This window comes from Pasteurella testudinis DSM 23072, assembly GCF_900176075.1.
Lineage (GTDB): Bacteria > Pseudomonadota > Gammaproteobacteria > Enterobacterales > Pasteurellaceae > Chelonobacter > Chelonobacter testudinis.
The window spans coordinates 1-57,288 of the sequence record NZ_FWWV01000006.1; the positions used below are offsets into that span (position 1 = coordinate 1).

Consider the following 57,288-nt stretch of genomic DNA (forward strand, 5'->3'; position numbering starts at 1 on the left):
ATCGCACAGTATTCGCGGTCATTGGGAAGTGGAGAATAAGGCGCACTGGGTGCTGGATATGGTCTATCGGGAAGATGATTGTGTGATAAGCAAGGATGACGGCGCGGAGAATATGGCGATATTGCGCCGTTTTGCGTTGAATTTATCGCGGCTTCACCCGGCTAAAATGAGTATGCGGATGAAGCTGAAAGCAGCGGGTTGGTCAGATGAATTCAGGTCAGAGCTGATGTTTGGTGTTGTTGGTTGATTATTAGACAAAGTGCGCGGTTGCCCTGAGCCTGAGTGTGATTAACAAAATCGCTAACACTGATTCAATTAGCCAACTAGTAACCTGGAACTGGTACTGGAACGGGACAAAAAATCTCAAAACGATATGACCCGAACTAAACGGACTGCCTGAACTGAAAAGCCCTAAAACAAAGGCATTCGGACTGATTGAACATTACTCAAAGAAGAGTGGGAATAACAATACAAATAATTCAGCCTCGATTTTGTCGAGGCTTTTTTATGCTTTATGGCTATTTTTGGCTTCTAAAAAATGCCCACTCTTCGATCACTCGCCCGTCGGGTAAGTGGCAGAGAGCGTATTGGTTGCCGTTTTGATCTTGCCGCATTTCCAATTTTCCGCCCTGTTGGATACAGTATTCGGAGGCGGGGTTTGCCGCACCGATGATTGGGGCGTTCGGTTCGCTTGCGCAAGCGGCGAGTAATGCGCCGGCAGTTAGGGTTAATATTGGTTTTTTCACTTTTTTATCTCCGCAATGAGGGTAACTTTCGTATAGTACCAAAAAAGCGATTGTGGATAAATCCTGTGCGATAAGATTTCGATTATTCAACTATTGTTGAATTTATCAAAATTTGTTACATTGAGGACGGTTTTTTATTTGGAGAATATTATGAAAGTCGTTGTTTATAGCACCAAAAAATATGACAAAAATTATCTGGAGTTGGTCAATGTCAAATACGGCTTTGAGCTGGAATTTTATGATTTCCTGCTGAATGAACGAACCGTGAAAATGGCGGAAGGCGCCGATGCGGTCTGTATTTTCGTGAACGACGTTGCCAACCGGCAGGTTTTAAAAGCCTTGTCCGAGCAGGGTGTGAAGTTTATTGCGCTGCGTTGTGCCGGTTTTAACAACGTGGATTTGCAAGCGGCGAAAGAATTCGGTTTGAAAGTGGTGCGCGTGCCGGCCTATTCGCCGGAGGCGGTGGCGGAGCATACCGTCGGTTTAATGTTGACCTTGAACCGTCGCATTAACAAAGCCTATAACCGCACGCGCGATGCCAATTTTTCCCTTGAAGGCTTGATTGGTTTTAATATGCACGGGCGCACCGCCGGCGTGATCGGCAGTGGCAAAATCGGCGTGGCGGTCATGCGGATTTTAAAAGGTTTCGGTATGAACATTTTGACTTACGATCCGTTTATCAATCCAAGTGCGGTCGAATTGGGGGCGGAATATGTGGATTTGGATACGTTATATGCCCAATCGCATGTGATTACACTGCATTGCCCTGCAACCGCCGAAAATCATCACCTGCTGAACAAAACCGCTTTTGCCAAAATGCGTGACGGCGTGCTGATTGTGAATACCAGCAGAGGCTCGCTTATCAATACGGCAGATGCGCTGCAAGCGTTGAAAACCCGTAAAATTCGCGGATTAGGGATCGATGTCTATGAAAACGAGCGCGATCTGTTCTTTGAAGATAAATCGAACGATGTGATTCAAGATGACACGTTTTCTTTGTTGGCGGCATCGCATAATGTGTTGATGACCGGACATCAGGCATTTTTAACGGAGGAAGCGATCACCAGTATTGCCGAGGTTACTCTGCACAATATTGCGGATTTGGTGCGTAATATCGACAGTCCGAATGAAGTCACTGCCTGATCGCAGGCATTAAGTAACACATTTTTTATGGAATAAGATAAATATTTTTTAACTATCAGATTGATAGTTAAAAGAAAAGCGGGACTAATCTGCTGTTTTATATGCTTTTTATATAAGACGCGGCAAAAAGTTATAGCATTATTTATGATATTCCTTGAAAATCCGTACGGAAGTGCTTATCTTATACCGTACTGAAATAGTCAAGCAAATAGTTAACTGAACTAAGGAAAAGAAAATGAGTGAAGTAGTACACGCAACCGATGCCAGCTTTGAAAGCGACGTTGTCCAATCCAGCCTGCCGGTTGTTTTGGACTTTTGGGCGCCGTGGTGTGGGCCATGTAAAATGATTGCGCCGATTTTAGATGACGTGGCAGTCGAATTAGACGGTAAAGTGAAAGTAGTAAAAATCAACGTTGATGAAAATCAACAAGTTGCAGCAAAATTTGGTGTGCGCAGCATTCCGACATTAGTCATCTTTAAAGAAGGCAAAGTGGTTAACACCCAAGTCGGCGCATTACCTAAAAATCAATTAATCGCGTTAATCGAAAAAGCGATCGCTTAATCGAGAAGCGACAAACCCGTATTTGATTGCGTAATAAAAACCCTTGCAGATCACAGTGTTGCAAGGGTTTTGTTTTTATGGGTTTTTAGCCGTATTTTTAGTAGCGGATTCCGCAATCTAAGCAATAAATATATTGCCCGCGCGGATCGTTAAGGTGTTGCAGGCTGCCTAATTGCCCTTTCACCTGTTTTGCCTGTTGCGGTGTGATGCCGAGCAGGTTATAAACCGCACTTTGCAAGTTGTGGAGCACAGTTGCTTGAGTTCGCTTGAGGAAGCGGCTGAAAATATCTTGTTCTTCCTCGACAAACCACTGTAACGGCAGTGTGGTTAATTCGGCTTCGCCTGCCGCTTGGCGTTTTTCATTGACCAACTGCAACGCCGCATTCACCGCGCTGTCAAAATCGCCCAATTCATCGACTAAACGGTGTTTTAACGCCTCATCACCAAGCCAAACCTGCCCTTGCGCAATTTGATCTGCTTGTGTTTTGCTGAGGTTGCGTGCTTCGGCGACCAGATTCAGAAATTGATCATAGCTGTGTTCCACGCCCATTTGAATATATTGATTTAATTCGGGAGATAAACTTTGCGTTGCCGAAAATGCGGTTAGCGGTCCGGTGCTGACACCGTCTTGCTGAATGCCCCAATTTTTTAACGTATTTTCCAACGTGAAAAAGGCGGCAAATACGCCGATTGAGCCGGTGATAGTATTTGGGCTGGCGATAATGCGATCGGCTTCGACTGAAATCCAGTAACCGCCGGACGCCGCCAAACCACCCATGGAAACGACGATTGGAATATTATTCGCCCGAATTTCGTTTAACTGCTGGCGAATTAATTCAGACGCCATAACGCTACCGCCAGGTGAATTCACCCGTAAAATAACCGCTTTGACATTGCGGTCGTAAAGTGCGTTTTGCAACAGTGCGGCAATGCTGTCGCCGCCGGCGGAGCCGTCATCACTGACACCGTCGATGATTTCCCCTTCGACGTTTATAACTGCAATTTTGTCTTGATTCATATCGGCTTGCGTGCGCGACGGTAAGGTCGCAACATAATCGTTAAACAGCGTGTATTGATAGTCGGCTTGTGAGTCATCGCGACCAAACTGTTCAATCAAGCGTTCACGAATCTGCCAATCGCTCAAGGCGTTGTTTATCAAGCCGCGCTGTTCGGCATATTTTGTGCTGTTACCGTTCAATGCTTTCAGTTGCGCTAAAAAGGTTTTGGCATCCGGCAAAACCGCACTTTGTTCGATTTGGCGGTTCTCGGCGACAATTTGTTGATAATTCTGCCACATTTTATTTAACCAAAGGCGGGTATTGGCTCTGGCTTCGGCGGACATATCATCACGCATAAAAGGTTCGACCGCCGCTTTATAAGTGCCGACACGGAAAATATGCGGCGTGATATCCAGTTTTTCGATCAGCGATTTAAAGTACAGATTATTTTGCGCCAGCCCGACAATGCTGACTTCGCCCAAGTTGCCCAAATAGATATGATCGGCGTAACTTGCCAATAAATATTGCGACTGCGAATAGTTGTGCGCAATGGCGTAAACCGGCTTGTTTTGCGCCTTAAATTCGGTTAAGGCTTTGCCGACAAACTGCAGCGACGGCATATCACCGCCGCTAAAATAGTTTAAATCCAGCACAATGCCGCTGATGCGCGGATCTTGCGCGGCATATTGAATTGCATCGACCACATCAAACGTAGAAATCTGTTGCGGAATCTGGCGGTTGTCCAGTGCACGCAGGGCGCTGAGCAAACTGTTTTGCGGACGGTTATCGGCTAAATAGCCGTCTAAATTCAGTAACAGTGCACCTTCTTTAACGGTTGTAGTGCTGCCTGACGACTGTAAAAACAGTCCGGCAACGGTCAAACCTAACAACACAAACAAAATAAAAAAGAGGTTCATCACCAAATCGCGTACAAAACAAAGTCCACGCCATAACAGTTTGATCAGCCTTAACAAAGCGTTCATTCATATCCCCTTGAAAAAGAATAATTCTTAATTAGATGAAAATAGTATATATTGTAGCAATAATTTTCAGAGAATAATGTAAAAAGTTGAAGCAAGCTTGGAGGAAAAAATGGACGCATTAACATTGCTGCTAGGTCGGCGCTCAAATAAAAAATTGGTTGCGCCGGCACCGCAAGGCGAACAATTGGACAATATTTTGCAAGCGGCACTGCACGCGCCGGATCACGGGCGTTTGACACCTTACCGCTTTGTGATTATTGAGCAACAAGGGCAAGATGTTCTGGAGCAATTATTGAAAAGTGCGGTCGAGGAGCTGAATTTGGGCGAAGAGCGCAAGAAAAAAGCGGAAGATGTCAGCCACCGTGCGCCGATGATCATCGCCGTTATCGCCGAAATCAATACTGAAGTGGCAAAAGTACCGGGCTGGGAACAAATGCTGACCGCAGGTTGCGCAACCTATGCTATTCAGCTTGCTGCCAATGCTCAGGGGTTTGATAATGTTTGGGTGAGCGGCCCTTGGGTCGACGGCACCGATTTGCGCAATGCGCTTGGTTGTGCGGAACATGATAAAATCATCGCTTTCGTGATGCTGGGCACTGCCGAACAGAAGCTGGAAAAAGCCAAGACTTATGATTTAACGGAGTATGTGAGTTACCTGTAAATACTTTTCAAGAACAACCGCACTTTGCTTATCAAATCAACTTTATCAAATCAAAAAAGTACGGTTGTGAGACGGCAATTCGGCAGAATGAACGGCAACGCCTTTGTTTTGCCAAACTCAATAACTACGATGCATATAAGACTCGGAAAAAAACGAGTGATTGGAAATGCGTATTAACTTGTACTTCAGTCATACTTTTTAATGTGCCCTCGCTGACATCAAATGCGTAGGCATATTTCGACTGTGTACGCTTGGCTTCATCGGTAGAATTACCTAAGAATATCCAGCTAAAGTCCTTAAATAAATTGGATACTATTTGAAGCCTAAGGTGATATTTAACGCCCCTAACGATCTCGCCATAAATTTCTCCTATAAAAAACCTCGCCGGAGCGAGGTTCAGATTTAAATCGTAATATTAGTTAATAAAGCCAATCGACAAGATAGTCAATGCCGCCAAAGTACAAAAAAAGCAACAAGAACGGCAAGCATATCAAGAAAGCCAAATAGAATTTTTTTGATACCACACAGAAAAATGCAATGACACCACAAATCAGCCAATAAGTCCCTTTTGCAGAAAATACATCATCAAGAGTGAGGCTGTTTAATGTTCCTAAGGTAAAAAGTATCAGTAGTGGAAGACCAATGATAAGAAAAAGAATTTTTATCACATAGGAAACAAAAGCGGTTAAATCGTGGGTAGCTTGTCGCATGGGATACTTCCTTAAGTACAAGACATTAATCAATAATAATGTAACGAACTTTATTTTTTTCTTGTTCTACAAGGTTTTTTTGGTGTTGTTCTTTTTCAATTTGTTTGAAGATAATATATAGTTTGATTGCAATGCCACTAAATAACAGCAATATACCGCCAACAATATATTGCCATGGAACGGCAGAAACAAAAAAATAAGATGCAGACAAAATTCCAATGGAAGAGAATACTATCACAAAAAGTGCAGTACTGATCTTTACTCCGGCAATGAAGGTATCTGTGATAAATTTATAGGTATCACGCATAGATGGCCCTTCCCTTGATTTATATTGTTACTCTACTAAATTTCTGTTGGTTTTTCAATCAAAAAGCCCCTTAATCGCCGTTGTTGCCACGGTTTTTATCAAGTCAAACGAGAGATCGATATCTTTTGTTTTGATCGTACTTTTAACCGAGTTCCAAATGCGGTCATTCCGGATTTTGCCTAAGAATTCGTGCCCTTATCATTTGAGGGAAAGAGCGGTGTAATCTTCGCTGCCGTCATCGGATAAATTCTTAATCAGAATCAATCCGGCGTCGTTTAACAGTCGGTAGTGATATTCCACCACATTTTGCGTTATTGGCGTAATAATAGCAGTGATCGGTAGTATTTGTTTCATCGTTCACGCGATAAATAAAAAATAATTTAATCAAGATCAAAAAACCAGTTTGGTATCAACGGGGTAGAAAATTAAAGAATACTTTTTTTATAATTGGGGTCTTCTCTGTCTTTTATTTTTTGGTTTACTTCTTCTACTATATCCTTATGTAAGTATGTAATATCCATCCTATAATATGGTTCTTTGAGCATTATTTTTTTATACAAAGATATTTGGATTATTATTTTATCATTTCTATATTCATTTCCCCAAAATAAGCAATCTCCGCTCTTTTTACATACAACTCTATCTATTAGGAGTTCTTCTGCAGTAAATACTTTTTCAGATGAGCCGTATTTTTCTTTTAAGAAGATATTATATTCATCATGTTTTTTAGGGCTTCTATTTCATTTTTTTCTTTAGGATAATATGCGGTAATCTCGACTAGTGTTTTATCAAAAAACCTTAATTGATAATCCTCCGCATTTATATCATTCTTTGGTGCTTTTTACTTCAAAATCTTTAAATCCATCTTTTAAAAATCTTAAATCTTGTTCAATACCGCCATACTGTGCGATCACTTGTTGTTCCGTTACTTTCCAATCAAATCTAAAAGGAGCTTCAATTGTTTTTCATTACAACCACCTAAAAGCAGACTTATGATCCCAGCAAAGATTAATTTTTTTCATGTGTAATTCCTTCTATTAAAAATAACGTTTATTGCCGCCGGAGGTGTAACAGTATCTACCGCCCCTCGGTCCGTAGCAAGCACTACCTCTAATAGAGCAGGGGCATGGACCATAACTACTTTGGATTCTTTTTAATGTTGTTGTCTTAGTTGTTCTTTTAGCTGTATTAACCTTTTTTGTGCTACTAAAATTTTGCTTGGTGCTATTTAAGGTATTAGAAAGTGATGTATTTTTTGTCGCTGTTGTTGCCTTGCCAGAGACTTCGATAAGTTGCGGCATTCGCCAAGGGTTTAAACTAATTCTAAATAGATTCTCTTTATCTTTGCGGATTTGCTGCGTTTTTGTTAGTGGATTAAAAGAGCCGTAGCAGAGCCATTTTCCGTAAGGATCTGCGGTTACCGCAAATGGCCAATCTCCCTCGGGGATATAGAATACGGCTTTTTCTGAGGTATCAAAGCGCGCCAAAATAGTTTGTCGATACATAACGCCTAAGTAGCACCCGCCACCTTGAAAGCCTGAATCTCTGATGATGGTCACCTTGGCATATTCTGGATTATATTCTTGATATGCCAAAACCCTCTCAGGAGGAATATTTTTTGCCAACTGTTCCGGAACAGGAGCCGTTCCCGCACAACTTGCCAAAAATAGGCTTAATAATCCAAGCAATACTAATTTTTTCATACTTGCTCCTATTCGCACTTAAAATCGGAGTAACTCTATCATAATTTTCTGGCAATTAAAGTGAGCCGGATCAAACTTATAACCCCGCAGGGTGGCTCGTGAAAAAAGACTTCGCAAGTGCGGTATTAAGCGTGCGAAGTTTCAATATAATTATTAAGGCGATGACACCGCAACACGCTGAGCATAGGGCGACGATTATCGATAAGATTTTTATAATAGTCGATGTAAAGTAAATCCGCTGGATTATATAAGTGCGGTTGATTTTTGGTGATTAAGCTCGAAATTGATAAGTAAATTGCCGTTCCGAACCAGCTGACAATCGTCGCGATTAATATAACAATAAAAAAGGTTGTTATATTAGTGCTGACAAGGAGTAAAAATCGTCACCGGCGCCGGTTAACAAAAGATTAAATAGTTTTGTTGCGTTTTCTTTGTTGCCCACATTGGATTCCCGCAGTTGGCAAATTGATTTCACGACACTGGCAGGGGAGCGCATTTGATGCTCTAGAGCTTGCTGACAATCCGATTTACGGTGGCTTTTCGCCCCTGAAAACGCATCTGTTGAGTTAAAAAGCCTCGCAAGATGTCCAATCTTGTTGCGTTTTTTGCCTTGCATCTGCATTTTCAGGAACAAAAATCCCCTCATATTGCCAAATCCGGCCGCCCGCATGCGTTGCCGTTAGGACGTGAAGCAATTCATTTTCTATGCCAAAAAGAAACAAAGCGCATTTCCAATTATGTGTTTCATCGGGGCAAAGGCAAGTTAATCACCGATATAGACCGAGAAGATTTTAAGCGAGCGTTAGAAAGAGCGGATATAAAAGATTTTCGGTTTCATGATTTGCGCCATACTTGGGCCAGCTGGCATGTGCAAAATGGCACGCCTTTACTTGTACTGAAAGAATTAGGAGGCTGGGAAACAATCGAAATGGTGCAGAAGTATGCACACTTGAATGCAGGGCATTTATTGACCTACGCAAATCAAGTCAAACTCTCGTCAAACTCGTTGCCTGACTTCTCAAAAAGCATAGCGGGGAAGGATGAATTGGAAGAAACTTCAGGAAATAAAAAAGCCGTAAGTTATTGATTTAGCGACCATTACTTGCGACTTCATTCAGAAAAGTGGCGGAGGTAGATAGCTTCGATGACTTTCTTTGGTCGGTAGCCGTAAGCACCGATTTTGTTCGGGTCAAGTGTACGCCCGATGAGGTCTTCGATAGCTTGCAGATACTGCAATATTTTTTTTGCATTCGGCGTGTTCGCCTTGCCGTTGACAAGGTCGTTATAGCCGCGCTCCATGGTTCGTGCTTGTTGGCGTTTGCTGTCGGTTCCGAAAATACGGCGGCGTTCCGCACCCACAATCATCTTGTCAAGGTCGGTTTTGATATTGACGTACCCGGTTTTTGGGTTCATGAACAGTTTCGCCGCGGCAGGGGAGACCGACTCGATTCGAGCAATAGTCGGACGTAGAACATTCGCCGCCGCACGGATGTGCGCCAGTATTGCTTTGCCTTTTCGTACCGGCGGGCGTAACTGCGTACCGAGCAACCGTTCGTTGACCGCTCTTAAGTGTTCGTCGTACTTAGCCCGTTGTTCGGTGATTTGGTTCAAGAACGTTTTCTGTTCGACCGTGTTCACTTTCTGTTGGCGTCCGGTCAGTTTGGCGAAATCTGCTAACACTGTGTTGATAATCTCAGCGATTTGCGTACCGATGCGTTTAAACTTAGTGTAGATTGCGCCGGCAAGGGTTGTTTTTCGGATTTTACTGTCGATGTTACCGCCCTCGTAGAACAGGTTTTCGACCATGTTCTGCGCATAGGAGTCGGCGAACGTTTCCACATCCAACTTGTCGCCTTTCAACGCGTTGGCGTAAAGCTCCTCAAACTTCGCCGTGGTATCAATCTCCACCGCACCGGCGTCAAATGCCGCGCGGTAATTGTCGAGGACAACGTGTCCAAGCTCGTGTCCGAGTGCCAACGCCCAGTTGACGAGTTCGCGATTGTTGGCGTCATCTTTCAGTCGCGGCATGACTATATCAAAACGGATGCGCCCATCGACAGGGTCAACGGTCGATTCCACGCGAGAGTCGGCAAGTGTCGCCCCACTATCGAATACGATGTCGATATTGTGCGTTGCCGGCAGGTTGAGTTTGTTCAGTAACCCAGCAACCGATTCGTAGAAACGTTCGCGTACCGGGTTACTCCCGCTCTCATGTAACAACGCTATCGTGGTGGATAATCTCGTTCTTTTAACTTTGTTCGGGTCCGTTACGCGGGTAATTGTGTTATCGACTTCCACACGCGCAGTGCGTTTGCCGAAATCTTTCGGAAGGTCTTTGACGAATTCTTGCGCCAACTGTGAAATGATTTCAGCCTCGGTCAACTCAACATCTTTCAGACCGGTCATTTTTTCATACGCTTTCACAGCGTCCAGAGAGTATTTCGCGTCGGTGTCAGATTGCTCTGCCATCTGGTGTACATCGACTGATGTTTGTAGCTTAAATACCCCTTTGTCAGCAAAATGCAGTGCCAGCACGCCGTTGTACTGGGCAACTAATGCGTTCACTTTTTCGAAGTTGTCAATCGGGTTTTCAACTACATGTTCGGCGACCACTTTACCGTCGACGATCTCAGTGACGTACAAGGTTTCAATCGGGTCAAACACGGTGCGGTAGATAATGTGCCGTCCGCCGCTGACATGATTCATGTTCAGATTAATCGTCGCACGGCGTTGTTTATGTACCAGTTTAGCGTCGGCGAGGGCTTCGAGCGGGGAGCGGTTAGCCTTTTCCGCAATACGTTCAGGGAATGATGAATTGATAGGGTCGGTGGTCTCAGGTACTCCGTCATCGTAGACGTCGACTCCCGACTGTTTGTTGACAAGGTCTCGTTCGCTACGGAGTGTCGTCTTATCGCCGAAGATTTGGGATAGCTCCTCATTACGCTTATAGTCGTTCGCCATCTCCCGTACTTGTCGCCGGGCTTGGTAGTACTGTTGCTGGATGTCACCGAGTCGTTTTTTTAATATGCCCGCGGTTCTACCGTCGATTAGCTCACTGCGAATACCGAGTTTCGCTTTACGGCTGTTGAGGACGACGTTTGACAGATATTCCGCGGTCACTTTTAGCGCTTCCGATAAATCGTGCATATGGGTGCGCGCGATGTCGATTTCGTCTTTGTCGATTGTACGCCCCTCGTGGACAAAATCGCTGCTCAGTAAAACCTCGGCAAGTTCGGCGTAAGTCGCGAAAACATCGTCGACCCCATCCACGAGCTTTTCAAGGTTTTTCAGTTTCAACGCTTCGCGGACAATTGCACCCATATCACGTTTTACGACCGGGTCGCTTTCGCGAGGCATTTCTTTCCGTTGCTTCTGCCAGTCAGATAATGCTTTCCGCTTCTCGTCCAGTTCAGCATGCAAACGTTTGATTTCCGCGTTTTCATAGGTTTTCACCGCAATTTCATTGCGCCGTTGTTCTAGCCCCGCGAGTTCTGTGTCAAGGGCGTCGCGGTCTTGTACAACGCCGCCGGATACCGGCGCGTCGGCAAGTTCACGCTTCACTCTGTCGGTATTGGCATCAACTTCGGCTAGCCCGTTTTCGCGTGCTACTTTGTTGACGGCCGTATAGAGGGTGTTTGACGCGGCGGCAACCTCGGCTTGGAGTCGTTCATTTTCGGCGACTATTTTGCGGTCACGTCGAATTCGGTCACGCGCGTTTTTTGCGTCTTTGCGATTGCCGAGAATGGAATCAGCGCTATCGAGTAGCTCTTTTAAATTGTTGAACGCCTCGTCGCGAGCCCGCTCAATTTTACGCGCATCGGTCCACAGATTGTTGCTTTCGAGTATTTGCTTTTGTACCGCACGATAGTCGCCCATCGTAACGTATCCGTCGGCAACACGGTAGATGATCTTGCTGTCAGGGAGGTTGCTGAACGCCTCGGAGACATCGGCGAATTTGCGTGTGCCACCGCCGTCGTACTGTGTCAATACAGACATCATATCACTGACACTGCTCACAAGTAGTTGCGTCGGGGAACCTTGATATACTTTTTCATTGTCGACGACTATCTGTTTAAGTAACTTGACAAGATTAATCTTGCGTGTGGAGCCATCGATGTAATTAAGTTCGGCAACTTGAGAAACCGGCGTTCCATTACCGACATAACCGTAGCGGTCAACGATACGGTTGATGTTGTCAAGTTTAATATCCGCAGATACAGAAGCATCGCTCAGTAGTCCGGTGTCATTAAGTAATTCGATAACTTGCTCCGGCAGCATGTCGGCAACCGGAGCCTCGTTGAGTTTGGCAACCGCTGTTTTTATCCCGTCAATGCCGACTTTCACCTGTGGGGTTTCAGTGACGATGTTCACCAGTTGCACCATATTACTGCCACGTGTGAGATTATCTAACAGTTGTTCGTCACTGATTTTCTCACGGATGTCGCTTGCAATCTGGTGTTCGCGTTTGGTAAGTGTACCGCGCTCTGCGTGTTTGGAAACCGGATGACGTTTTGCGTTGCGGTATACAGCATGGTCGATTGCAGACAGCACTTCGCGCGCTTGTGTCGGGGTTACTCCGAACGAGTTCGCCATCGCTTGAATTTCATCATTGCTTGGGGTCAGGTATTGCTGGGCGATTTCGATTAACTTGGCTGATGTACCGTCCAGTACCGCCTCACGACCTTCTTGTGCTGTGCGAAGTGCGTCAGCGGATAGTTTGCGGATGCCGCCGCCAATTGCCGCCTGTCGCATTTGTTTGGTCAGCGCGGTTGTAGTGCGCTGTTTTTGCTGTTGTGCGTTACGCTCGATGACGTTACTAAGTCCGTCGCGGATGGCGTGAACCATCGGCTCAAACTCTGGCATATTAGTGCGGGTGTCGTTTTTCAGTGTTTTAATGTCGTCCGGCAGTACGTCGAGTAACGCCTCGTAAGTGCGGTACACTTTGAGTTTATCACCCTCTGTTTTCTTACCCGCGGCGACGTCTTCAACTGCGCTTAACACCGCTTCAAGTCGGGCCACATTGTTCACATCAAAACCGTCGGTACGCGTTTTGACTTTTTCGCTTTGGATATTAACACCGTCAGCCAAATCCTGTTTATCGTTCTCGTCTACCGAACCAAAGCCTTCACCGTCACGAGCAACATCACGTGACCATAACAGGTGTAAGGATTCATCTTTGAATCGTTGCTCGTCCGCGGCAATGTCTTCTGGGGTTGCTACCACGCGCTCGTGCTGCGGCACAAAGTCTTTGCCGAGCTTCTCGTTACGGACGTTTTTACCTTCAACCGACTGGTCGACGGCAGTGTTCAACTTTTCGTGGACGCGCGACATCTTGTCGCTGTCAAGGCGACGCGCGTCGTCGTACCGCACTTCATGTTTAAAGTTGTCAATAAGGTAGGCGTCAGACAGCTTGTCTTGTATCGCGCGGGGGGAATATTTACCACCGGCGTAAGTTGCTGCAAACTCGTCAAGGGTCTTGGCATCGGTTGTCGCGACAGAGGCAAGCAGCGGCGCGTTGACATAGCGTCGGGTATATCGCTCAGTAATGTCGGCAACGGTGCGGGCGTCTTTCCTTTTGATAGCGCGGTTCAGCTCGGACAATACCCGGTCGGTATTCGCCCGCGCGTTACCGGCGTCCGCAGTAAGCGGGGTGATATCCGCAAATCCGGCGACCACCGCGCGTTGCAGAGTGCGGATAGCGCTTGTTTTTGCTGACTCGGAGCCGTGTTGGTCGCGTTTAAGGCGAGATTCTACCATCACATCGTCGACGGTTGCTTCAAGATTTGCGCCGTATGTTTTACCGGTGCGGTTTTCACTTCTGCGGGGTTCAGGGATGTCGTCATCACTAAAATAAAACTCGTCTGCGCGCCCGTATTCTTTTTCGATACGGTCACGATAACTGCGTGCGTGTTCAAGCGCTGTTTGCTCCTCTTGCGGGGTAAGTTTCGCGTTGTAATCAACCTTTTCACCACGTAGCCGAGCCGCGCGCCGTTCAGCAACCGCGCTTTTCGACTCGATGTCTTTAGTATCAAAGGCGCGTTGCTTCTCCAACACGTGTGAATCGACAACCTGCAAGATACCCCGCTGCACCTCGTCGTTGTCCGCGACACGGTCGATAATATCGACCACCTGTTCAACTCGACCATTGTTAATCAGATAGCGCGCGTTAGCCGCCTCACTTTCGCTCAACGCCTCAAGTACAACGTCCTGTATCGGTTTGTACAACGCTTTCGGCATAGTTTTGTCACCGCGTAATGCGTGTTCAATAAGTCGGCGAACATTGTAACCGTTACGGTTATTCCAGCCTTTCGCGACGGGTGCTTTAGGTTGCGGTTCGGGGAATAAAGCCGATTCTGCTCTGGCCGCTTGCGCTTGTTCTTTGGCGAATGCCGCTTCTTCTTGTGCAAGGCGTTCTTTACCTTTTACTACTGCGTTGCGGATGCCATCACTCCATGTTTGGCTGCGTGCAGCGACACTGTCGTTGAGTGGTTCCGGCGCTGGGCGCTCTACGTCAGGGTAACTATCATCGAACGCAATATTTTCAGATTGCGTTACGTTTTTGCTAACCGGCTCTGTGGCCGCTTGTGGCGCGGGTTCGTGAGTTTCTTTAACTGCGTTTTGTTGCGCTGTAACCGCATGTGTGGCAGGTTCTGCCATAGGTGATGGTGCAACGTTCGAAAAACCTTGCTCATCCTCAATGTTCAGGTTCGGATTGTAGTTGCTTGCTTTACCTTTGAATACGTTACCGTCTACGTTCACTTGGACGGTTTCGTCGCCGGGTGCGTGGGTTTGGTTAGCCTCCGCCATTAACGTTTCTTGCTCTTTGCGCTCCGCGTCACGTTTTTGTTTACGTTCGTACAACCCTTTACCTGCATGGGATACCGCTCGACCCCCGCCACCAAATGCACCGCCAACCACTGCACCTGCCGCGAACGATTCGATTAAGCGGTCGCCGAGCGGGGCGAGCCTGTCAGTGTCGCCACCGGCCGCGATAACCCCACCTTCTTTTACCAACTCTTGTAAGGTTTCCGTCGAGCCTTCGACGATACCGCCGAGCGCAAGTCCGGATGTGAGGTCTCGCCCGACACTTAATGCTTTCGCTTTGAGGGTGTTGTCGACAACCTCTTTCGACACTTCTTTGCCGATACCGAGCGGTTTCAACATGTTTTTGACACCGAACTCTAACCCAGCAACATCGAGTGCCGCCATTGCGCCGCCGGTTAGGAGCGCTGCGCCGCCAGCGTCCTCGACTCCCGCTTGTTGCATGGTTTCGTAAGCGTCACCGGTATTTTGGGTGAACGCACTTGCTCCAGCTCCCGCACGGAGGCCGAGTTTCCAGCCCGTACCTAATGCGGCACTTGTACCACCGGTCGCTATGGCTGCACCGATGTCGACAGCAAGACCGGGCAGTTGTTCGCCTAACCGTTCAACGATATAAGTTCCGACGTCACCGATAGAGTGGATATCATCAAGGGTTCCGACTTTAGTAGGGTTGTATTTCTGTTCGAGTTCGTTGTATGTAGCACCTTCTTCCCCCCACTGTTGTAGGGAGGCGGAGCCGATAAAATTACCTGCGGCGGCTGTAGCGCTGTAAAGGGAACCTTGTAATTGGTCAACCCCGCGAGCCAGTGATTTTGTGAATGTGTTTTTTGCACTAGTACTTTTTGGGGTGTGTACATATGGGTCAAAACCAAACATTTCCCGAGCATCGCCGTTTAGCAAGTTAAGTTTTTTATGTACACTATGTAAGTCGCGAACCTCACTGTCTTCGTCGTCGCGGCCCATCCAGCGGTTCATATCGCGGGTTATCGTAGCACGGCGTACATCGTCGGGCAGAAGAGAGCCAGCGTATTGCATTGGTGCGGCGATACCAGCACGAATAAGTTTTTCGTTACTGGTTAGCGCGCCGTCATTACTTTGCAATGTGCCGAGTTTACGTCCATACCCGCCGTGTTTATTGTTGATATTGACCGCCTGCGGAGTATTTTCAGCAACGGTCTGCGCTAAATATCCGCTAATAGACCACCCCTTGTCGCCGTGTGCTACTTCGGGGGTGTCAATCCCAGAAATACGTATATGGCGACCATTGACTATTGCTGTATCGCCGTCGATAAAAATCGTATCCGCCAGTCTGTCTTTTGTATTCATCGAGCAAACCCTTTATCTGCAATCAGTTTTACGTAATCAATAAGCGCTCTGGTATCCTTTTCGCCATTTTCTACCATAAGGCTCACCGCGGTATTGAGGACGCGTGGGGTGGAGTAGCGACTACCCATAGACCGTATCTCTTTAAATGTGTCACTAATAATCAACGCGTCATCTTTGAAGTTATGTTTGTTCCTCTGCAACCCGAATATACCGGCCGCAGGGTCTTCGATACCGTTAAAGGTCATATATTGGGCTACTTCAGCGGACATTGTTTTCAATGCTGGGTCACCACGATCTTTTTCCGTGAGAGTGGTGCCATCATTTAAGTAAGCAACAACGTTGTAAGCGTTCGTTTGTGCCTTACCTTTATAGTCTTTACCGACATTATCCGACGCAATCTGCGCGACTTCTTTGCCAAAGCTATTGATGTCTTTCCATGAGACCTGATTACCTACAGACGCGGCATTTTTAGCGCCATCTTGCCACGCTTGCGCACGACCTTTTGCCTCTGCGTCTTTTTTAGCAAGCATTTCGCTGTAAACTTCGACCGCACCATCGGCAAGCGACAGCCCGGTTTCTCGGATAGCTTCGGCGTAACCAATCGCCTGTTTACGGGCAGAAGCACCGCCTGTTTTTGCAATGCTGGCAAGTTGCGCAAGGTCGTTCTTCGCGGCGTTTACCCGACGCTCGTCAGCTGCAACAGCTTGTTGTTCTCTACTAATGCTACTGGCGGTAGCGGCGTCCTGCCGAATACTCGCAAGACTATGGTCAGTACCGAGTACGGTGTTAGTCGCGGCAGGGGCGGCAGCGACGGCAGAAGCAAGTGTGGCCGAAGCGCTGCCGGCTTTTGAAGAATCGGAGTTAACGTATGCAGGGTTTAGTGTTTTCTGTGCGCCCCGGTCGAATATCGGTTGGGTCGCACCGAAAGTACCGCGTTGTCTCTTGGCGTTCTCTGCCGCCTGTTTACCGGCGATATTGGCAGAATCAGTAAGGTAGTGTTTCACCCCCTCGCTATTTTCGTATAGTGCGGTAACTTGTGCAGGGGTCAGTTTATCCGCACCAACGACGGGTGCGGTTGTTATACCGCCATCGCCATTACGAAAACTGGTGATTACTCCGAACGTACCATCACCGTTTTTTACCATGTCAACGCGCACATCATCACTGTTAATGCCAAGATTTTTGGGGTTGAAACCGGTCTCGCGGGAAATTAACGCTCCGGCGTTTCCAGAGTTCTGAACCAATTTACCTTCGCCAATACTACCGACGATCTCGTCGTCGTGGATACCGGACACTCTGCCGGCAGTGTTAAGTGAAACGCCATCTTTTAACCCGAGTTGACCGCCAATAGCACCACCGAAACCGTTAGCCATGTTGATAAGCTGAATGTCAGACTCGCGCTCGGCCTCATCCCGTGCAAGTGCGTCATAGTACTTGCGTGCGCTAAGGTTATGATTAGCCCAACCGAGCGCGTTCGTGGCTTGTCGGCTGCGACGGGTCTCAGCTAAAACGTCGCGTTTATGCGACATATCGTCAGTGTGCCGGGTTTTATCAAACTCGTGCGAGGTCTGCCATTGTTGGTCTTTGACCGTATCACGGGATTTTTGGTAGTCCATATTCGCATCGAACTGCCGACGCTTATCTTCGCGGTCGGCGAACCCGAAGTAGAGGTTGGCAATGGCTTGTGCGCCTTGTAAACCCGCCAATAGTTTATTTGACATTTGGACTCCTACAATCTAATTCGTTAAACCCTAGTTGGATAGTGTCAGCCATGTATGACATTAAGCGTTCAATTTGACGACGGCGCTCGGCAGCTTTCTCAGGGTGGTGTTTCTCTATCCATGCTTGATGCCCCTCGCCCCAGTACGCGGGGCAAGTAACACAGTCGATACCGGAGTTGGCGTACTCGTAAAACGAAGGTAAAATACCGCGCGCGTCGAGGAATGACATTACTTGTTCATCGCTCCAGTCGTAGATAGGGTAGGCGAGGGTGATTCCGCCACTTTTTTCGAGGTGGTTTACAGGAGTTTTTAGCTCCTCGACTTCGCGGCATCCTCGGATAAGCAGGTCGTACCCACTTTTTTCTACGAACTCCATCATCGGTATCATCGTCGTACGCGCGCAACAATCTAATTTACTTTGGATGTGGTAAGGCTTATTCGTACTTGCAGCCCAAATGGCTGCGGTTTCTTCACTACGAACCATTGGAGACGGTAGTCCAAATTCATCGCGGACAGCGAATGAATTCGATTTAATAACGTGTAGCCTTGCGCCAAATAACTTCGATATGTCACCAATACAACGGACAGTTTCTTCCGGGGCGTCACCGGTGTTCAGATAGGCCACGTCGAAGCTCCGGCAGCCCTGCTCGATGAGAACGAATAACGCACAAAGGGAGTCGCGCCCGCCGGAAAGTTGGAATAACGGTTTTTTTGCTGCATGTATAGCTTGGATTGTGGATTCTAAAAACATACATCTCCTTAGAGCATAACGCCCATCATAGCCAAACCTGCTACCATACCGACATTGGAATACGTCTGCTGTTTCTTCGCGGCTTTCGCATTCGCGGCCTGCTGCTGGCGAGCGGACTCGTTACCTGCGATACCGCTCAGTGTGCTGGCGGAGCCGGACTTCATCGCGTTGGTGGTGGCAATCAGGCGGTTTAGTGAGTCAACGTTGTTTTCGTACTGATTGACGCGCGCCGTATTGATATTTGCCGCATTACTTGATGCGGCGTCCATACTGTTAAGTCCGGCCATCGCAATTCGTTGCGATGCGGTCAAGTTTGTGCCGGCACGCGATAGTTAGCGGTTGTTCATGCTCTCGTCAACACCAAGCGCGGTACGTTGGATTTGTTTTTGTGCGGCATCGACTAACGCCGTGCTTGATGTCGCTTTTGCGCCGTCATTCAACAGCTGTCGGATGTATGGCGACATGGTCGCCCAATCATCTTTATATGCCTGAGCTAGTCTATCTTCTAATTTCGACATCTGCTGACCCCGTTAAAAAATCCTGTCATATGTGCCGCGCTTAACTGGATTATCCCAATCGTCGGTAACATGTTGTTTGTTTTTGGAAAATACCCCGTAGCCGTTTTTGTACGCACCATACGCACTCAAACCCGTGCTGGCTAACGCCCCGACCATTTGCATACGGGCAGCGCTGGTTTGCGCCCGCGCGTTCTGCGCATTAATAGCTTCTTGCGTCTCTCTTTCCGCCTGTTGCAACAACCCTTTACTGGCATTGTCCACTGTACCGTTCATTGCACGGAGCGCGGCGTCTTGTCGGGCGATTTTGTTGGTTTCTGCTGCACCTTTCGCCCTGATAATGGCGGTATTACGGGTATTCGCGCTATCGGACGTAGCGGTAGAAGCGGCAAACGGGTTAACCGCTCCGATATAGGTGTTCCCTGCATGCCCCATCACGTCTGCATTTGCTCTTGACGCAGTAATGTGCGACAAATCCCTACGAGCTTCTTTAACATACTGTGGCATGAACTGCTGGTTATACCCCTGCGCCATGTCATAGCGTTTTAATTCGATCTGTTTTGAGGCGATCTCACTTGCCGGCGTTTTCGGTGCGCCGCCACCGCCACCACCACCACTCATTACTTATCCTCCAGATAATCTTCCAGCGTTTCGTCGTGGAAAAACTGACGTACACGCAGGGTGTTCTCCATTGCGTAACGACCGCCGCCGAGAATCTCCATACAACCAATAACAACCGACACAAGACTGTCGCGGAGAACGAATGCTAAAGTCTGGTCGTGCTTGCTCAAACCTTCCATCTCAACTGACGCGATATAGTCGGCAAAAGTGAGGGTAAGAAGTGGGGCAAGCGCATCGATATTCTCACGATAAAACGGATTCATCGGAATAGTGACCAGCGCAGTGTGGAATGCGTGTACCACATCCATCTTGGTTATCGGCTCGTCACAGTCGATGAGGTCATCAACAACCTGCGACAAGCGACCCAGTGCTATACAGAACTCGACCGCATCAGGATGTTCAAACAACACTTCATTCAATAAGTTACGTTCAGTTTCTGGGGTTACCATGAGAATTTACACTCCCTAACGACAGGGATGTCGTTACTTTTCGCTTGACGTTTAGCCTGTACCAACAGGTCTGCGTAAATACCGTAGTGGTATTGTGATTGCCCGAGGTCAGTCCAAGGACGGTTCGGCATCACATACAGTTTCGCCATAACCAGCGCGCTGATAGCGCGCAAGAACAAACCGCTATCGCGTGGAATCTCACACTCAACGGAGTCCCGCGTCGGGGCGAAGTAGACAAGCGCCCGTACCGTATCCGTTGTGCTTGGGTTTTTAACGCCGTTGAACGTGACAGATAGCACTCGGCCGTGGCCGTTTTTAGTGCCTTTGACGGTATATCGAATACCGCTACCGACATCGTTAAATACGCCGCGTGCGGTATCCGCGTTTGCCAGCACTTCACCGTAGCGAACAGCGAGAATTCCGACAGGTTCAAGTTCATCTGTCGTACCGAAATGTACCTGACCGTTGGCAACTTGTGCAGTCAATGTGTCCTGTAAACAGCGGCTTTCGGAACAGAATTCCTGTACTGCACGCGGGATAACTTGCAATACGATGTGTTCAGGAATACCGCCGGTTTCGAGGGCGATATCATCCGCCAGTTCTCCATAGACAATAACGTCGTCCATGATTAATCACCCGTTGATATTCTAGACTCAACCCCAAGACGCTCGTAGAATGAACGGCGGAAGTATTCGGAGCGAGTTAAATCGTTCGTATACTCGGCGTTCTTCAAATATGCGCGGTAAAGAATGTAATCTACAATTGCCGGTGCAAACCAATCTTCGACCGGTACTTCCGATTCAACGCTGTCCGCAGGGGTTGGCGATTTGGCGATGACGACATCAATTTTATGTGTAGTGGTCGTCACGCCGGGGAATACATAATACGTAGTCGGAATATTCGGGTCGTAGGTGTAATACTTCGGTTCGGGTCCGGTTTCTTTGTGCCACAGCGGGTTTTGCTCGTCCAACACTTTGCGGTCAAGTAAGCGAATTGCCCGACCGGTTGAGTCGTTACGCACCACTTCAATCAATTTGTTGCTGTCGGAGGGGATAGTTTGCCGGGAACCTGCAACCAGTGTTACTGTACGAGTTTCAGCCCCTGCGTCACTTCTTGCGCTGGCTAAGGCTAATAGGCACTCGTTATACCACGTTAGCCACTCGGATTCAGGCCATTGCACGAAGTCAACGTCCTGCGCGGTAATTTTGGCGCGGTTGATTAATTCGGTTACTTTAATCTTAGCCATTTACTCATTCCTCGGTGGTAGAACTTACTGCTTTTTTAGCTCGGCTGGCGGGCTTTTGTGCCTCGACAAACGAGATATTAGACCCTTTTTCAAACACAATGTCGTCCTTGGAGAAGGGTACGTCGAGCGTTTCACCGGCTGCAATACGTACGATATTACCGGTAGGACCAAACACGCGGGCGGTAGTATCCCCGTCATTTTTTAGTGTGGTCATGGATTCATCCTCTTAATAGGTTAAAGGGGGCGAATGCCCCCTAGCCCCGATTAATGTTATGGTGTTTTGGTAGTGGTTGGTAAGGCAGTATCAAGGGCGATAACGCCAAAGTCCTGTTTCTTGCCGGTCACTTTATCGTGCCACACAGGTTTCAAGAAACCGAAGATTTTACCGTACGAAACCCCTTGTTGGTTTCCGTAGTCGAAAGTATCTTCTTCCCATTCACCCGGACCGATATCCGCCATCGCTAAGGATTGCGCACCACAGAACAATGCACGTTGACCGTCAATAGCACCTCCCGTACCCCATTTGTTACCCGCGGTTTTTCCGTCGCCACCGGTGGTTGCGCGGCGGGTGTTGAACACGTGGTGGTATTCGTGGATATATACGCCGTCGACCACTAACACGTCAGAACCGGCAAACAGCGGGTTACTTGAACCGCGAGTACCTGCATAACGTACGTTTTCGATGAAGTCTTTATCCAACTTCAATTGCGCCATACCAGCAGGGGTTACGAACATGTGGTATTTGTCGTTGTGAGTACCGACACCGCGGATATAGTTATCGCGGGCGTAGGCTTTCAGTTCGACAATATGACGGTAGCCCAGTAAATCGGTTGCTTTGATTTTACTGGTGTCACCTGCGGCGAGACCTGTACCATCAACGCGTAAATGACGAGCGTCAGTCGGCGCAGTGACATCTTTGTTGAATGCTAACGCTTCCAACAACAGCCCTTTTTCTTTGGTGCGGCCTTCGAATGTGCGCACTTTACCGGAGTTATCGTACTTGTAGTCGATACCGGATAAGGTCAGAAATGCTAACTGGTCGACGCGGTCTGCTAACCAGTGTGCTAACTGACGTTTAGCGTTTCCGCGGAATTTGATGACAGAACGTTGGTTAGCCATTTTACCTTTGCTACGTACTGCGTGACGCAATTGGTCCGCCGTAATAACTTGGTCGTAGGCTTTCATCGACTCTTCATTGCCTTCCAGCATGAAGTCATCGGTCACACCGTCCATCATCAGGTCAGCAATCAAGTGGATAACAGCTTGGTCACCGTGAGTGGTTTTGGTCAATTCAGTTACACGCTGAATCATGGAATCTTCGCCAGTACCGATAAAGTTGTTGACGAACATTTTGGCGCGGGCTTGTTGCCACAGCTCCATTGCCCAGACTTTCTTCTGGTTTTCCAGTAGCCCGGCGAAGTTGGTTAAATTGGTGTCGGCCATGTGCCGCCCCTCCTAGATAAATGAAAATGAATGTTTTTATTTACTCACTATCCGTAACGTGGAACGACGAGATTTGGTACGCTGCTAAAGTGCAGGGGACTGGTGTTTAACGTACACCAAACGAGTTATGTATATTGTTGCACAATAAGGTATTAAAATCAATAAAGGATACCAATTTGGTATCCTTTTGTATTTATCGACCTCGGTCGTACGGGCCAATGCCGGTGGAGCCGAACGATTTGTGGTTCAGTGGGTGGGTGGCGTAGGGTCGGACGCCACCGCTGAGGTGGCTAGTAGTCAAGGACTGCGAAGCAATTGCAGTAATTTCAGCGGTTGTGACTGCATTAGGGTGAAGGTACTCGCCGAGCGTTTTATATAGCAACTCAGCTACGCTACGCGATACATCCTCGCCGTTAATTTTAAGTTTACCGTCGGTAATAGTGGTGATAATCATAGATAATCTCCTCTCAAACGTGCCAACTCTTTCGGGTCTAGTGCATCGAACTCTTCTTCTGACATATTAAAAATATCAATTTCCGGTTTTGAATCGTGGCGTTCACCACCCACTTTTGGCGGAACTTTTGCCGCTTGTTCCAGTTTCGCTTTCACGTTCGGGGCTTTCACAGCAGGTTTTTTTTCAACCTCGGTCAGTGATTTCGCTTTAATTCCGTGTTTCGCAGACACCATCTCGGCGGCCTCGAGGATAGCCTCGCCAACGCTCATACCAGTCTGCATCAGCCCGTCACGAACCCGTACCGCCTCTGAGAAAATCGCCTCATCGAACGACTCCGTCTGGTCGTTGAATACGTCATATTCGCTCATGACGATGTCAGCCGCTTGCTGCGCTTCGCTCATAATACTGCGGGCTTGTACGGATTGTTCAGCCTCGTTGCGTGCCGTCTCATAGGCGTTTTGCACGGCCGCCCGCGCCGCAGCGTTAGCCGCATTCTGCATGCCGGTCGTCAACATCTCGTTAAATAGCGCATTCGCTTGTTCAACGTTACCGTCAACCATCGCGTCATTCATCGCCTTAAACTTACCGGCGTCTACCTGATATTCAAAGTCAACATTAACGTCCGCTGCAAGCGTTTGTTCTGCGCGCAAACGCGTTAATTCTTCCTCAAGCTGCTTACGTTTCTGGACTTCTTTTTTGAACCGGTCATAGGGGACGCGTTTCGCTTTTACCGCTTCATTGTCGGTCGGGCTCGCGTCATCTTCTGCGCCGTCTTTTTCGGTCGGGTTTTCGTCGCCCGCGGGCGTGTCGTCCTCCGTCTCAGGCGTCGCAGTGTCAGTTTCAACTGGCGGAGTATCCTCCGGCGTGTCGACCTTTTCGGGTGCGTCACTACTGGGGGTTTCTGCGGCGACCTCGTCACCGCGATCTACGTCGGTAGGCAGCTCATTATTTTCAGTCCCTACGTCACCGAATGCGGATGTGTCAATGTCAGCGGAAGGAATCGCGTCGTTAATCATGTCTTGTCTAGCCATTATGGTCTCCTAGATTATGGGTGTTTTGGTTTAGGGTAGTGAGTAACTGTTTTTTGAAGTCGTTCTCGACTTTTAGCATGTCACCTGCCAGTTTAGTGGCGGATGAACGTTGACTTTGAATGTCGCTGCGTTGCGCAGACAGTTGAGCCAATGCAACACGGGCTTTAAGTAGGTCTTCCGCCATCTCTTTTTTGGTCGCCAACTCAGATAACTTGACACCGACCTCGCTATAACCATCCAGTGACTGCGCTTTCGCACCTTGTAACGCGGCGCGCGCTTGGATTTCTTGAATCTCCGCTTCGATTTTCTCAAGATTTTTAACGCCTTGTTCAATCTGCATCTGCATTTGCATTGCTGCCATTTGCTGTTCTTCCGGTGACATCTCGCCAAAACCTTGAACTTTTGCCACCATGTCGGCGATTTCATAGCGTTTCGGCAAGTTAGAGTGCTGGATAACGATGTGGTCAGGGATAGCGACACCGGCTTCGCGCATACCGATAGCTTCACTGAATATCGTTTCGTCAACACTGTCGCGTGACGGTTGTAATCCGATAACGATGTCATACTTACCGCGGGTAATATCCGCCGGAACATTGCCCGTCTCGTCCGGCACGTTGACCGCATGTTCAATCTGCGGCTGTTTCGGATCGGAGTAGTCTGTAATATGGAAAATTCGCGTCTCGGTATAGAATTTCTGCACCAGCTCCAGAATCTTTTTCGCTAACATCCGACGAGTATGGTTGATATTCTTGCTCGGCATGGTCAACTGTACCTGACCGGCTTCACGCCGTTGGGTGATAGCGACCCCGGACACGTCAGCCCTGTCCATACCCATGATGGATTCATTGATGCCGGAAATCTGGCGCACCGACATCATCGCTTTTTGTGAGATGTTGTGGATGCCGCTCGGAATCTGGTTCGGCTGAATCTTCTCCGGCGGGGTGAACCCTTTCTTGTATTCGAGTACCGTACCGGTTCTCGACCCGCTATTCGCCAAGTCATCCGCGTCCATGTTAACAAGCGAGTTTTCTTCGATCACCCAACCGCTGTTCGCGGTGGTGTTGATAATATGCAACTCCTGTGAACTGACCTTATTAAATAACTCCTGCGGGCCGACGAGGTTACTGACCATGCCCAACGGGTTACCGCGGCGGAAGTATGGGAAGTAAGGGACGATAGTGAAGGTGTCGTATAGTGACCAGTCGTCAAATAACACGGTATACCCGGCACTGATAGTGGTGCGTACCGCGCGCTTCGTGATTTTGCGCAACCCGACATTCGGTTGTGAGTCCACTAACATCTGTAGTTTTTCTTCGTCTTTTGCGATGTTATCGGGCAAATCTTTCGTGTCACCGGTGATGAGGTCAACGACCTGTGTCAGTTTGCGCGAACGGTAATATTGTCGTTCAATAACGCGCACCCGTTTTACGTCTTTGTCGGTAATTGACCCGTAAAAGTCAGTTTGTTCAGGCTCGCCACCGTAGGTACGTTTCGACATCTCAAACGCGTCAGCGTCAGCAGCCAACGGTTCGGCGTATGACAGCCGTAGCGCTTTCGCTTTCTCGCTGCCGTATAACGTCTCAATCTCGGCCAAATCCATGAACCGCGTGATAAACACCTCGTTCCACGACGACGGGTCGGATTCTTTTGCTTGTGGGTCGGGGATAACGTCTAGCGGATCCTCCGCCGTAATTTTAATGTCACCTAACACGTTGTCGGTAAAATCAATACGCACGTCGAAATAACCGCGGTCTTGTATCAGTCCGTCGGCGATAACTTGCAGCTCGATTTGTTCGAGATTATTCTGCTGCGCCACATACTGATAGACATAGTTTAGGTCTTTCGCAGCCTGTTCGTTCGTCCCACGCGCCGGTTTGTATTGCACGTCGGCTTGTGATTTTGCCATCTCACCCATCGCAGCATTGACTGTCCCCAAAATCAAGTTCATCGTCAGCGCAGGACGGCCGGTCTCCTCGAGCGCGCGGCGGTCACGCTCATCCCACTGCTCACCGAGGTACATACGGTCATTGCGTTTAGCACGCTCGATATACTTACGGTGTCTCGTATCGCGGGCGCGAACATACCGCTGCCAGTTGTCATCAGCAATAACGCGTTGCTCACTCTCGTCTACTGTTTTCATTTGTCCACCTTATGAGGCCATGTGGCTCACGCCACGGTTGTTTGCTCCAAGCTGCTTTTTCAGTCTATCCCGCCACGACTTTTTAGGCGGTGGCGATTTCTCGCGGTTAGGGGAGAGCATCAGTATCATCTGTCCAATCCATGCCATCGCATCCACTTGGTCATCGTGCTTGCCGGACGGGAACGCCAGCATCTCGTTTTGTAACTCTTGGAACCACGGGGCGTTGCGCGGGAAGTGAACCCGTGCCTGCTCCATACGTCCCTGTATCGGGCGGGCGCGAGTCATCTTGTCGTTGCCGCGGGTTTTGAGCTTGATGTAATTAAACTGCGCCTTTTTCTCCGTCATCTCTTTGACGATGAACGGCTCAAGGGTCATTTCAATCTGACCGTGTTCGATGCCTTGTAAGGTAGGTGACCACACACGCTGGCACTCGAAAAACTGCTGTATCAACTCGTTAGATGACCAGCGACCGTAATATCGGTGCAAGACCCAGATGTCATTGTCCCGGTCAACCCCGACGACGATACCGCAAGTGAAGTCGTTTGTGGTTTTCTGCCCGATAGCCAAGTCCCATGCCGCGTAGATACGCAACGCTTCCGTCGGCGGGGCTGTGTCGTACAGCCTGAACTGGTCTTTTTTGAAGTAGTCACCGTCAGCGGATACCGGATTCTGTTGGTACAGTGCCTCCCAGTCACGCGGGATAAGTGTCCGTTTAATCTTGTTCAAGGCTTTGAGGTCGTAGCGTTCAGGGTGGAGTGCCTCGCCCGCCTTGCGGAACTCCTCGTCATGGGTCGCAATCGCAGGATACCGCACCACCTCCCAGCGGTCGGCGTCCTCCGGCCACTGCCCGGTTTCCGCCATCTCCTGCTCGGCTTCTTTCATACATTCCAATAACCAACCGCCGAGGTCATCTTGATGCCACCTCGTCATGATGATAAGAACACCGCCACCCGGCGCAAGACGAGTGTAGAGGGTAGAGGAGTACCAGTCCTTGACGGCTTGGCGAGTAATCTCGCTCTCCGCCGCTTCACGGTCTTTCACCGGGTCGTCGATAATTGCAATGTGAGAACCCCTACCAGTTATCGGTCCTTGAACACCCGCTGCGACGTAGCCGCCACCTGCCGACGTGTTCCACCGCTCGGCTGATTGTGATGATTCATCCATCCTCGTAGGGAATATGTTGTGGTAACGCTCGTCTTGAACTAACCCACGAACTTTTCGGGAGAAGTCGACAGCTAACGATGCAGAGTATGAACACGCGATGACGTCGTGTGCAGGGTTGTGTCCCAAGTGCCAAGCCGGGAAAGTCTTGGAAGCTATTTCTGAGTTATGTGTTGGTATCAGCTTTTTACCTACCAAATATAACCCGTCCACACTGTCGACCTGAATACAATTACCAAACTCCCCATTAGGGGCGTACTCAACGTTTTTTATCGTTACAGCTCTACGAAGCGCTTCCCGCTTCGGCTTTTTACGCTCCAGCGTTAGCGGTAATACCAAGTTCGGCTGAAAACCGATAGTATATACAGGAAGTGTGCCTTGGATACTGGAGGATGACATTGTTGGTTCAGCCTTATGGTAGTATGGTCTAAAACCTAATTCGGTCGCCAAGCGCAGAACGCCCGCTTTCAGCGATTCGTTGGTCGTTGAAAAAGTGACACGACCTTTTTTGTCGCAGCACCCGTCGGAGTCAACCAATCCCGCAAGCAGCTCTAGGCGTTGCTCAACACTGGTGATGAAGTATTTTTCAGGGATGTGTTTGTTATCAATCAGATTTTCATCCCTGAGCAGTCGCATCATCCGACCGCATGTACCGTCTTTTTTACCCCCGTTACGTTTTCTGTCGCCGTCGAAATAGGTAGTAACCACGCCGGTGGCCCTATGTACACAGACAGATGAAATTTTGTGCCCTAATTCTACGATTTTATCAATCATCGGCTGGTCATTTTTATCGTGAGTAATACACGCTTTTGACGACGAACCGTCGCCCAGCCAAAGCCCGAGGATATAGGGATGTAACTCAAGCCCAGCTTCGGGGAACTCGACCGCAGAAATGTCAGGTAACCTGTTTATATACCGTGTTTTAGTGCCGTTTTTCTCCGAGCGAGTGAGGTTGCCTACCAGAGCGTGGGTCTCATATTCGGTAAAAATTCTTTTGTTATGGCTTAGGGTCCACTCGTGGTTACCATGACAACGGATTTTCTCACCGTTACTCATTGTAACGACATAGTCGGCAGGCTGCTTATCAGATAATGCCACCACCCTCACAGGTTTTCCTGACGGGTGGAATACATAATCCCCGACTTTCAACGCTCCGTGGGTGGTCCACCCCTTAGTTGTCAATACCGGGGTGGAGTCTGCGCACAGTTTTCCACTCCGCGGCGGCATGAACAACATCAACCGCGGCGATTTACCCTCGACCACGTCTTTTGAGAACTGCTCAAGCCGACGGCAAATGTCCGCATGTACCCAGCCGGGGGTATATTGTTCGTTGAAGTACATTACGAACGGTAACAGGTTTCGCCGTGCCGCTTCCCGTCGAGCCAGTTCTTTAAGCGCTTCCTGCTCCTTGTTGAACGCCTCGATACGCTCCTGCTCGGCTCGCTCTGCCTCCGCTTTTAGTCGCTGCTTTAAAGCGAGCCGCTCTTGCGCTTCTTTCTGCGGAACAAACTCACGCGGACGGGTAGAGAGCGTCGGGACGTCATTGACCGACGCACATACCGAACAGACCCCGTCGGTGAACTTATCGCGCGGGCGGAATGTCTGACACTGCGGGCAGGTGACCATTTTACTCATTCGATGTCACCACATACTGGCTCGGGTCGAGGTTGTAGGTCATACCGGTCAATTGTTGCAGCTCGGTGTCACTGAGCGTTTCTAACTGTTTCTTGTTGGTAATCTCAATCTCTTTCTTCTCAGGCGCAGCCAGCCCCCACAGTTTGACTAGAGAATCCGTCGCTTTGATTTCTTCCGTAGCGTTCGCTGAGTGCGAGTGCGCTTGCAGGTACATCATATGTGCGTCGGCACGGGTAAACGTGATGTCAACCCCGTCGCTGATAGCCCGCTCGCGGATACGTTCGCGGTAGTAGATGATTGCCCGGTCCAGTTGCGGTTTGCGGTCATGTAGGGCGTTGATGGATGCCATGTCGTGTGGCAAGCCGGCTTTTCTGGCGGCCGCCGTCGGGGGGATACCGCGAAGTCGGAGCTGAATATATCGCTCTTCTTTCACGGTCAACGATTTAATCTCAAGGAGCGGGTAATCTTCCCGCATTTCGGCAATAGTCATATCCATATACAAAATGATACTAAAAAGGTATCATTTTTGCAATGGATACTTGATTGGGCAGTCTTTATTTGTTAAAGTGTTTCCATACTCCGCTATTCCCCCACTACGCTTCTCAGGTTGGCCAGTGGGGGCTTTTTTATTGCATATAGCGGGGCGCTATCGGATTTATCGTAGATTGGGTAACGCTTCTTATGATAGATGACTGTTTCCGTTTTATACTAGTTAATGCCCTCTGTTTGTTGATGTACACGTCGACCCGATTATCCGTTCTGATAGTTTCAGGGGAGATAGGAGTTTTGATTATTATCCCATCTAAGGTTCTGCACCGGCTTAACGCTACATATACTTGCCCGGGTACAAAAGCATCTTTAGCGTCGACAGCGATTTGACTAAATGTGAGACCTTGGCTTTTATGTATGGTAATAGCAAATGCTAGTCTTAGTGGGTACTGTTCGTAGTACCCGATAACGTCTTCTACCACTTCACCATCTTTTATAGAATAATCAATGTTATCCCAACGTTCTTTAGGTACGTCGATTGATATACCTCGGTCCGTAGTAACTATTATGTGGTGGTCACTCAAATCTGTGACTCTCCCCATTGTACCGTTAACGTAGCATCTATTTCGGTCGTTTTTAGTAAACATAACCTGTGCGCCAAGTTTTAACTCAATACACTCGTCGGCGGGGTATCCGCCATCGTGCGGGTATTCGCCGTATATGAACGCTTGGAATGTATATAATTTATTTTTTATAGATTCCAGCCGCTTAGAGTTGATATTTCTTGCCGTGCTTGCGTGGGTGCATAGCGTTATGCATCCGTCAGGCGGTAAGAGTCGGTGTTCAGACGAGTATTTACGTGTGAGAGTGGTATAATCCTGTATTGTGGGCTTGTTAACTCTTAGGCGGTTTAACATCTTAGTGAATTCTTGGTCGTTTTGCTGGCGGTATACTTTCTCGAGTTCTATAACATCGTACTCGAGTCTGTTTACTGCTCCAGAATAGAAAAAATACTCTCCAGTATATGCGGTAGAGCATACTGTTCTCCACGTTCTATCGACTACGGGGGGCAGCTGGTATAAATCCCCTATAAATATCATTTGAACCCCACCAAACAGCTCATGCGGTTTTTTTCTGTAGTACCTTAAAATCGTATCAACAGCATCCATAATATCACTTCTAACCATAGAAACTTCGTCTATTATTATGGCGTCCAGCTCTTGTATAAGTTTTATCTTGGATTCATCCACTCTGGCCGTTTTATGTATGAGGGGGTATTTCAATCTGTGGTCGTCTGGGAGGAACGGTCCAAAAATAAGTTTAAAAAACGAGTGTATTGTACTTCCGTTCGCATTGATGGCCGCAACACCAGTTGGGGATAGTACAACTGATTTTTTTCCTATGATATCCATCGCATTTTTAGCGGTTTTTAGTAACGTAGTTTTACCAGTACCTGCTTTACCTGTAACAAACAAATTATTATTACCGTATACGATTTTTTCGAGGGCTTCTTTGAACTCGTTATTATGGCCATCAAGGGGCGTATCTTGGCTTGTCGCGGGGTCTTCTTCATCTGGTATGAGGGGTGAAAGGTCTGAAACATAAACCTGTGAAGCATTCGGCGAAGAAAGTTTTGTATTCAGTAGACGTTTTTTGTTGCGTGATATGACCCTACAGGGTATTTTTCTTGCTGAATTGGTTAAAAGTTCCGGGTTATTCGCGTCTAATTTTTTAATCTTTTCTTTTAGCTGCTCGTACTCCTCGCGCAGAGTTTTTAATTCTGTGTAATATTTTTCTCGCTCTCTGTTGGGGTCTTCACCCTCTTGGGCTTTCTCCTGATTGGAGATGTGCGAATGAGCGAAGATGATTGCAAGCACCACTAACACCACTAATATACTAACTATAACTTCCATAATTTCCCCTGTCGAGTAACCTCAAAAATATTAACCGACCCTAGCAAAAATTTTTATAAAATTTTTTCAGGAATGTGAATCAGATCACTCGTTTATTTGGAGTGTAGTTATCAAGGGGCGAATGGCGGTTGTCAGTGGATAAATGTCGGTTCTTATATGGGTGGTTCGCACAGAAGCACCGTGCGTTCGGTTTGGTTTTTACCGACGCAAATTCAAAAAGTAGGTTTTGAACCTACTGCCGACTTTTTCTGCCACTAAGGAGTATCACTATGAACAATCACGAAATCAATCTACTTGCCAACGACGACAATTATGTATCCATCGACCTTGAGGCTGTACCAAGTAACTATGGTATGGTGTATTACAACGAAGGCACAGATAACACTGTGCCTTGGTGGGAGCAGGGTGTCCTCGTGTCATATGAGGACATCATCGCTGCTGAACGCGGTGAGTACGATGACGACTATTAGTCGTCGCTATCACAGAGGGCATTCGCTGAGTGTCCTCGATGATAGCAATGGTGCTATCAAGCGCCCCTATCATGTGTCGTTACCACATGATAGGGGCTAATCAACTCTATCCAGAAGGAAAATAGTATGACTAACTCAATCGTAAAATCAAATGTATCTGTTGTCAACACTAACGTCATGGCTTTTGTCCACGACTGGGCGCTAAAATCCACCCGCTTTGAGGCGGTGATGCCTGAAAAGGTTGACTTCGCTAATGTTGATTTTCAGCGCTGGTGCGCATTCGCACTGGAGGCTGCATATCTTAACCGTACCGGTAAGACAGACTGTCCATACGCACAATGCAAATCAGCCCTGCGCCGTATCGGTGGAGCGGCAGTGCGTAACGCGTTTAACGAGGCGTTAGGGCACGACCTCAAAAATGAGGAGGTGTTAAAGCACATCGTCGAGGGGACTGTACCGGAGACACTGCAAGACGCAGTGGATGCCGGTCGCGCGGCATGGGAAGTAGTGGATTTGGCATACGCCAAGTTTAGCACACTATTGTTCAGTGGTTTTGCATTGAATGTGCCAAGCATGGATATCCAACTCCTACCGGCATTTGGTACAACTGAGGGGCCGAAGGTGCAGGTACAGGAGGATTTCAATATCGACGATGTCGATGTGGCACAAGTGCTTGCCCCGTTAGGGTGGAAAATTTTCCGTGAAGACGGAGCAAAACGACTCATCCACGCATTGGGTTTGTCAGCGGACACCACGCCGATGGCTGCATGGTTCAAAGGGTTGAGTCGTCTGGCGGTGTTATCGGCGGCGTTCGGCGACGAGGAAACTGTGACAGTCGACATTGGCGGAGCGAACCGCACTATCCACTCTCGCGGTTGGAACACAGGCCGGATGAACTGGCTGCGTAACGCAGTCTATGCTGATAATGCCTACGCCGGCGACCCCCGCGATTATGCAGGGCAGTTGGCACAGCTTGAGGAGGAAGAGGCGACAATGGCGACGCTTGAGAGTGTCTATGAGCAGTACCAAGACGTGTTGAACGTGCTGTGTACACAGATGAAACCACGCGAAGGGGAACCGAAACTGGACCCTAACAGCTTCCGCGTGTTCACCATCGCCGGATTATGGAAAGACGAGTTCATTACCGCAGACGGCACTGTCATCTGCTCTGCAACAGCTGACACGCTCGAAAACGCAATGAAGCTTGTCTCCGAAGCGCGTGTGTATAGCATGAAGTTGTATGCCGTCAACCGTGAGAAAGAGGAGATGGCCCGCAAGTTACACGTCATCAAACAGCTTGGCTGGTAACACTTGACCAATGCCCCCTTTCGGGGGCATTATAACGACATAACTAATAGAGGAGAAGCAGACATGAGACTATCACTATCCAGTGAGAGTGCTGGATTCGCAAGAAATCGGGCGTTAGAGGCAATGCTGGACAAGCTGGCGGAGCGTGAAAGTGACCGTCAAGCGGCACGACGCATTGATGAAGTCATGGCGAGGGTGCGGAATGGCGAAGAAAAAACCTACACCGCGAAGGAGTTCGCCGAACAGATGAGGGTTGAAGGGTATGACATATAGTTTAGTGTTGTCAAGCACCTTCACGAAAATGTTTAAAAGAATTGATATACGGCAGGGCGAGAGGATTCTCGCCTTTCTTTTAGATAATATTGATGGATGTGAGGACCCGAGAGCGCACGGAAAACAACTGAAAGGCGAGCTGCGGGATAAGTGGTCGTATCGAATTGGCGACTATCGCGTGTTAGCTAGCATAGATGACGGAGTGGTTACCGTGACCGCAACCGAAGTAGACCACCGTAAACAGGTGTATAAAAGGAGATGATAATGATTCGGGAAAACATAGAAGTTGAGGTTTCACCTGAGCTTCGAGCGAAGATTGAGGCTACAAAAGCGCGGATGGGAATAGCCCACCTAAAATACTCAGATCACGTCATACGCGCGTTGTTCGAGGCGATGATATGGGAAGAAGAAGAAAAGCCGGGCGGTTTAGCCGCAGCACTAAAAAACTACCAGGACAACTAACCACTAACCACTAACCCCACCCTAACCACAAAGCCACTCACACGAGCGGCTTTTTTCATGCTCGCGCAAACCCCCGTGACAAAGGACAGGGGGCAGTGAGGTGGCAGAGTCACTATCACCTGTCCCCTGTCCTTTGTCAATCACTACCTGTTGCCTGTTCCCTGTCCTTTGTCAATCACTACCTGTTGCCTGTCAAATAAAAATAATAAAAACAATAAGTTAATAAAAATAATCAATTGTCATTGAATAAATAACAAAGGAGAAAGAAAAGATGAAAATTATCATTTTACTAATCACATTACTATTTGCCATTGTCGAGATGGCGGGGCAGGTGTTAGATGGCAATCGTCCGATAACGCTGGGCATTGTCATCATCACCTTGTGCATTGTCGCGCTGACATTGACGGAGGAGAAATAAAAAGTGACAAGTGGAAACTGACACTAAAAAGTGACAGGGTAAAAACGTCACATTTTACCTGCCGATTTTAAGCTTCAATTGATAGAAGATGCCTATCAATTGAAAACTTTTCGATAGGAAACACAAATGCCGTTTAGTCCTTGTCAGAAAAAACGGTCAGTGGCGGGTGTTCAAATTGTCCTGTTTAGCCGTAAAGTTTTCGTCTTTCTGTCTCTTGCACCAAGTGGGTGACTCAGAAAAGTATCCGGTATCAGCTGTAAAGTTTTCCACAATCAGTTGCCAAGTGATTGATTCCAGCGGGATTTGTGACTCCGTGTAAAGCTATGTCAATTCGTGTCAACAGTGCAGGGCCGTGACCTGCTTTCGGGCATCTTCGGCATGACCAGTGCTTCTTGTTTAATGGGTCGCTAGAGGCCGATGACACAGTTGTCACGCAAAGTGACTGTCTACACGACCCGTGTTTGTCGGACTGCTACCTCTAGTGACACCTATTATAGGTCATTTGATAAGTGTTGTCTATCATTTGTCAGATGAAAAGTGACAAGTGAGAAATGACAACTGAAAAGTGGTTAAAAAATAGGCGGCAAGTGTCGAATGGAGTGAGAAAATGCTGTTTTTGGTTGTTTTTTGAACTACACGCATTTTTTCGAATCTGTGTAGTTTTACACGCATTCAGCACGAAAAAAATTGTGCAACAAAAATCGATGCACTGAAACACGAAAAACGACACGGATTCACGAAAAAATCACGAAAAAAACACGGATTTTTGTTCCTCGGCGAAAAACGCAAGTCATTGATAATTAACAAGAAAACGATTTTTGGTGTCAAAAATTATTGAAAAAAGTCGTTTAAAATCAATCAGTTAACATCGATTTCACAGAATTTTTTCAGGGCTACACGGATTGAGTTTTGTAAAGTGCCATTAAAAAACAAGCACTTAACATCGATTACACCAATTTCACACCTTTTTTGTCGCTTGGCGCTGGAAATCACTTTTTATAAAAACTCCAATACCTGAAAGAACGGCGTTTTTTTCGTGAAATTGGTGTAATCGTGGAAAACCCCAGTGTTGGCGCGCCTTCAGCGCTAAATGATAGAGGTTCGCATTTAGATGTCCATTTTTTAATCAATCACTCCAAAAGGATAATGGCAATGTCACGTTATACAAAATACACTCATGAGTTCCGCGTGAACGCAGTGAATCGCGCTAACGAAACCTCGGTAGCCGACGCTGCAAAAGAGTTGGGTATGAAACCCCGTACTCTATATAAATGGGTTGATTTAGTGAGAAACGGTCAACCGCTGTGGGACCCATCAAAAACTAACCCGAAAATCCACCATACACCCGAGTTTAAAGCGTACGCCGTGCAATACGCACTTGATGTTGGAAGTGTTGCGCATGTATCAAGGGTCCTAAATCTCTCCCCTGACACGTTGCGTGGCGGGATTAAGGCTGGCGAATCTACCCACACCCCCTCGAACGCCGACACGTGTTCGGTAAAAAATGAATTACAGCAAATCATCAATCGACTTCAACACCTACTGGAGGCATTCACCCATGATTAGACGTTATCCGCACAATAACTATTATACCCCTGAATTTAAACAGCTCGTGGTCGATTACGCAAGAAAAAACGGCACGAATGCCGCGGTGGCGTATTTCGACGTGCGACCGACGACAGTGTACAAGTGGCTGCGGCAGATGCCACTGACCCCACCACCACCTTTGGTGCTGACATTTAATGATGTAGTGGAGCTTGCAACTGACCGAGTGCCCTACGGCGACGAATTCAAGCACAAGACATATGCCATCTACGACCGCATACAAGATGTGCATACAACCGCCGCATTGGCTGGTATCAGCTGTGAGGTGCTCGAGCGCTGGTTGAGGGAGCGCGATAGTGCAGAAACGCTCACGCAGCGGCATAAAGCCGTAAATAAGCAACTGGTGTTGGACAAGTTATACCAAATCATTCACCTAATTGAAAAGGAGCTATAACCATGACTACAACCACTGTGAACTTAACCGTCGACACACTAAATCTGTCCATCGACACCCTCAATCTTTACTCGTTTGGTATCACTGACGAGCAGATTGAAGAGCTGCAATCCTTGTTTACCAGTCAGGCGGAATCCGATGACGTTGACTGGGAAGACTTATACTGACGCTACCCCATTGAATACGCTTTATGTATTCAATGAAATGCTACCCCATTGAATACGCTTTATGTATTCAATGAATAAGGGGATACCTTTTTGTGCACATTCGGTATTTCACAAAATGTGCGTAAAATCGTATCATTATTCAAAATGGTACATTTTATATATATTCATTGAGCAAGGAGAAACCGACAATGGACAATAAACACGTATTGATTGCAGAAAACCTCGACCGTATGTCGGACACCACTCCGGTATCGTTAACGGACATCAACTCAATAACCGATATTGAAGATGCGGTCGTTGAGTATCATGCGATCGCCGTACCATATTATCGTTTTATCGACCATATCGCCAAATGCCCGGAAAACTTAGCCATGTTACAGGGTTTTGTGTTGAAGATTATCGACGTCGCCCCAGAACCGACGCTGACCATCGCCGTAGGGCGGACGTATATCGACGGTCAGCAAAACCTTGTAACCATCGTTGCTGACATCCGAGACCACACCGAGAAGAACCACCTCACTGACACGCCGTGCGTGTTCGTTGGTATAAAACACCACGACGGTATGGTGCTGACATATGACGACGCAGGCGAGGACTGTTACGGGTCAACCCATCTTGTTAAGGAGATTAAGCAATGACCGAGTTACTTTGGCTGTTGTATTTTGCAGATATTTCCAAATCGTTGGAGTTCGCTGCGGTAGTACTTTTTCTCGCCGTGGCGTTATTGACCGTATTAAAATTTATGATCGAAGCCGATAGTTACAATCGAGACAGCAAGCCTACCTACCCTCGGTGGCAAAAGGTCATCCATATTGTAGCCATAACAATCTTCACCTGCTCGCTGTTTTTACCGAGCAAGCACTTTATCTATTCAGCCGTCGCATTAAAGACGGCGGCGACAGTTGCCGAAACGCCGCTCGCCACGGAAGCAATGCAAGCGGCACAAACCCTTATCAAGCGATACGTCGATGAGACGAAGGCTAATACATCGAAGGAGAAACCAACCAATGACCACTGACACCACAACCTTAACCAACCCGGCTGACATTGACGGCACAATCACCGACGTGCTGAACGAACTGGATGCGGGTGTGTTCACCAACAAAATGACACAGGCGCTGAAACAGGTCGCTTTGGGGGTCGTCACCCACAATAAGCAAGGAAAACTGACCGTCGAGTTCGTCATTAAGAAAGCGGACAACGACAGTGACCAAGTGCAAATCAGTCATAAGCTGAAATACGACATGCCGACCAAGCGCGGCAAGTTGTTAGAAGAGGACACCACCGTCACCCCGATGTATGTCGGGCGAGGAGGTAAGCTGTCCGTATTACCATTAACCTTACGAGGAAACTAACAGATGGAACAAACCTTTACCGAACAACTGGCGGCGACCATTACGGCTAACCTGCCAAAAACCGTATTGCCTTACGCTGTCCTGCCGAACGGCTACAGTGTACACTCGCTGAAAAGGGTTCAACCCGATATTCGACCGTCAAGTGGTGATGGCACGTATCGACGACTTCGTGCGTTACGTTAAGGACTATGCAGAACCAAAAACACCGTGTTTTATCTCACCTAACAATCTGTCAGTCCAGATTGTATTTGACGCAGGGACACCGGACAATCCATGCAAGCCAACGCACTACGCAAAAATGGAATTGGAAATGGAGCCGGAGCACGAGGCGCTTTTCAGTGTCGTAAACACGCGGCAGTTGACGCAAGCTGACGTGATTAACTTCATTGAAGACAATGTGCACTGCATTACCCCGATGGTGAATGAAAGTGCGGTTGACCCGTTACAGGCGTTAGCGGCATTCCGTTCGTTGACCATTAACGAGGCGCAGTCGACAACGTCGGAGTTACACGACCAAGCGCAGTCGGTCTCGTTATTGTCCGGTGTTGAAGCTGCAAGTAAAAAGGCGCACCCGTTACCGACCTCGCTGGTGTTCACCTACACCCCGGCATTAGGGCTGCAACCGCAAACTATCCCGCTTCGGGTGATTGTGACGGCGGACAATGGTAAAGCGGCAATTAAACTGCGCCCGGTACAATGGAGTCAGCACATGAAACGCATCACTGACGACTTCGAGTCCGTATTAAAAGCGGCACTTGACGACAGTGTGACTTTATATGTTGCAGACCTAAACTGACGCTAACACGTATTAGTGGGGCACTTACGTGTGCCCCACTAATAGGAGACAGGAGTTATACAATGGCGTTCAACCCTAATACCTTACGCAAGTTGCGCGAAATGCAAAGCCTCTCCATACAAGCGGTGGCGGATGCAGGGCAGGCTTTACCATTTCACATCTATCAAGTGGAAAGCGGCGAGATGTTACCGGACGAAGACATTTATCGAGCCTACGCACAAGCACTCAACGCGCCGGTGTCCGAGGTCAAAGCGTACACCAACAAGTGGTGTTTACAAAAAGTAGTAGATTTTTTCTATTGGATAGGAGCATAAGATGACTGACACCGACAAGAACGCTGACACCTATGACCGTATTCGCGACAGGGTGTTGACAACCATAACCAATATACTCGCAGAAGAACGAACAGACGGATTACTTGCACTGCCACCGATATTGGTGGGGATGTTGTTTAGAACACAGCGGATGCAACTCGACTTTTTACGCCACGTTGGAGCATCGCAATCCACCATCGAACAGGCGACCACGGCATTTGTCGAGCTGTTGCAAAGCGACATTGCCGAATTAAAACAGTTTGCGGAGACAGGGCATGCTGGAACTAACACTACTCATTAAACCACAACACATTAAATGTATCACTCAGCGGGACGGCGGTCATACGACAATCGTCCTTAACAATGACCAAACGCTAACGGTCAAAGAGTCCTATGACCGTGTACAACGACTATTAGGGAGTAAAGTCAGATGAACGACATCAACCAAACACTAACCGACCGCGAACAAACGCACGGGGCTTTCGCCGCGAACGCTAACACCTCACAGTTATTCAAGCTGGTGGCAAGGCAGAACCCGAAGTGGCAGCAGTTATCTGACACCCAGCGCGAAGCCATCGAGATGATTCTGCACAAGGTGTCACGTGCAATCAACGGCGACCACAAACACGCGGACAATTACCACGACATTGCGGGTTATGCTGCGTTAGTTGAAAAAGAGCTGAACGCACCGGAGGCGAAAAGTGAACCTGAACCAACTGAATGACAACATTATCCAGTGGGCGTGCGCACGTAACCTCCTATCCGGCTCAACACCGCAGGCACAGACCGTAAAGTTGGTGGAAGAGTTGGGAGAGCTGGCGGCAGGTGTCGCCCGCAACAACCGTTTGCTCATTGCTGACAGCCTCGGAGATATGTTCGTGGTCATGACCATCCTCGCTACGCAGTTAGACCTCGACCTGAATAGTTGTGTTGAACAGGCGTGGAACGAGATTAAAGATCGCAAAGGTCAGATGTCGCCGTCAGGCGTGTTTATCAAAGAATCAGACTTGACGAGTGTCTGATAGCTGGTGCACTTGACAGTCGCCGGTTGACAAAATCTCGTAGGCAGTGAGTGGCAGACCAGAGGGCGGGGAAACCCGCCCTCGACCACAGCAGGGGAAACATGACCAAACCAAACAAATCAAATTACCTTTATCAAGTCCGTCCACATCCGAAATACGGCTGGCTGGTAGAAGTCTACAGTTATAAAACCAAGCGCTGGATTGCCCGTAAACATGTGGCCAATGAAGAATTGGCAGAGGCCGCCCGACGCCGTTTCGTTGAGATGTACGACGGAGAGTTAGCCGCAGTTATCCGTAACAGCGACGACAGCAGTCTGCAATGGGGGAAAATATCCGATGCGAGGAAAAAGAAACTACGTGAACGCACAGTGTTGTGATTCAGACCACGACTACTATGACCAGTTTAACCAGCCAAACGACAATGAAGAACCGGACGAGATACTTGACGATGACGGCGACGCCCAGTTTTACCGCTGTTACGGTATCAAGCCGGAAGACTATGATTGCAGTTATAGGAGATAAATCGATGAAACCATTCGATCCAAAACTAAACCACAAAGTATTAATGCCAGAAGGCGCTTATCAAGTATATGTGGCTCACGCCTATGAACGTGTGTCACGCAACGGTAATCCGTATATCACGTTAGGGTTGAAAGTCACCGACGGTGAACGACGTAACCGAGTGATTTTCCGCAACTTCTTTATTGATGGTGATGCAGAGTCTTACGCGGTGCAGCGGTCAAGTGAAGAGCTGGCGGCCATCTGCCGTGCCACAGGCTACGACGAGGTACTCACTGACCCGCAGCAACTGATTACCGGCGTTGAGTTCCCAGTTACTGTACAGCATTACACCCCAGCTTCCGGTGTACCGGAAGAAGCCTTAAGGATTAATTGATATGTTCAAATTGACCCGTACCACTGCATATACCAGTAAAGACCAGAAAAAAGCTGACGTAGCGAACAGTTACATCGGTTACGGCGTACCCGGTTCCTCGACCGCGCGTTACTACACCGACGCACAAGAACAGGGTATCCCAACCAACGACAGTTTTACCCCGACCGCCGATACCGTAGCGTTTGTTAGCGTCAATGGCGGAGCAAAACTGACCGTGGATAATCTCAACCGCACGTTTGACGATGTCAATCGCGTGTTGCAGGCGGGCGGTGAGGTCGTGACAGATAACCCTTATCACCGCTCGCGTAACTACAACACGGGCGAGCGGCAATTGGCGAATTTTTTAACCAGTGTCGGAGCGTTTGAGCACACGACACCGCACTTTTCGATTTGGAGGTTATAGGTGGATACATTTATTTCGCAGGACGTAGTAGACCGCGTCACTGAAAATGACCCTCAGCGTTACTGCTTACATAACACATGCAAAAGAGATGTTGCATTTACCGGGTGGGAAATCGGAACGGAATACGAAACCGATGGTTTTAGCCAGTGTAAAACCACACTTTATTTGACCGGCGGCGGGAGTGTCGTGGTCCGCGAAGAGCGCCACAACGCACTCAAGAAAAGCGACGATTTTTATCAAACGTACGTAACCCGCTCGCAGCGAGATTTGTATGAAGTAATGGGGTTATCGGACACAGCAAAAGAAGTTTATTACATGTTGGGGCTGGAAGATTTGGCAAAATTGGAGGTTGAATAATGCGAAAGAAAACACCGTTCGGGGCTGAAATGGCGGCTATCCGCGCACGATTGGGTGTTGCCCAAAAGCAGATGGCGGAGGATATGGGGTATTCAGGCGCGTTTCTTAGTGCAATCGAGACCGGAACCAAGTACGCCCCACCCGATTTTGGTTTTAATCTTCACCGCTGGCTAAAAGCGCACGGGCAGAATACCGCAGTGGTGCAAATGTTACCGCAAAAAACGAATGACGCACTTAGAGTCAACTGGCTTTTGAAAAATGCAACCATCACTCACAACGGTCAGCGGCTAACGACCGTTGAACAAGTGGATTCGATCATCCACAAAGGGGGAGAGCTATGACCATTACTACTGAATTAATCACCAAAATATATACACGGGAAAAAACCAACGCCCCGTGGACGTTATCTGAAACTGAGCGCGACACCAACCCAAATCCCCGAACCTATGACCTAGTAAGAGAGTCCACGGGCATTTTTAAAATGTTAGGCGGCACGGAATCGTGGCGGCATGAAAGCGGATATTACGTAAACGTCAGTGTTAGTCCAGATGGGCTAACTAAAGTCATTAGAAAAATGAGATTAGGGTAAGGATACAGAATGAGAAAAATTATCCAGATATGCACGATAGAATCGACCCATACAATAAATAACAGTGTCATCGCGGCGTGTGATGACGGCACTTTATGGATTTACGATTTATTTAATGGGGCTTGGGAGCGCCTAGACGACATCCCACAAGAAATAAACTCCACGGCTGCCAAACCTCGACCGACAACTAAACCGGTAAACCAAAAAAGGGTATAACAATGCGGGACCTGACCAAATTCGATCACGTCGTCTGTCTTGATATCGAGACCTACTACGACAATGACTACTCCTTGCGTAAGATGACCATGACTGAGTACATCAACAGCCCATTATTCAAGATGCACTCAATCGCCATCAAACACCGTGGCGGTGAAACACAGTACTTCGACACTGACCACGTCGAGTTGGCAATGCAACACTTACGCAGTCTGAAAAACTGGGCGATGGTCGGTCAGAACACGGCATTCGACGCCGCCGCCCTTAACTGGCGCTTCGGAATCAAACCGGATTTTTACTATGACACGATGTCAATGAGCAAAGGTTTCTGGCCGACGGAATCCGGCGCGCTGAAAGAACTCGCACAACGCGTATTCCCTAACGACCCGACCAAACGCAAAGGCAATGACTTAATTAATTTTCTTGGTGTCGAGACGCTAACGCCGGAACAGCACGAAGCGATGAAACGGTATAACGTGCAAGATGTTGATTTGACAATGGATATCTTCGAAAAACTAATGGAATACGGATTCCCGGAAGAGGAGCTGTATCAGATTCATATGGTCATGCGTATGTACGTCGAGCCAAGTTTCGTGATTGACCGCCCGTTGTTAGAGTCCGCTATTGAGGAAGACGTAACCGAAACCGATAACGCCATCAATGCGGCGCTAGACTTTATTAAAGGTGAGTTGAAAGCGTCCGGCGTCGAGTTCGACTTGCCATTGGACAAGAAACTGTTTTCCAGCAACCAACGATTCGCCCGACTACTGAAAGAGGTCCTTAATATTGAGCCCCCTATCAAAACCAATGCTAAAGGCAGCCCTACTTATGCGTTCGGCAAAAAAGACGTCCAGTTCATCGAAATGCGAAGCCAGTACCCAGACTGTGAACGCATCTTCAACGCGCGTGAACTCGCCAAGTCCACTATCGCCGCGAGCCGCGCAGCGACAATGTTACGCTGCTCTGAGCCGTCGTCACACAACCCCGAAGGGCGGCTACCGGTTCCGTTAAGGTACTACGGCGCGGCGACGGGACGTATGGCGGGGATGGACGGGATAAATCTTCAGAACCTACAGCGCGGCAGTAAACACCGGTTGGCGTTAACTGCCCCTGACAATCATCTCGTGTTCGTCTCGGATAGCAGTAATATCGAATGTTTGTCGGGTGACGGGCGTGTATTAACCGACAATGGGCTAAAACCGTTGAGAGAAGTCCGGCTAACAGACTTGTTGTGGGATGGACATGAATGGGTAAAACATGACGGAGTAATTAGTAAAGGGGTTAAAGATGTCATCGAATATAGTGGAATCACTGGAACACCTGAACACATCGTCTATCTTGCCGACGGAACCAAAAATACGTTACGCGATGCGAAGGCAAATAATTCGCCGCTCTTGGTTGGAGAAGTTAGCGGGCAAGCAGTTCGGGAAGTGAGTAGTACTAAACACACCAATCCCCCTACACGGGAAAAAAATAAAGCTGTGGGTGAAATGTCAGTGTGGGGTGGAATCATTAGTGTCGTTAACAGACTTGCGGAACGGCAAATCGACTGGCTGCAAAAGCTGTGGCGGAACCGAATATCTGAACTGTCGTGGGCGACACTCATCAACCATCTTGGATTGGTACAAGAATCAGGGGCTATCACTGGAGGGGTGTATAACCAAAGCGAAAAAACCAGCAGTGAAAGAATCACAAAGGAGTATCTATTACGACGGATCAAAGTATTCAGCAAAAACATTCATCGACACTTTCGAGCTGCCGGTAAAACCCTGTCGAATATACGAACTACGAAAAGCCAGAAAAACACCAGAACAAATACTGGAATATTACAGGTTGAAGTATTCGACATCGTAAATGCGGGACCAAGAAACCGCTTTACGTATAACGGGTATGTGGTGAGTAATTGCCGGGTCAACGGCTGGTTCGCAGGGCAGACAGACCTACTCGATGGTTTCCGTCACGGGCTGGATGTCTATTCGGAATTTGCTACCGATGTGGTGTTCGGTTATCCGGTTGACAAGTCGATGAAAACTGAGCGGCAAGTCGGTAAGGTCTGTATTCTCGGATTAGGTTACGGTATGGGCTGGCGTACCTTCCAGCGCGCGCTACGCTCAGGACCGATGGGTGCGCCACCAATGGCGTGCTCGGATGAGTTTGCGCAGAAATGTGTCTATGGCTATCGAGCTAAGTACCCGATGATTGCGCAAAACTGGAAGATTGCCGACAGTATAATTGCACAGATGATGTCACCGGATTGCGACATTCAGTGGGGCCCCTTACGCGTAATGCACAACTGTCTATTGTTACCGAACGGTTTGTGGTTGTCCTATCCCGGTTTACGACAAAACGTGATCGAACACGCTGACGGCGTAGACATCAGTTTTGAGTATTGGAACGGCAAGTTTTGGAAAAAGACTTATGGCGCGAACATCATCGAAAACATTTCCCAATGTCTTGCGGGACTTGTCATCAAAGAAGCGATGAATAAAGTTGACAGGTGGCTGGTGGAAAATGACCTCGGTCGTATCGTCTTACAGGTGCACGATGAAATTATTGCCGTCGCCAGAGATGACCACCCGACAATAGGCCCTGACGATATTCAGGCGAAAATTCAACAGTTTATGTGTGAGCAACCGGATTGGTGTCCGGATTTACCGTTGGATGCTGAGGGTGGGTATGCAAAAGAATACTCAAAATAACCTGTCATAAATGATACAAAAAAGGTATCATTTATATCCACTAACACTATTTTAAGATTTATATGGACGACATCGACAAAGCAGAACAGATGCAATCTGTCATCTTAGAACAAAGTATTGCGATCGCACGACAAAAACAGAACAACGCGCCATCACCGACAGGGTGCTGCCACTACTGTCAAGAGCCGTTACCGGCCGACCAGTTGTTCTGTGATATAGGGTGTCGCGACGATTACGTTTGGGAACAAAACCTAAAAAAACGCATGTAGGGGTGTAAAAATGGATGTTGTTTTTCTGGAAGCTGGAAAACCGTTACGAAAATCGTTTGACGGTTCGGAAATAACGGCGTATCCGGTGGTTAAAAATTTCACCTCACATCTTGAGCAACCGACCACACTGCCCGAGTACGCCGACACGCTCCGTAAACACGCCGGCCTCGGGCATTGTCTCTATAAAGGGTTGTTGAAAAAGCCGCTCGTTAACGAATCTAGACGTGGGCAGACACAAACCGAGAGTGACACTCGTTTTTTGGTGCTTGACGTGGACGGGCTGCCGTTAGACATCCCGGGGTTACGTGGGGCGTTTAACGCCGCCAAGTTAGAGGTGGTTGCCGAACAGGTGGTTGAACAAATCCCACAACTGAAAAACGTCAGCTACGTTGCGTGTGCGTCAAGCAGTTGCGGCATGGCTGATACTGCACGGCTACATTTACACTTTATGTTAGATAGTGCGGTTGCCCCGAATACACTCAAAACGTGGTTGCAAAAAATCAATGTTGAGTGTTTCGGCGACAAACTGAAACTGAACCCGCACGGGGCAACGTTGAAATATGTTATTGACCCGTGTCTGGCAGAAAACAGCCGGATTATTTATGTTGCACCACCGGAGTTTGTCAATGAAGTAAACCCGTTCGCCGATGACGCAGACCGGGTTATCTACGTCGAAAAAACCATGTCCGTTGCGCCAGTCAGTATCGAGATTACCAACATCGACCGTGAACAGGTACACCAAGCCATCGAAAGACGACTTGAGGAGCTGCATGAAGCGCGAGGATTGAAACGCTCAAAAACCAGCACGACAAAAATGCGTTTCGACGGTGTGACGCGTGACGTAGTCAACAACCCAAACAAGATGCACATGAAATATGCGTATCACAACGAACAGTTTTGTTACTACAACGTTGGGCCGACCGGCGACAGTAACGCCTACTATGTATATTTGACAAACCCCGAAATTGTTTGGAACTTCAAAGGTGAGCCGCCGTTTTTGTTCGAAAAAGCAGACAAAGAAACCTTTGATTGGCATGTGGAAAAGTTCAAGGATGTAAAAACCGAGGACGGGCAAACACAAAAGACGCCGATGATTTTCCTCGAAGACGCATCATCTTACTACCTCGTGCTGTACTCAAAAGTTGAAGACGCCATTATCATCGACGGCACAACGGGGGAAAAAGCGAAAGCGGAAGAATGGTTTAACAATTACGGTCGTGCAGTACCGGACTTGATCGCCAACGGTAGACGGCGGTTTAACCCGACCTCGACCATCACCTTTGAGTATGACCCGGAGAGTAATTACACCTACATCAACACGTTCCGACCGACGCGGTACATGAAACAGGCGTTGCCGGACGTTATGCCGGGGGTTGGGTATCGCAATGCGTGGTTATTGCAGATTGTCTGCCCGACAATCTACAAAATTATCTCGCACATGCTCAACTACGATGACGCGACTATATGCCATTTTCTTAATTGGTTTGCGTTTATATTCCAAAAAAGAATAAAGGCGGAGACATGTTGGGTATTGCAAGGGACGCAAGGCACGGGTAAAGGGGCATTTTATCGTAACGTGGTGCGCCCACTGTGGGGTGAGCAATACGCGTTCGAGAAACAGTTGCAGAATTTCGAGGACGATAAAAACGGCTGGGAAGAAAAAGCCATGCTGGTGCTAATCGACGAAGTCAATATGAAATCGTTACGTAACAGCGGAAAAACCGAAGCGTTACTCAAAAACTTAATCACCGACGATGAGCGTACTATCCGCGCCATGCGTAAAGACCAAGTTCAGAGTAAGTCATACACCAACATTATCATGTCAACCAACGATTTCGACGCGTTGAATATCCCAGATAACGATCGTCGCTATAACATCGCTCCACGCCAAGAACAGATGTTGCGGACAGCATACCCCGAGTTCGTTGAACAGCGCGAATACGTTGATGGACTGTTAGCGAGTGAAATCGAAGACATGGCGGCGTTTTTACAGCACTTCAATGTCAATGTCACCCAAGCCTACACCGCATTGGATAACCAAGCTAAACAAGATGCGCGTGAAGCGGGTAAATCGAGTGGTGAAGCATTCTTTAGTGCGGTACGAAAAGCCGATTTGGATTATTTCGCGGCAGTGTTCGAAGCACAAGAAACCGACCAAACCATGTTAGTCATCGCGGCAAAGTGCCGCTCGATTGTCAGCACGTGGTTGGTCGATTGCAAAATGCGGCGGCGGAGCAGTGTGGAGATAGAGCAGCTCAGGCTGCTATATCAACTCATAGAAGGTACGCGCGAATTGACCTCGAACAAGTTCGGCCGACTGTGTAAAAAGATGGGGATAGGTTACACCCGTGTAGGGACAAAACGCGGAGTACATGTTACTTGGCGAATGGACGCCGACGTGTTGGAGGCGGCATTAGCAAACATAACAGACCATGATAGACGAAAATTTGAAACCGCACAGGCAGTAAACGATATGAATAAGGTAGGTAACACATGCAATTCAAACCAGATGGTGCAGTAGGTAAGACATTAACGGGCAGACCGCCCGTTATTAATGAACCCCAACAATTCGTACCGAAGCCGCACGAAGATAAAAACAAAATTGACACTGAGTTCGAGTCGGGGTTAATCGCAGCGTGGTCGTTCTCCTCACTCAGTGTGTTTGAGCAATGCCCAAAGCGCAGCGAATTTAAAAGTGTGCAGAAAATCAAAGAGCCGTCATCACCGGCGCTGGAACGCGGTTCACAAATCCATGACCTTGCCGAGCGTTATGTGCGCGGCCAAGAGGGTGATGACCTACCGGCCCCACTACAACTTTTTAAACGCGGCTTTGAAGAGTTGAAACAAGCCTTTGCCGATGGGAAAGTACACTGTGAAGACGAGTGGGCGTTCCGTAAAGACTGGTCACTGACCGAATGGAACGCTGACGATTGTTGGCATCGGGCGAAGCTGGATGCGTTACTTATCGAAGATGACGGTTCAGCACTCATTATCGATTATAAAACCGGCAAGAAATTCGGCAATGAACTGAAACATGGCGAACAGGGATTGACATACGCCATTGACACGTTCCTACGTTACCCAGATTTGGATTTTATCAAAGTGGAGTTCTGGTACTTGGACAAAGGCGAAAAACTGGTACGTGAGTACACCCGACAGCAAGCGTTATTATTCCACCCACAATTACACCAACGCGCGAAAAAAATGACAACCACGATTGATTTTCCTGCGCAACCGTCAATGTTCGCTTGTAAGTGGTGTTACTACGGAAAAGAGGGGCTATGTAAAGACGTATTTGACGCAAGTCAACTTTAAATAAATAGCCCGTTACGCGACCAAACGTAACGGGCGGAGAGACCAACCAAACAACCGACCAAAGTTATCTGATAGGAGACAACGAACATGGCTTTTACAGAAAAGACATTCTCGCGCCTACGTGAGAGTGTAAGACAATCTATGCTTGAAGACAAGCAAAATAACTTAAACACCGGCGGGGTTATCGAAATCGGTCAAGCGAATAATTACGGCATACTCTATGAAATCTCAAAAGCTATGTGCCATTTTTCGATGTCGAGCGAAGCCGACAACCGGGTGACTAGATGTTTAACCAACGGTATCGTTAAAGACGGTGAAATTTTTGTTGATGTTATAGACCCGACGGACGTAATCAAACCGCGAAAAAACATGAAAGTGGGTAAAGCATTGCGTTATTTGTGCACCGAACACGAGCTTAGTAGTGACCGTTTAAAAAGTATCGTAAACAGCATAAAACAAAATACAACACAACGCTGGATAATGTTCACCGACCGCGATATCCACACGCATTATCGGGTGTTAGCGGTAAAACAAAACACCACCTCGTGTATGTCCAAAAAACCGGAATTTTATGGGCGAATCCGTCCGGGTACGGAGGAGGGAGATCCGACTTGGGTGCGATACATCTACCCGACAGAAGCCTATAACCACTCCCCAAACTTGCGGCTGGCGCTGCTCACTGACAAAGACCCAAACTCAAAAGAATTTGACGACGGATACCCGTTTATTGCTCGCGCAATCGTCAATATCGACACCTACCCTCCGGTTTTTGCCCGGGCGTATGGGGTAGAAAACGCCGATAATTATTTCAACCGGGAGCTAAACCAAAGCTGCGGTATTGATGGTAGTTTATTGTGCATCGTCAGAGATGAGGATGGTGAAATAGTCGCACCGTACGTCGATCCGGATAATCGGCTCGACGTTGAAGGTGAGTATCTCAGGGTAAGCGACACTGGAGAGTATGAAGTCGAGCATAGTAGCGGAGAGCTTGACAGAATTTGTAAATGCTACTGTAACCACTGCAATGAATACCGCGATAGCTGTGACGAAAATGATTATATCTATGTAGAAGACCTTGGTGAAGTATACGGATGTTGCCAACACGAATACACAACGCCTTATCGCCGGGAATCGTATTACCTTATAGACGATCTATATTGGAGCGACCACCACGACATGTTCTTACACCCTGATGATGCGTTAGACGTTATCACGTCAGTAAGTATGCGCGGCGACCCCAAAGAAGACTATATACATGAGTGCGAGTTGGGCTACACAGTTGTCGAACTCCAAACTGAATACGGAGGAATACAGTATGCGTTAAAAGACCTATGCGTTGAGACAATAGACGATAAGTGGTTCTTAGCAGCGGAGCAAGTCGAGTTGTATACCGAGTACAACGATTATTACTACGACGTTGAAGATTGTAGTTACTCGGATTACCAATGCACGCTAATCCCAGACAATATCGCAATCCGTACGCCCGATGGCGAAGACTGGATAGATAAAAACAACCTAGACCAATGGAAAAAGGACAATGACTATGTCGAAATTACCGAGTAGCACCATACCAACCATTTGCACTTACCGCCGCGGACACGGCGGTGAGGGAGAGCGGTTATTTATCAATGAATTCTTACTCCCAACACTGGCTGAGGTAACGACTGCCCCAGTCACTGTCGACGGCTATGGCAACATCTTAGTTGATGCTGGCAGGGCGGACGTATTATTCGTCGCGCATGTGGATACGGTACACCTCCCGGAAGAACCACCAAAACAAGTTGTGGAGTTGAACGACTACACGTTGTCGCTGGTATCTAAAAACGCTACATGCTTAGGGGCGGATGACGGTGCTGGTATCGCCGTGCTTTTATATTTACTAAGTCGCGGGGTAGAGGGGCAGTACCTTTTCACTCGCTGCGAAGAACGTGGTGGAATCGGCGCAAGTTATTTCTACGACAACAGTAAAGCGGTACTTAACGCAGCAAAAATTGCTATTGAAATTGACCGCCGTGGCTATACCGATGTCATCTATTCGCAGGGCGTTGGCGACTGTGCGAGTCTTGAATTCGCCACAAGCCTCGCAGACCGTCTAGGACAGAAGATGAAACCGAGCGATTTAGGGTCATTCACTGATATTGCTACGTTCGCCGACATTATCCCTGAGTGTGTCAATCTGTCAGCCGGATATTTCAACGAACACACGCCGAAGGAAACGGTAAACCTTGAGTACGTAGACCTCCTCGCAAGGGCGTTAGAGTTAGTCGTTTGGGAGACGTTACCGATTACCCGCGAAGCAGGAGATTTCGGTAACTACGGGCAATACGACTATTATAATATTAACCGACAGTTTTCAGATGGTGACACCCTAACTTACCGACAAGTCGAAGACCTTGTCAAGACCGACCCACAACTGGTCGTCGATATACTAATTCAACTTGGCGTCACTGCCCACGATGTCAATACGGTAAGCGAAGATTTGTACGGAGTATCCTACGATGACCTCTACAACTATTACTAATATCCCGAAACCGTTTGCACACCAGATAGCTGCGACAAAATTCTGGTTATCGACACCGAGAATGTGCAATTTTAGCGATCCGGGGACGGGAAAAACCCGCGCGACGCTCGACGCGATTGCAACAAGAACTGATGGTGGGCGGACACTAGTCATTGCACCATTGTCCATTCTCGAATGTTCGTGGGGGGAAGACATTAAAAAATTCACCCCACACCTGACTTACTCGATAGCGGATGCGCGACACCGAAAAGAAGCTTTTGAACAAGAAACCGAGATTGTCCTAATCAACCATGACGGTGTGAAGCAGCTTGCCGCACAACCTGAACTGTTGGTGGGCTTTAACACGGTGGTGGTCGATGAGTCTACTGCGTTCAAAAACCGTAATAGCCAGCGCTCCAAAGCCTTAATGCAGATAGTCAATGGTATGGAATACCGAGTTATTTTAACCGGCACACCGAACTCGAACACCGTGGCTGACCTATGGCATCAAATCTTTTTGTTAGATGGGGGCGCACGACTTGGGCAAAACTTTTTCGGGTTCCAGCGTACAGTCTGTAACCCAATGGTGCTCAATACAGGCATGCGTAGCGTGACAAAGTGGGTCGATAAAGAAAACGCCAACGCTATGGTTAGTACGGCCCTCGCAGACATCGTGTTTCGAGTTAAGTTCGAGGATGTTATCGAAATCCCGAGTAATTATACGCGAACCGTTGAAGTTAATTTGCCGGCGAATGTGCGGAAACTTTATAACGAATTTATGCGGGATTCCATTGTCGGGCTTGATACCGGTGTGATTACTGCGGTTAATGCGGGCGCACTGGCGCGGAAACTATTGCAACTGTTAACCGGCGCAGTGTATGACAGCGCTGGTAATGTGCATACCGCGTATAACGAACGATATGAACTGGTACTCGACCTCGTCGAGGAGACCGACCACAGTGTCGTCGCCTTTAACTGGCGGCATGAACGCGTGGCGTTGTGTGCACTGGCAGATAAACGCGGAGTGCGCTACGCCGTTATTGACGGTGATACACCGTTCAACGCCCGCAGCCAGATTGTTGCTGATTTCCAAAACGGTAAGTTGCAAGTCATATTTGCCCACCCGCAATCGGCAGGACATGGGCTAACCTTGACACGAGGCAACCGTACTATCTGGGCGTCACCGACCTATAACGCTGAACACTATCAACAGTTCTGCCGCCGGATTTACCGCGCAGGACAGTCTCGAAAAACCGAGACTATCAGAATTGCCGCCAAGGGAACCATCGAGTCTGATGTTTACCAAAAACTTGAAGGGAAACTTGGCTCAATGAATGAGTTACTTAGCTATGCGAAAGAACTCTACCAACACTCAATTAAACAGGAGAACTGACCTATGACAACTATTAATTTTGAAGTAACCACTCGTTTGATTCAAAAGTTACGTAACGCAACACAAAAACATGCGGCGCTGAAGGATACCGCAAAATCTGTGCAAAAAGAGCAGGAATTGAAAACCCGCATGGCGGAGCTGGCGGACGACAACGATGAAACCGGAAGCGCGCTCGTTGACACTGCACGTGAACTACAAGCGTTACGCAATAACCGTGCGAAACAATCCGAAAAAGTGGAAGAAAATAATAAACTTATCGGGCAATTGAAGTTTTTATTGCACGAAGAGTTGGCAAAAATCGATGTCGACGAACGTACAGCAACATTGGAGGATGTCGGCTTATGATGACCCCACGCGAGCTTTTAGAGCGACACCAAGAACTTAAAGCACAACGTGCTGAACTTACGAGGCAAGACAACGAACTGAAAGCAGAACTGGTAGATATTGAGGGGCAATTGTCGGCCGTACTCGATGAAACTGGCACTGACAGTATCGCTGTGCGCGGTGTTGCGACAGCGTACAAAACGGAAGAAGTCGTGCCGACGGTCGAAGACTGGGAAACCTTTAACAACTTCGCCCGTGACAATGACTTGTTGTTCCTGTTCCAGCGCCGTTTAAACGTAGCTGCGTACCGCGAATTATTGGAGCAAGGGGTTGAAGTAATGGGGCTAATTCCGACTCAGATCACAAAAATCAGCGTACGCAAAAATTAACATTGCATAATTAGGTGTCACTGAGTAATATGGATACCTATTATATAACAGTTAACTATTAACGATTAATCATTAACAACCGACCAAAGAAGGAAAATATTATGGCAACTATTGCTAAAAAACAATCAACCGAAGTATCCACACCCCCTGCATGGACTCCGGTAATGAACTTACCTGCCGCTGCGGCTAACGACGGTAATTTGGGGAATGAAAACGTTAGTAATAACGACATCCTAATCCCCAGACTGAACCTCCTACAAGCACTATCCCACGAAGTTCAACCCGGCGATGAAAAATATATCGACGGGGCGCGTGCCGGTATGTTGTGCAACACACTAAACAGCGAAGTTTTTGACGCCGTGTATTGTGCAAACCTCAATTTCAAATCGAGCTACGTCGTATGGCGTAAACGCAATCTAGGCGGTGGCTTCTATGGCGAATTCTCAACCGAACAGGAAGCGATGGCTGCGCTGCAAGCCGACCCGAACACGAAGCCAGAAGATTATGACGTGTCGGAAACGCATACGCATGTATTGCTGTTGCTTGACGAAACCGGTCAGCCGACAACCCCGATTTTGTGCGACATGCAATCAACAAAATTGCGTGTTTCAAAACAGTGGAACTCGATGCCGCAACTGCGTCAAGGACCACGGTTCGCTTCTATCTGGACGTTGTCAAGTAAAGCGGCGAAAAACAAGTTGGGGCAACCGTATTTCAACTACCACATCGAATTCGCTGGCGTGCCGAGCGACGAGTTGTATGAGCAAATCAAAGCGAAATATTTTGAGTTAGGGTTTGATAAAAAGTAAGTAACTGCGCCCCCGCCATTGTGCGGGGGTTGATTAACTGGGGGCGGTATGGATGATATAACATCGGCGTGGAGAGCGGTAAAAGAATACAAACGCACTAAGCGCGCGATGAACAAAAAGAATAACACCCTATTACTGAAAACTTTAGGGGTGCAGTTTGTAGAAAAGAACCTCGGCGGACACTTAATCATCGACTTTAACGGTAGAAAAATTGATTTTTTCCCGTCAACTGGCCTTTGGCAGGATAGAGGATGTCGAAGAAAGTATAGAGGAGTGGTTAACTTAATAAAATATATGGGGGTATCATGAACGAACCGGATTTCACACGCGCCGTACACAAGCGCTTATCTAACACTGTGTGGGCGTGGAAGATAAATGACAACTACATGGGTGGTATACCTGACGCATATTATCGCTCTGTAAACGGTGGACGAGAATTGTGGGTCGAGTATAAATACCTAAAATCATTACCGAAAAGGGCAAACACTAAGATTGTACCTGCATTAAGCGCGCTACAGTTAAAGATGTTAAATGACACTTTACAAGCAAAACAACAAGCCGTTGTTATTATAGGTTACGAAAGTAGGGGTATAGTGTTGGAGAACCCAGAAGAGTGGGTGCAAGGGGTGGCTGTGGATACATTCATAGAGCGATTAATGGGGTATCACCAGCTTGCAGGATACATTGAATCGAAAGTATTAAGATAGGTTGGGGTACACAATACATAGCATTTTTATTTGTTTTTGACGTCATTTTGGCTCATACTTCAACCGAATTACGACAATAATTAACCTGTAATATTGGAGCGGAGTATGAAAATCGAGAATTTACAATCGCCGGAAGTTAGGGGAGCATTAAAAGCGGAGTTAGAAAAGCATAAGCGCAAAACCGGTAAGTTGTTGGGGGAAATCATCGAAATGATGGGGTACTCGAAATCAACTGCCGTGCGGTACTTGAACGGTTCGTTAAAAATGAACGAGAAGTTTGTCAACCGCGTAGCGAATGTTGTTGATAAACCAATCGCTGAAATTCTCCCTTCGACCCCTCGGGCGTTCGTCAAGATAGGATATACCATGTCTGGTAAAAAGATAGAAAACCGAACCATCAGTGTGCCGTTTCAGACAGTAAATGAGACCAGTTTTGCGGTCATTGTTGATGTAAAAACGCACGGGCTGCGCGAGAACTCAACACTTATAGTGGACGGCATAGAAACTCCGCGGGAGAACGAATATGTCGTATTGGTGAAAAGCGACCGCTGCGTTTACGGGGTGCTTGAACATGAACCTGCGGCACTTGAAAATGTCGCTTGGGCGGTAAAAGAGATGCTGTCCGCAGTAGATATTCGATATCACCCAGTACATAAGGATGACGCAATTTACCCAGTATCCGCTGTCTGCTTCACCGCACCGAAAGAGGCTAAGACACTAACATTTTAACAGGAGAAACCGACCAATGACCAGTGACCAATTACATACAGACCGAATTCTACGCTTGAAAGAGGTTATGCAGAAAGTAGGATTACGGCACAGTGCAATCTATAGCAAAATCAATAAAGGCGAATTCCCGCCGCCGATAAAACTCGGCGCACGGGCGTCGGGGTGGCGCGAGAGTGTATTAGACGCTTGGGTTGCCGAGCGGGAAGCGATTTCCAGAACTTAATAAAGCCGAGCCGACAGCGGCTCGTTCAACAAAATCCCCCCACCATGATAAATATTCACGTCGCTGCCGCTCATAGCGGCTGCGGTCATACGCTGTACGTACCTTATCCCCTTTGACGTGTGCGAGCAGCGACTCTACAATCTCCTCATTAAACTCTTCTTCGTACATTGCGGTGCTGGCAATTGATCGGATCCCATGCGAGCAGAGAATCCCTTGATACCCCATCTTGACTAATGCCTTATTGACAGTTTCACTGCCCATACTTTCTTTGATATTTCCGTTTTTCGGGAAGACAAACACGCTATGACCGCTAAGTGGACGCATGATGTTGAGAACCTCGACCGCTTGCTTAGAGAGCGGAACCGAGTGGGGGCGTTTTTTATTCTTAACGCCTTTCATTCGCTCTTTCGGGATGTTCCACATGAGATTCTCAAAATCAATTTCATCCCAGCGAGTACCGGCGGCCTCCGCCGGGCGAACCACCGTCAACATCTGCCACTCGAATAGGCATCGGGTTTGGAGTGACATTCGAGAACGGTTAACGTCAGCCATTAACGCGGGGAGCTTCTTGGGGTGAATTGACGGGAAGTGGGTCGGTGCGTCACCGGACGGGTATAATTTAGCGAGGTCCACGAGCGGGTTATATTTTATAACCCCGCTGTTAACTGCGTAGGTCATAATTTCATTTAACCCGCGGATAATTTTCTTCAACGTTTCATAAATCCGGCGGTCAGCGAGATGTTTCAGCTTAACATTGACCAGCGGTGCGGTAAGTTCAGAAATGGGGAGATGCCCAATGTGTGGGAATAGGTATTTTTCCAGTTTTGCCCACTGGTCGTGCATTGTTTTTTCAGTAACCTTTGTTTCTTTAACCGCTTTCCAACCTTCGGCCACCGCAAGAACCGTGTGCACGCGATCGAATACTGCCTGTTCTTTCTGTTTGAATAGATAGTCCTGCGGGTCGACGCCCTGAGCGACCAACCCTCGGAGCTCGTCGCGTTTTATTCTTGCGTCTGCGAGACTGACTTCTGGGTATGCCCCGAGAGAGATTAGTTTACGTTTTTTCGTAATATCGTAGTAATTAAACCGCCATAACTTGGTCCCGGTCTTTTTAACCAGCAGATACAAACCATTACCATCTGATAAAGTGTAGTCGGTTTCTTGTGGTCGGGCATTCATTATTTTGGACGCGTTTAAGGGTACAGTTTGTCTAGCCATATTACTGTTTTCCGCCTGAGATAATTTTAGTTATACGCAAAAATGCTGAGACTTGAGTGTATAACTAAACGTATAACTAAACAAGTCGGATGCTAACGGATAAATGCAGATGTTAGTGGAAGCTAGAGCTGTGCTATAG

The 57,288-nt window shown here is 47.9% G+C and carries 64 protein-coding genes and 1 pseudogene; 41 read left to right on the forward strand and 24 right to left on the reverse strand.

Annotation, left to right across the window (positions count from 1 at the left end; all coding sequences use genetic code 11):
- The coding region (locus B8880_RS03920; protein ID WP_143933390.1) for a transposase at nt 1-247 on the forward strand (247 nt) is incomplete at its 5' end.
- A 271-nt stretch (nt 248-518) separates the two neighbouring features.
- Here the strand turns inward: B8880_RS03920 and B8880_RS03925 are convergent.
- Nucleotides 519-746 carry a putative hemolysin gene (locus B8880_RS03925; RefSeq protein WP_084256129.1) on the reverse strand — a complete coding sequence of 76 codons (228 nt, stop codon included), beginning with the start codon at nt 744-746 and terminating at the stop codon, nt 519-521.
- Between the two features lie 150 nt (nt 747-896).
- On the opposite strand from B8880_RS03925, the gene B8880_RS03930 reads away from it, so the two are divergent.
- Nucleotides 897-1,889: a 2-hydroxyacid dehydrogenase gene (locus B8880_RS03930; protein WP_084256131.1), complete on the forward strand. Its 993-nt coding sequence runs from the start codon at nt 897-899 to the stop codon at nt 1,887-1,889.
- Nucleotides 1,890-2,124: 235 nt separating this feature from the next.
- On the forward strand, nt 2,125-2,451 hold the full coding sequence (trxA, locus tag B8880_RS03935) for a thioredoxin (protein WP_084256133.1): 327 nt from the start codon (nt 2,125-2,127) through the stop codon (nt 2,449-2,451).
- A gap of 97 nt (nt 2,452-2,548) precedes the next feature.
- Here the strand turns inward: trxA and sppA are convergent, their stop codons facing one another.
- A complete protein-coding gene (sppA, locus tag B8880_RS03940) occupies nt 2,549-4,432 on the reverse strand; it encodes a signal peptide peptidase SppA (RefSeq protein WP_084256135.1) in 1,884 nt (627 codons plus the stop codon).
- Between the two features lie 109 nt (nt 4,433-4,541).
- Here sppA and B8880_RS03945 point away from each other — a divergent pair, with 109 nt between their 5' ends.
- Complete coding sequence (locus tag B8880_RS03945) at nt 4,542-5,093, forward strand: NAD(P)H nitroreductase (RefSeq protein ID WP_084256137.1); 552 nt, start codon at nt 4,542-4,544, stop codon at nt 5,091-5,093.
- A gap of 419 nt (nt 5,094-5,512) precedes the next feature.
- Here B8880_RS03945 and B8880_RS03950 read toward each other — a convergent pair whose 3' ends face one another.
- From B8880_RS03950 to B8880_RS14575, 4 genes are all read right to left on the reverse strand, one after another.
- The gene (locus tag B8880_RS03950) at nt 5,513-5,803 is read right to left on the reverse strand and encodes a hypothetical protein (RefSeq protein WP_084256139.1); all 291 of its coding nucleotides are present in this window, start codon (nt 5,801-5,803) and stop codon (nt 5,513-5,515) included.
- A gap of 25 nt (nt 5,804-5,828) precedes the next feature.
- Entirely contained in the window at nt 5,829-6,110 is a 282-nt protein-coding gene (locus B8880_RS03955; protein ID WP_084256141.1) for a hypothetical protein, read from the reverse strand.
- 198 nt (nt 6,111-6,308) lie between these two features.
- Complete coding sequence (locus B8880_RS14360; protein WP_159460713.1) at nt 6,309-6,464, reverse strand: hypothetical protein; 156 nt, start codon at nt 6,462-6,464, stop codon at nt 6,309-6,311.
- 683 nt (nt 6,465-7,147) lie between these two features.
- Nucleotides 7,148-7,813, reverse strand: coding sequence for a hypothetical protein (locus B8880_RS14575; protein ID WP_208610885.1), 666 nt, complete (start codon nt 7,811-7,813; stop codon nt 7,148-7,150).
- A 646-nt stretch (nt 7,814-8,459) separates the two neighbouring features.
- Here B8880_RS14575 and B8880_RS03965 point away from each other — a divergent pair.
- Nucleotides 8,460-8,900, forward strand: a pseudogene (locus tag B8880_RS03965) (site-specific integrase); the annotation flags it as partial.
- Nucleotides 8,901-8,923: 23 nt separating this feature from the next.
- Here B8880_RS03965 and B8880_RS03970 read toward each other — a convergent pair.
- The 17 genes from B8880_RS03970 to B8880_RS04050 form a co-directional block, all read right to left on the reverse strand.
- A complete protein-coding gene (locus B8880_RS03970; protein ID WP_084256145.1) occupies nt 8,924-15,961 on the reverse strand; it encodes a thermonuclease family protein in 7,038 nt (2,345 codons plus the stop codon).
- Nucleotides 15,958-17,682 (reverse strand): hypothetical protein, encoded by a 1,725-nt coding sequence (locus B8880_RS03975; RefSeq protein ID WP_084256147.1) that lies wholly within the window; start codon nt 17,680-17,682, stop codon nt 15,958-15,960. Before B8880_RS03975 ends, B8880_RS03970 begins: the two co-directional genes overlap by 4 nt.
- Nucleotides 17,672-18,433, reverse strand: coding sequence for a phosphoadenosine phosphosulfate reductase domain-containing protein (locus tag B8880_RS03980; RefSeq protein ID WP_084256150.1), 762 nt, complete (start codon nt 18,431-18,433; stop codon nt 17,672-17,674). Before B8880_RS03980 ends, B8880_RS03975 begins: the two co-directional genes overlap by 11 nt.
- An 8-nt stretch (nt 18,434-18,441) precedes the next feature.
- The gene (locus B8880_RS03985) at nt 18,442-18,702 is read right to left on the reverse strand and encodes a hypothetical protein (RefSeq protein ID WP_143933391.1); all 261 of its coding nucleotides are present in this window, start codon (nt 18,700-18,702) and stop codon (nt 18,442-18,444) included.
- Between the two features lie 63 nt (nt 18,703-18,765).
- Entirely contained in the window at nt 18,766-18,951 is a 186-nt protein-coding gene (locus tag B8880_RS03990) for a hypothetical protein (RefSeq protein ID WP_084256154.1), read from the reverse strand.
- 12 nt (nt 18,952-18,963) lie between these two features.
- The gene (locus B8880_RS03995; protein WP_084256156.1) at nt 18,964-19,569 is read right to left on the reverse strand and encodes a hypothetical protein; all 606 of its coding nucleotides are present in this window, start codon (nt 19,567-19,569) and stop codon (nt 18,964-18,966) included.
- Nucleotides 19,569-20,018, reverse strand: coding sequence for a hypothetical protein (locus B8880_RS04000; RefSeq protein ID WP_084256158.1), 450 nt, complete (start codon nt 20,016-20,018; stop codon nt 19,569-19,571). Before B8880_RS04000 ends, B8880_RS03995 begins: the two co-directional genes overlap by 1 nt.
- A complete protein-coding gene (locus B8880_RS04005) occupies nt 20,012-20,644 on the reverse strand; it encodes a hypothetical protein (protein ID WP_084256160.1) in 633 nt (210 codons plus the stop codon). Before B8880_RS04005 ends, B8880_RS04000 begins: the two co-directional genes overlap by 7 nt.
- Before the next feature lie 2 nt (nt 20,645-20,646).
- Nucleotides 20,647-21,264, reverse strand: a complete 618-nt coding sequence (locus B8880_RS04010; protein WP_084256162.1) for a phage adaptor protein — start codon at nt 21,262-21,264, stop codon at nt 20,647-20,649.
- 4 nt (nt 21,265-21,268) lie between these two features.
- Nucleotides 21,269-21,478 (reverse strand): hypothetical protein, encoded by a 210-nt coding sequence (locus B8880_RS04015; protein ID WP_084256164.1) that lies wholly within the window; start codon nt 21,476-21,478, stop codon nt 21,269-21,271.
- Between the two features lie 56 nt (nt 21,479-21,534).
- A complete protein-coding gene (locus B8880_RS04020; RefSeq protein ID WP_084256166.1) occupies nt 21,535-22,707 on the reverse strand; it encodes a N4-gp56 family major capsid protein in 1,173 nt (390 codons plus the stop codon).
- A 193-nt stretch (nt 22,708-22,900) separates the two neighbouring features.
- Nucleotides 22,901-23,161 carry a hypothetical protein gene (locus B8880_RS04025; RefSeq protein ID WP_084256168.1) on the reverse strand — a complete coding sequence of 87 codons (261 nt, stop codon included), beginning with the start codon at nt 23,159-23,161 and terminating at the stop codon, nt 22,901-22,903.
- Nucleotides 23,158-24,192: a hypothetical protein gene (locus B8880_RS04030; protein ID WP_084256170.1), complete on the reverse strand. Its 1,035-nt coding sequence runs from the start codon at nt 24,190-24,192 to the stop codon at nt 23,158-23,160. The genes B8880_RS04025 and B8880_RS04030 overlap by 4 nt, the downstream gene beginning before the upstream one ends.
- Nucleotides 24,185-26,332 (reverse strand): portal protein, encoded by a 2,148-nt coding sequence (locus B8880_RS04035; RefSeq protein WP_084256172.1) that lies wholly within the window; start codon nt 26,330-26,332, stop codon nt 24,185-24,187. The genes B8880_RS04030 and B8880_RS04035 overlap by 8 nt, the downstream gene beginning before the upstream one ends.
- Nucleotides 26,333-26,341: 9 nt before the next feature.
- Nucleotides 26,342-29,128 (reverse strand): phage terminase large subunit, encoded by a 2,787-nt coding sequence (gene terL, locus B8880_RS04040; protein WP_084256174.1) that lies wholly within the window; start codon nt 29,126-29,128, stop codon nt 26,342-26,344.
- On the reverse strand, nt 29,121-29,624 hold the full coding sequence (locus tag B8880_RS04045) for a hypothetical protein (protein ID WP_115306347.1): 504 nt from the start codon (nt 29,622-29,624) through the stop codon (nt 29,121-29,123). Before B8880_RS04045 ends, terL begins: the two co-directional genes overlap by 8 nt.
- Nucleotides 29,625-29,754: 130 nt before the next feature.
- The gene (locus B8880_RS04050; protein ID WP_084256178.1) at nt 29,755-31,530 is read right to left on the reverse strand and encodes an ATP-dependent DNA helicase; all 1,776 of its coding nucleotides are present in this window, start codon (nt 31,528-31,530) and stop codon (nt 29,755-29,757) included.
- 269 nt (nt 31,531-31,799) lie between these two features.
- On the opposite strand from B8880_RS04050, the gene B8880_RS04055 reads away from it, so the two are divergent.
- The 36 genes from B8880_RS04055 to B8880_RS04230 all read left to right on the forward strand — a co-directional run bounded on the left by B8880_RS04055 (nt 31,800) and on the right by B8880_RS04230 (nt 55,931).
- A complete protein-coding gene (locus B8880_RS04055; protein ID WP_084256180.1) occupies nt 31,800-32,000 on the forward strand; it encodes a hypothetical protein in 201 nt (66 codons plus the stop codon).
- Between the two features lie 126 nt (nt 32,001-32,126).
- Nucleotides 32,127-33,308 carry a hypothetical protein gene (locus B8880_RS04060; protein ID WP_084256182.1) on the forward strand — a complete coding sequence of 394 codons (1,182 nt, stop codon included), beginning with the start codon at nt 32,127-32,129 and terminating at the stop codon, nt 33,306-33,308.
- 63 nt (nt 33,309-33,371) lie between these two features.
- Entirely contained in the window at nt 33,372-33,581 is a 210-nt protein-coding gene (locus tag B8880_RS04065; protein ID WP_084256184.1) for a hypothetical protein, read from the forward strand.
- Nucleotides 33,571-33,843, forward strand: coding sequence for a type II toxin-antitoxin system RelE family toxin (locus B8880_RS14830; protein WP_084256186.1), 273 nt, complete (start codon nt 33,571-33,573; stop codon nt 33,841-33,843). The genes B8880_RS04065 and B8880_RS14830 overlap by 11 nt, the downstream gene beginning before the upstream one ends.
- A gap of 2 nt (nt 33,844-33,845) precedes the next feature.
- On the forward strand, nt 33,846-34,043 hold the full coding sequence (locus B8880_RS04075) for a hypothetical protein (RefSeq protein ID WP_084256188.1): 198 nt from the start codon (nt 33,846-33,848) through the stop codon (nt 34,041-34,043).
- 271 nt (nt 34,044-34,314) lie between these two features.
- Entirely contained in the window at nt 34,315-34,461 is a 147-nt protein-coding gene (locus tag B8880_RS14365) for a hypothetical protein (RefSeq protein ID WP_159460714.1), read from the forward strand.
- 1,152 nt (nt 34,462-35,613) lie between these two features.
- On the forward strand, nt 35,614-36,027 hold the full coding sequence (locus tag B8880_RS04080; protein WP_159460715.1) for a transposase: 414 nt from the start codon (nt 35,614-35,616) through the stop codon (nt 36,025-36,027).
- Nucleotides 36,020-36,460 carry a hypothetical protein gene (locus tag B8880_RS04085; protein WP_084256192.1) on the forward strand — a complete coding sequence of 147 codons (441 nt, stop codon included), beginning with the start codon at nt 36,020-36,022 and terminating at the stop codon, nt 36,458-36,460. Before B8880_RS04080 ends, B8880_RS04085 begins: the two co-directional genes overlap by 8 nt.
- Before the next feature lie 2 nt (nt 36,461-36,462).
- Nucleotides 36,463-36,627: a hypothetical protein gene (locus tag B8880_RS14370; RefSeq protein WP_159460716.1), complete on the forward strand. Its 165-nt coding sequence runs from the start codon at nt 36,463-36,465 to the stop codon at nt 36,625-36,627.
- Between the two features lie 188 nt (nt 36,628-36,815).
- Entirely contained in the window at nt 36,816-37,265 is a 450-nt protein-coding gene (locus tag B8880_RS04090) for a hypothetical protein (protein WP_084256194.1), read from the forward strand.
- Nucleotides 37,262-37,645: a hypothetical protein gene (locus B8880_RS04095; protein WP_084256196.1), complete on the forward strand. Its 384-nt coding sequence runs from the start codon at nt 37,262-37,264 to the stop codon at nt 37,643-37,645. The genes B8880_RS04090 and B8880_RS04095 overlap by 4 nt, the downstream gene beginning before the upstream one ends.
- Complete coding sequence (locus B8880_RS04100; RefSeq protein ID WP_084256198.1) at nt 37,635-37,982, forward strand: hypothetical protein; 348 nt, start codon at nt 37,635-37,637, stop codon at nt 37,980-37,982. Before B8880_RS04095 ends, B8880_RS04100 begins: the two co-directional genes overlap by 11 nt.
- 3 nt (nt 37,983-37,985) lie before the next feature.
- Nucleotides 37,986-38,165 carry a hypothetical protein gene (locus B8880_RS14220; RefSeq protein ID WP_143933397.1) on the forward strand — a complete coding sequence of 60 codons (180 nt, stop codon included), beginning with the start codon at nt 37,986-37,988 and terminating at the stop codon, nt 38,163-38,165.
- Nucleotides 38,131-38,778 (forward strand): DUF2303 family protein, encoded by a 648-nt coding sequence (locus B8880_RS04105; RefSeq protein ID WP_084256200.1) that lies wholly within the window; start codon nt 38,131-38,133, stop codon nt 38,776-38,778. Before B8880_RS14220 ends, B8880_RS04105 begins: the two co-directional genes overlap by 35 nt.
- 62 nt (nt 38,779-38,840) lie before the next feature.
- The gene (locus B8880_RS04110) at nt 38,841-39,092 is read left to right on the forward strand and encodes a helix-turn-helix domain-containing protein (RefSeq protein WP_084256202.1); all 252 of its coding nucleotides are present in this window, start codon (nt 38,841-38,843) and stop codon (nt 39,090-39,092) included.
- A gap of 1 nt (nt 39,093) precedes the next feature.
- The gene (locus B8880_RS04115) at nt 39,094-39,393 is read left to right on the forward strand and encodes a hypothetical protein (RefSeq protein ID WP_084256204.1); all 300 of its coding nucleotides are present in this window, start codon (nt 39,094-39,096) and stop codon (nt 39,391-39,393) included.
- Nucleotides 39,394-39,522: 129 nt separating this feature from the next.
- The gene (locus B8880_RS04120; RefSeq protein WP_084256206.1) at nt 39,523-39,816 is read left to right on the forward strand and encodes a DUF6378 domain-containing protein; all 294 of its coding nucleotides are present in this window, start codon (nt 39,523-39,525) and stop codon (nt 39,814-39,816) included.
- Nucleotides 39,794-40,114: a MazG-like family protein gene (locus tag B8880_RS04125; RefSeq protein WP_418889025.1), complete on the forward strand. Its 321-nt coding sequence runs from the start codon at nt 39,794-39,796 to the stop codon at nt 40,112-40,114. Before B8880_RS04120 ends, B8880_RS04125 begins: the two co-directional genes overlap by 23 nt.
- A 101-nt stretch (nt 40,115-40,215) precedes the next feature.
- Nucleotides 40,216-40,491 (forward strand): hypothetical protein, encoded by a 276-nt coding sequence (locus tag B8880_RS04130; protein WP_084256208.1) that lies wholly within the window; start codon nt 40,216-40,218, stop codon nt 40,489-40,491.
- 149 nt (nt 40,492-40,640) lie between these two features.
- Entirely contained in the window at nt 40,641-41,009 is a 369-nt protein-coding gene (locus B8880_RS04135; protein WP_084256210.1) for a DUF669 domain-containing protein, read from the forward strand.
- Between the two features lies 1 nt (nt 41,010).
- Nucleotides 41,011-41,412 (forward strand): hypothetical protein, encoded by a 402-nt coding sequence (locus B8880_RS04140; RefSeq protein WP_084256212.1) that lies wholly within the window; start codon nt 41,011-41,013, stop codon nt 41,410-41,412.
- The gene (locus tag B8880_RS04145) at nt 41,413-41,769 is read left to right on the forward strand and encodes a hypothetical protein (protein ID WP_084256214.1); all 357 of its coding nucleotides are present in this window, start codon (nt 41,413-41,415) and stop codon (nt 41,767-41,769) included.
- Nucleotides 41,769-42,110, forward strand: coding sequence for a helix-turn-helix domain-containing protein (locus tag B8880_RS04150; RefSeq protein ID WP_084256216.1), 342 nt, complete (start codon nt 41,769-41,771; stop codon nt 42,108-42,110). The genes B8880_RS04145 and B8880_RS04150 overlap by 1 nt, the downstream gene beginning before the upstream one ends.
- A gap of 466 nt (nt 42,111-42,576) precedes the next feature.
- Entirely contained in the window at nt 42,577-45,273 is a 2,697-nt protein-coding gene (locus tag B8880_RS14375) for a bifunctional 3'-5' exonuclease/DNA polymerase family protein (protein ID WP_159460717.1), read from the forward strand.
- Between the two features lie 279 nt (nt 45,274-45,552).
- Nucleotides 45,553-48,063, forward strand: coding sequence for a primase-helicase family protein (locus B8880_RS04175; protein WP_084256224.1), 2,511 nt, complete (start codon nt 45,553-45,555; stop codon nt 48,061-48,063).
- Nucleotides 48,036-48,857, forward strand: coding sequence for a RecB family exonuclease (locus B8880_RS04180; protein ID WP_084256226.1), 822 nt, complete (start codon nt 48,036-48,038; stop codon nt 48,855-48,857). The genes B8880_RS04175 and B8880_RS04180 overlap by 28 nt, the downstream gene beginning before the upstream one ends.
- Before the next feature lie 87 nt (nt 48,858-48,944).
- Entirely contained in the window at nt 48,945-50,420 is a 1,476-nt protein-coding gene (locus B8880_RS04185; RefSeq protein WP_084256228.1) for a hypothetical protein, read from the forward strand.
- The gene (locus B8880_RS04190; RefSeq protein WP_115306348.1) at nt 50,401-51,378 is read left to right on the forward strand and encodes a M28 family peptidase; all 978 of its coding nucleotides are present in this window, start codon (nt 50,401-50,403) and stop codon (nt 51,376-51,378) included. The genes B8880_RS04185 and B8880_RS04190 overlap by 20 nt, the downstream gene beginning before the upstream one ends.
- The gene (locus tag B8880_RS04195) at nt 51,356-52,750 is read left to right on the forward strand and encodes an SNF2-related protein (RefSeq protein WP_084256229.1); all 1,395 of its coding nucleotides are present in this window, start codon (nt 51,356-51,358) and stop codon (nt 52,748-52,750) included. The genes B8880_RS04190 and B8880_RS04195 overlap by 23 nt, the downstream gene beginning before the upstream one ends.
- A gap of 3 nt (nt 52,751-52,753) precedes the next feature.
- Nucleotides 52,754-53,095, forward strand: a complete 342-nt coding sequence (locus B8880_RS04200) for a hypothetical protein (RefSeq protein WP_244165599.1) — start codon at nt 52,754-52,756, stop codon at nt 53,093-53,095.
- A complete protein-coding gene (locus B8880_RS04205) occupies nt 53,092-53,463 on the forward strand; it encodes a hypothetical protein (RefSeq protein ID WP_244165600.1) in 372 nt (123 codons plus the stop codon). Before B8880_RS04200 ends, B8880_RS04205 begins: the two co-directional genes overlap by 4 nt.
- 164 nt (nt 53,464-53,627) lie before the next feature.
- On the forward strand, nt 53,628-54,272 hold the full coding sequence (locus tag B8880_RS04210; RefSeq protein WP_244165601.1) for a hypothetical protein: 645 nt from the start codon (nt 53,628-53,630) through the stop codon (nt 54,270-54,272).
- Nucleotides 54,273-54,320: 48 nt separating this feature from the next.
- Nucleotides 54,321-54,581 carry a hypothetical protein gene (locus B8880_RS04215; protein WP_084256233.1) on the forward strand — a complete coding sequence of 87 codons (261 nt, stop codon included), beginning with the start codon at nt 54,321-54,323 and terminating at the stop codon, nt 54,579-54,581.
- Nucleotides 54,578-54,979: a hypothetical protein gene (locus tag B8880_RS04220; RefSeq protein ID WP_084256234.1), complete on the forward strand. Its 402-nt coding sequence runs from the start codon at nt 54,578-54,580 to the stop codon at nt 54,977-54,979. The genes B8880_RS04215 and B8880_RS04220 overlap by 4 nt, the downstream gene beginning before the upstream one ends.
- A 105-nt stretch (nt 54,980-55,084) precedes the next feature.
- Nucleotides 55,085-55,708, forward strand: a complete 624-nt coding sequence (locus B8880_RS04225) for a hypothetical protein (RefSeq protein ID WP_084256236.1) — start codon at nt 55,085-55,087, stop codon at nt 55,706-55,708.
- Between the two features lie 16 nt (nt 55,709-55,724).
- Complete coding sequence (locus B8880_RS04230; protein WP_084256238.1) at nt 55,725-55,931, forward strand: helix-turn-helix transcriptional regulator; 207 nt, start codon at nt 55,725-55,727, stop codon at nt 55,929-55,931.
- On the opposite strand, the gene B8880_RS04235 is transcribed toward B8880_RS04230, so the two are convergent.
- Entirely contained in the window at nt 55,887-57,149 is a 1,263-nt protein-coding gene (locus B8880_RS04235; RefSeq protein WP_084256240.1) for an integrase arm-type DNA-binding domain-containing protein, read from the reverse strand. The two genes, B8880_RS04230 and B8880_RS04235, sit on opposite strands and share 45 nt — an antisense overlap.
- Nucleotides 57,150-57,288 lie beyond the last annotated feature (139 nt).

Coding starts and splice junctions, on each gene's coding strand:
- B8880_RS04105 (WP_084256200.1), top strand. CDS start 38,131: ATGGCACGTATCGACGACTTCGTGCGTTACGTTAAGGACTATGCAGAA.
- B8880_RS04130 (WP_084256208.1), top strand. CDS start 40,216: ATGACCAAACCAAACAAATCAAATTACCTTTATCAAGTCCGTCCACAT.
- B8880_RS04025 (WP_084256168.1), bottom strand. CDS start 23,161: ATGATTATCACCACTATTACCGACGGTAAACTTAAAATTAACGGCGAG.
- B8880_RS04225 (WP_084256236.1), top strand. CDS start 55,085: ATGAAAATCGAGAATTTACAATCGCCGGAAGTTAGGGGAGCATTAAAA.
- B8880_RS04010 (WP_084256162.1), bottom strand. CDS start 21,264: ATGGCTAAGATTAAAGTAACCGAATTAATCAACCGCGCCAAAATTACC.
- B8880_RS04035 (WP_084256172.1), bottom strand. CDS start 26,332: ATGAAAACAGTAGACGAGAGTGAGCAACGCGTTATTGCTGATGACAAC.
- B8880_RS04180 (WP_084256226.1), top strand. CDS start 48,036: ATGCAATTCAAACCAGATGGTGCAGTAGGTAAGACATTAACGGGCAGA.
- B8880_RS04120 (WP_084256206.1), top strand. CDS start 39,523: ATGAACGACATCAACCAAACACTAACCGACCGCGAACAAACGCACGGG.
- B8880_RS04050 (WP_084256178.1), bottom strand. CDS start 31,530: ATGGAAGTTATAGTTAGTATATTAGTGGTGTTAGTGGTGCTTGCAATC.
- B8880_RS03950 (WP_084256139.1), bottom strand. CDS start 5,803: ATGCGACAAGCTACCCACGATTTAACCGCTTTTGTTTCCTATGTGATA.
- B8880_RS04090 (WP_084256194.1), top strand. CDS start 36,816: ATGGACAATAAACACGTATTGATTGCAGAAAACCTCGACCGTATGTCG.
- B8880_RS04020 (WP_084256166.1), bottom strand. CDS start 22,707: ATGGCCGACACCAATTTAACCAACTTCGCCGGGCTACTGGAAAACCAG.
- B8880_RS04075 (WP_084256188.1), top strand. CDS start 33,846: ATGATTCGGGAAAACATAGAAGTTGAGGTTTCACCTGAGCTTCGAGCG.
- B8880_RS04005 (WP_084256160.1), bottom strand. CDS start 20,644: ATGGACGACGTTATTGTCTATGGAGAACTGGCGGATGATATCGCCCTC.
- B8880_RS04085 (WP_084256192.1), top strand. CDS start 36,020: ATGATTAGACGTTATCCGCACAATAACTATTATACCCCTGAATTTAAA.
- B8880_RS04060 (WP_084256182.1), top strand. CDS start 32,127: ATGACTAACTCAATCGTAAAATCAAATGTATCTGTTGTCAACACTAAC.
- B8880_RS04230 (WP_084256238.1), top strand. CDS start 55,725: ATGACCAGTGACCAATTACATACAGACCGAATTCTACGCTTGAAAGAG.
- B8880_RS03985 (WP_143933391.1), bottom strand. CDS start 18,702: ATGGACGCCGCATCAAGTAATGCGGCAAATATCAATACGGCGCGCGTC.
- B8880_RS04100 (WP_084256198.1), top strand. CDS start 37,635: ATGACCACTGACACCACAACCTTAACCAACCCGGCTGACATTGACGGC.
- B8880_RS04220 (WP_084256234.1), top strand. CDS start 54,578: ATGAACGAACCGGATTTCACACGCGCCGTACACAAGCGCTTATCTAAC.
- B8880_RS03955 (WP_084256141.1), bottom strand. CDS start 6,110: ATGCGTGATACCTATAAATTTATCACAGATACCTTCATTGCCGGAGTA.
- B8880_RS04200 (WP_244165599.1), top strand. CDS start 52,754: ATGACAACTATTAATTTTGAAGTAACCACTCGTTTGATTCAAAAGTTA.
- B8880_RS04115 (WP_084256204.1), top strand. CDS start 39,094: ATGACTGACACCGACAAGAACGCTGACACCTATGACCGTATTCGCGAC.
- terL (WP_084256174.1), bottom strand. CDS start 29,128: ATGAGTAAAATGGTCACCTGCCCGCAGTGTCAGACATTCCGCCCGCGC.
- B8880_RS04185 (WP_084256228.1), top strand. CDS start 48,945: ATGGCTTTTACAGAAAAGACATTCTCGCGCCTACGTGAGAGTGTAAGA.
- sppA (WP_084256135.1), bottom strand. CDS start 4,432: ATGAACGCTTTGTTAAGGCTGATCAAACTGTTATGGCGTGGACTTTGT.
- B8880_RS14370 (WP_159460716.1), top strand. CDS start 36,463: ATGACTACAACCACTGTGAACTTAACCGTCGACACACTAAATCTGTCC.
- B8880_RS04000 (WP_084256158.1), bottom strand. CDS start 20,018: ATGGTAACCCCAGAAACTGAACGTAACTTATTGAATGAAGTGTTGTTT.
- B8880_RS04205 (WP_244165600.1), top strand. CDS start 53,092: ATGATGACCCCACGCGAGCTTTTAGAGCGACACCAAGAACTTAAAGCA.
- B8880_RS14360 (WP_159460713.1), bottom strand. CDS start 6,464: ATGAAACAAATACTACCGATCACTGCTATTATTACGCCAATAACGCAA.
- B8880_RS14375 (WP_159460717.1), top strand. CDS start 42,577: ATGCGGGACCTGACCAAATTCGATCACGTCGTCTGTCTTGATATCGAG.
- B8880_RS04210 (WP_244165601.1), top strand. CDS start 53,628: ATGAACTTACCTGCCGCTGCGGCTAACGACGGTAATTTGGGGAATGAA.
- B8880_RS03930 (WP_084256131.1), top strand. CDS start 897: ATGAAAGTCGTTGTTTATAGCACCAAAAAATATGACAAAAATTATCTG.
- B8880_RS04045 (WP_115306347.1), bottom strand. CDS start 29,624: ATGGATATGACTATTGCCGAAATGCGGGAAGATTACCCGCTCCTTGAG.
- B8880_RS04135 (WP_084256210.1), top strand. CDS start 40,641: ATGAAACCATTCGATCCAAAACTAAACCACAAAGTATTAATGCCAGAA.
- B8880_RS04215 (WP_084256233.1), top strand. CDS start 54,321: ATGGATGATATAACATCGGCGTGGAGAGCGGTAAAAGAATACAAACGC.
- B8880_RS04150 (WP_084256216.1), top strand. CDS start 41,769: ATGCGAAAGAAAACACCGTTCGGGGCTGAAATGGCGGCTATCCGCGCA.
- B8880_RS03980 (WP_084256150.1), bottom strand. CDS start 18,433: ATGTTTTTAGAATCCACAATCCAAGCTATACATGCAGCAAAAAAACCG.
- B8880_RS14220 (WP_143933397.1), top strand. CDS start 37,986: ATGGAACAAACCTTTACCGAACAACTGGCGGCGACCATTACGGCTAAC.
- B8880_RS04110 (WP_084256202.1), top strand. CDS start 38,841: ATGGCGTTCAACCCTAATACCTTACGCAAGTTGCGCGAAATGCAAAGC.
- B8880_RS14575 (WP_208610885.1), bottom strand. CDS start 7,813: ATGAAAAAATTAGTATTGCTTGGATTATTAAGCCTATTTTTGGCAAGT.
- B8880_RS14365 (WP_159460714.1), top strand. CDS start 34,315: ATGAAAATTATCATTTTACTAATCACATTACTATTTGCCATTGTCGAG.
- B8880_RS03945 (WP_084256137.1), top strand. CDS start 4,542: ATGGACGCATTAACATTGCTGCTAGGTCGGCGCTCAAATAAAAAATTG.
- B8880_RS04235 (WP_084256240.1), bottom strand. CDS start 57,149: ATGGCTAGACAAACTGTACCCTTAAACGCGTCCAAAATAATGAATGCC.
- B8880_RS04095 (WP_084256196.1), top strand. CDS start 37,262: ATGACCGAGTTACTTTGGCTGTTGTATTTTGCAGATATTTCCAAATCG.
- trxA (WP_084256133.1), top strand. CDS start 2,125: ATGAGTGAAGTAGTACACGCAACCGATGCCAGCTTTGAAAGCGACGTT.
- B8880_RS04030 (WP_084256170.1), bottom strand. CDS start 24,192: ATGGCTAGACAAGACATGATTAACGACGCGATTCCTTCCGCTGACATT.
- B8880_RS03975 (WP_084256147.1), bottom strand. CDS start 17,682: ATGTCAAATAAACTATTGGCGGGTTTACAAGGCGCACAAGCCATTGCC.
- B8880_RS14830 (WP_084256186.1), top strand. CDS start 33,571: ATGACATATAGTTTAGTGTTGTCAAGCACCTTCACGAAAATGTTTAAA.
- B8880_RS03995 (WP_084256156.1), bottom strand. CDS start 19,569: ATGAGTGGTGGTGGTGGCGGTGGCGGCGCACCGAAAACGCCGGCAAGT.
- B8880_RS04080 (WP_159460715.1), top strand. CDS start 35,614: ATGTCACGTTATACAAAATACACTCATGAGTTCCGCGTGAACGCAGTG.
- B8880_RS03970 (WP_084256145.1), bottom strand. CDS start 15,961: ATGAATACAAAAGACAGACTGGCGGATACGATTTTTATCGACGGCGAT.
- B8880_RS04140 (WP_084256212.1), top strand. CDS start 41,011: ATGTTCAAATTGACCCGTACCACTGCATATACCAGTAAAGACCAGAAA.
- B8880_RS04175 (WP_084256224.1), top strand. CDS start 45,553: ATGGATGTTGTTTTTCTGGAAGCTGGAAAACCGTTACGAAAATCGTTT.
- B8880_RS04195 (WP_084256229.1), top strand. CDS start 51,356: ATGACCTCTACAACTATTACTAATATCCCGAAACCGTTTGCACACCAG.
- B8880_RS04015 (WP_084256164.1), bottom strand. CDS start 21,478: ATGACCACACTAAAAAATGACGGGGATACTACCGCCCGCGTGTTTGGT.
- B8880_RS03990 (WP_084256154.1), bottom strand. CDS start 18,951: ATGTCGAAATTAGAAGATAGACTAGCTCAGGCATATAAAGATGATTGG.
- B8880_RS04190 (WP_115306348.1), top strand. CDS start 50,401: ATGTCGAAATTACCGAGTAGCACCATACCAACCATTTGCACTTACCGC.
- B8880_RS04055 (WP_084256180.1), top strand. CDS start 31,800: ATGAACAATCACGAAATCAATCTACTTGCCAACGACGACAATTATGTA.
- B8880_RS04065 (WP_084256184.1), top strand. CDS start 33,372: ATGAGACTATCACTATCCAGTGAGAGTGCTGGATTCGCAAGAAATCGG.